This window comes from Stenotrophomonas sp. STEN063 (assembly GCF_056854515.1).
This window is the reverse complement of the sequence record NZ_JBXFWF010000036.1, coordinates 1-44686: the sequence shown is the minus strand read 5'-3', so window position 1 is coordinate 44686 and position 44686 is coordinate 1. Positions and strand designations below refer to the sequence as shown.

Genomic DNA, 44686 nt, shown 5'->3' with positions numbered 1-44686 from the left:
TAACCCGGGGGCAACCCCGTCCATCCCGGGGGCTCGTGGGGGTTTGCCGTTGCAACACCCCCCGGCCCACCCCGGTTTTGCCGGTTTTGCCCCGGTTTTGTGCCCTACCCCATTGGTGGCGGTGCGAGTGGCCTGCAAGGCTGGCAAAATAGGGGATCGTCCGTTTTGCGAAGCCCCCTGCCATGCGTCTTTCCCGCTTCCACCTGCACACCACCAAGGAAACTCCCGCCGACGCCGAGCTGGTCAGCCATCGGCTGATGCTGCGCGCGGGCATGATCCGCAAGCTGGCATCGGGCCTGTACACCTGGTCGCCGCTGGGCCTGCGGGTGCTGCGCAAGGTGGAAACCATCGTCCGCGAGGAAATGAACCGCGCCGGTGCAGTGGAGCTGCAGCTGCCGACCATCCAGCCCAAGGAACTGTGGGAAGAAACCGGTCGCTGGGAAAAGTTCGGCGGCCAGCTGCTGAAGATCAAGGACCGCAAGGAGCAGGAATACTGCTACAGCCCCACCGCCGAGGAAGCCATTACCGACTTCGCGCGCCAGGAGCTGTCCAGTTACAAGCAGCTGCCGGTCAATTTCTACCAGGTGCAGACCAAGTTCCGCGACGAAATCCGTCCGCGTTTCGGTGTCATGCGCTCGCGCGAGTTTCTGATGAAGGATGCCTACTCCTTCCATCTGGACGACGCCAGCCTGGTCGCCGAATACGAGAACATGAAGGCGGCCTACACCCGCATCTTCACCCGTCTGGGCCTGGAGTTCCGCGCGGTGCAGGCCGATTCCGGCGCGATCGGCGGTGATGCGTCGCAGGAATTCCACGTGATTGCCGATTCCGGTGAAGACGCGCTGGTGTTCTCCACCGGCTCGGACTACGCCGCCAATGTGGAAGCCGCGATTGCCGCTGATCCGGCAGCGCGCGGCGCCGCCAGCGAAGAACTGCGCAGGATTGACACCCCCACCCAGAAGACCTGCGAGGAAGTCGCCGCGCTGATGGGCATCGCCCTGTTGCGCACGGTGAAGTCGATTGCGGTAATGACCACTGAGAATGAATTCGTGCTGGCCCTGGTCCGTGGCGACCACGAAGTCAACGAAATCAAACTGGCCAAGGTGGCTGGCCTGGCGGATTACCGCATGGCCAGCGAGGCCGAGATTGCCGATTATCTGGGCAGCGAGCCGGGTTTCCTCGGCCCCTTGAATCCGCGCAAGGCGATCCGTGTTGTCGCTGACCGCGAAGTCGCGGCAATGGCCGATTTCGTGGTCGGTGCCAATGAGAAAGGCCTGCATATTGCCGGCGTCAACTGGGGCCGCGACCTGGCCGAGCCGGAAGTGGCCGATATCCGCAACGTCGTGGCCGGCGACCGGGCCCAGGACGGCGGCGAACTGAAGATTACCCGCGGCATCGAGGTTGGCCACGTATTCCAGCTCGGCCGCCAGTATGCGCAGGCACTGAAGGCCACCGTGCTGGACCAGAACGGCAAGGCTGCGGTGATGGCGATGGGGTGCTACGGCATTGGCGTATCACGCATCGTCGCCGCCGCCATCGAACAGAACCACGATGACGCCGGCATTATCTGGCCGGTCAGCATGGCGCCGTGGCAGGCGGTGGTATGCATGATCAACCCGAAACAGGACCCGACGGTAACTGCCGCCGCCGAAGCGCTGCTCGCCGAACTGCAGGCCGCTGGCGTGGATGCCGCACTGGACGACCGCGGCCTGCGTCCGGGCCAGATGTTTGCCGATATGGAACTGATCGGAATTCCGCATCGCATCGTGGTGTCGGAACGCGGGCTTGCCGCTGGTACGGTTGAATACCGCGCACGCAACGCCGCCGAGGCAGAGAATCTGGACCAGGCCACGGTGATCAGCAAGATCATCGGCTGACGTTGATCGCTTATAACGCCGGGACATTGTCCCGGCGTTTTCATTTCCGGATAACATCGAAAACGCTATTAATCTGTCATTACCGCGATCAGCCCGGTATGCTTTGTTGCGCTGCCACGGAATGGCATACACCCCCCAACCCATTATCCGGAGTAGTTATTCGATGAGTATCGATCTGTCCCAGCTGTCGGCCAAAGAACTGGCCGTTCTTATCCGTGACGCACAGAAGCGCAAAACCGTTGTAGCCAAGCGCCAGCCGATTGCCAAGGCCCGCGCCCTGGTTGCCGCTGCGGCAAAGAAGGCTGGTTATACCGTCGAAGAGCTGTTCGGCACCGGCGCCGCCGTTGCAGTGAAGGCCCCGCGTGGCGCCAAGGCCAGCAAGGGCGCTGCCAAGACCGGCCGCAAGCTGCCCAAGGTTGAGCCGAAGTACCGCAACCCGGCCAATGCCGCTGAAACCTGGACCGGCCGTGGCAAGCAGCCGCGCTGGCTGGCCGAATACACCAAGGCAGGCCGCAAGGTTGAAGATTTCCTGATCCAGAAGTAATTATTCTGGAATATGGATTACAAAACGCCGGCAGATTGCCGGCGTTTTCTTATTGCATTTCTGTATTCACAGTCGCCACAAATTGTTTATTGCAGGTACTCGCTGGCCAAACGAACGACAAAGTAGCCCGGGTAAGCACAGCGCACCCGGGAGCTTTGGATTCCGGTGATCCTGCAGACAATCCGCGGACAGCCCCGGGTGCGCTGCGCTTACCCGGGCTACACAATCACCAGCATCCTGCAACGCGGCGCTGGCAGCGCCGCCTGATTACCCCTGGCAGCAACCGCCCCAGTTACAGATTCTTGCGCGCCGGCACCAGCAGGTTACCGAACAGCAGGCCGGCCACCAGCGCCATCACCACATTGACCACGGTCAGCAGCGCCGATTCGCCGGCGCTCACATTCTGCTGCTGGATCAGGCTCAACACCCCGCGCAGGCTGGTACTGCCGGGCACCAGCATGATGATGCCGGGCAGACGGATGATCGCCCCCGGGCGCTGGACGATGCGTCCAAACAGATTGCCGGCGGCAGTCACCGTCATCGCCGCCAGAAAGATGCCGGCCGGCGCGCCCCATTGCTGTCCGCCGTAGCGGGAAATCGCATAACCAGCAACCGAGGCGGCCATTACCCAGAGGTAATCGCGCCGGCTGGCGCGGAACAGCATGGCGAACGCGAATGAGGCGACCAGCACCGAGCCCCATTCCACCCAGTTGGATTGCGGCCGCGAGGCGCGGATGATCGGCTCCAGGCCGATGGAATTGGCGATGGTCACCGCGATCATCGCGCCCACCGTGAGTTTCATGATGGTGGTCAGCGCGCCGGCGAAGCGCGCCGTACCGGACACCCAATGCCCGCTGGCCAGTTCATTGACCGAGTTGGTCAACGCCATGCCGGGCAACAGCACCACCAGCGAGGCGATGATGGTGGAGTTCATGTTCAGCGGCCCGATGAAACTGGCCACCAACACTGCCACAAAGCCCGCCAGCAACGCCGCCAGGGCTTCGCCGGCCTCGCGTGTGGCAACGCGGCGGTCGGTATAGAACAGCATCAGGCCGATCAGCAGACCGGTGATGCCGGCGGTGGCGATATCCAGCCACGGCAGCCGCCACAGGCCGGCCACGCCAGCCGAGCCCAGGGTGAACGAGGCCAGTAGCTGGATCTTGCTGCGCAGGCCACCGTCCTTGTCGAGCTGGCGCAGCGCGGTATGCCCCTGCGCGATCGACATCTGCCCGGCGGAGACCGCATCGGCGATCTGGTCGGCCATGGCCAGCTTGTGCAGATTGGTATCGCCCGGCCCCAGCCGGATCACGCGGGTGATGTCACTGGAGCCGATGGCGCGGGTCGGGTCGCTGAAACTCAGGATCAAGCCGGTCGGGTTTGACCATGGCTCGCAATCCAGGTCCAGCTGCTGCGCCAATGCGACCACTGCCGCCTCCAGGCGCTGGGCAGTTGTGCCATAACTGTGCAGACGCCCAGCCATCTCCGAAACGAAGGCCACACGTTGCGCATAGGTAGCGCGATTGGAAGCAGTGGCCGGGGCAGCGGCAAGGGTTTCGGCAGACATGGCCGCTAGTATCACCTGAAGCGGATGAAATGCTCATCTGGCTTGAAGGGCGGACAGGTTATTCTCCGTAACCAATGGTCACCATGAAAGACATTCCCCCGCCCGATTGCGTTCTGCCCCCCGATGCGGACGGCCTGCTCAGGCTTTCCGGCAATTGGACCTTGGCGACCGCACTGCGCTCCAGCGAGGTATTGCATGCCCAGACCGGGACCGTAACCGGCATCGATGCGCGCGCCATCGACCGGCTGGATTCGGCCGGTGTACTGCTGTTGCTGCGCTATGCGCACAAGCTTGGGCTGCAGGATGACGCGCTGCAGTTCCGCAGCGACCATCAGGCGCTGGTGTGCACCATCGAGGAAGTCGCCGATGAACGCCCCAAGCCGCAACGCGACTACGGCGTCGCCGCCGCCTTGGATCGCCTCGGCCGCTCGGTGCATGCCATTGCCGGCAACATCGTGGTGCTGGTCAACTTCCTCGGCGAGAACCTGGCCAAGCTGGCGCGGCTGTTCCGCCAGCCACGCCGATTCCGGCTCACCGCCGCGGTCAACCAGATGGAAGAGGTTGGCCTGAACGCGGTGCCGTTGGTGGCTTTGCTGTCGTACCTGGTGGGCGCGGTGATCGCCTTCCTCGGCTCCACCATCCTGCGCGACTTCGGCGCGGAGATTTACGTGGTGGAGCTGGTCTCGATCGCCTTCCTGCGCGAATTCGCGGTGCTTCTCACCGCCATTGTGCTGGCTGGCCGTACCGCCAGCGCCTTTACCGCGCAGATCGGCGCGATGAAGGCGCGCGAGGAAATCGACGCCATCCAGACCCTGGGGCTGGATCCGATCGACCTGCTGGTGCTGCCACGCGTGGTCGCATTGCTGATCATGCTGCCCTTGCTGACTTTCGTGGCGATGATCGCCGGCCTCGCCGGTGGCGTCACCGTTGGCGCCTTCGACCTGGATATCCCGCCGCAGATGTACCTGGCGCGCATGCACGACACCATCGAGGTGCGGCACATGCTGGTCGGCCTGTCCAAGGCACCGGTGTTCGCACTGATCATCGCGCTGATCGGCTGCCTGGAAGGCCTGAAGGTGGAAGGCACGGCACAGTCGGTGGGCGAGCGCACCACCTCCAGCGTGGTGCAGACAATCTCGCTGGTCATCATCCTCGACGCGCTGGCCGCGTTGTGGTTCATGCACATGGGCTGGTGATGGGATGAGCACGATGGAAGACGCCAACACCGACGGCAGCGACCTGGCCATCCGCGTGCGCGGGCTGGTCAATCGCTTTGGCAGCCAGACCGTGCACGATGGGCTGGATCTGGACGTACGCCGTGGCGAGATTCTCGGCGTGGTCGGCGGTTCGGGCACCGGCAAATCGGTATTGATGCGCTCCATCCTCGGCCTGCGCACGCCCGATGCCGGACAGATGGAAGTGCTGGGCGTGGATGCGCGCTCAAGCAACCCGGCCGACCGCCTGCGCATCGAGCGCAATACCGGCGTGCTGTTCCAGGATGGTGCCCTGTTCTCCTCGCTGACGGTCGGCGAGAACGTGCAGGTTCCGCTGAAGGAGCATCACCCGGAACTCAGCGAGCGCTGGCACTACGAATTGGCCTTGTTGAAAGTAAAGCTGGCCGGCCTGCCCGCCGACGCCATCAACAAGCTGCCTTCGCAGCTTTCCGGCGGCATGCGCAAGCGCGCCGGCCTGGCCCGTGCGCTGGCGCTGGATCCGCCCCTGCTGTTCCTGGACGAACCCACCGCCGGCCTCGACCCGATTGGCGCAGCAGCCTTCGATCACCTGATCAAGACCCTGCAGGAAGCCCTGGGCCTGACCGTGTTCCTGATCACCCACGACCTGGACACGCTTTACGCCATCTGTGACCGCGTCGCGGTGCTGGCCGACCACAAGGTCATCGCCAACGCACCGCTGCCTGAAATCGAACAACTCGACCATCCGTGGATACGCGAATACTTCCACGGCCCCCGCGCCCGCGCCGCGCGCGGCCTTCAGCACGAGCCCGCCTGATATGGAAACCAAAGCCAACTACGTCCTGATCGGTGCCTTCACCCTGCTCATCGGCGTTGCCCTGCTCGCCTTCGGGCTATGGGCGGCCAAGTACTCCTCCGACCGCACCTGGCAGGAATACCGGGTGGTGTTCACCGAGGCGGTGACCGGTTTGTCGGTGGGCAGCCCCGTGCAATACAACGGCATCGCGGTCGGCTCGATCACCGAGTTGACCCTGGCCCCCGATGATCCGCGCAAGGTGGTGGCCAAGCTGCGGCTCAACTCCACCACCCCGGTCAAGACCGATACCCGCGCCAAGCTGGCCATCACCAGCCTGACTGGACCGTCGATCATCCAGCTCAGTGGCGGCACACCGCAGGCCGCCGCACTGACCGCGGTCAGCAAGGAACCGGTGCCGACCATCGCAACCTCACCGTCGGCACTGCAGAACATCACCGACGTCGCCAACCGCGTGGTCGAGCGCATGGACGAACTGCTCAGCGATGAGAACGTCCGCAAGATCACCACCACCCTGGCCCACCTGGAAACCATCAGCGGCGGCCTGGCCGACCGCGACGAAGGCACCCAGGCCTTGCTGGTGGAAGCACGCGATGCGGCACGCAACCTCAACGTCACCCTCGGTTCGGCCAACGGTGCCATCAAGAACCTGGACGAGAACGTGCTGCGGGAACTGCCTGCAACGATGGACAAGCTTGATACCAGCCTGGCCAAGCTCGACTCCGCCGCCGGCAACGCCGATGCCATCCTTGGCGAGAACCGCGCGGCCATCAACAGCTTTGCCAACGACGGCCTGGCCCAGCTCGGCCCGACCCTGACCGAACTGCGCGGCCTGATCCGCGACCTGCGCCGGGTCAGTGACCGGCTGGAGAACAACCCGGCGCGCTACCTGCTCGGCCGCGACGCCCCGAAGGAGTTCGAACCCAAATGAAGCGCATTTCCCTGATCAAGCTGCTCGCCCCGGCCTGCCTGCTGGCTTTGGCCGGCTGCTCCGTATTGGCCGGCGGCGACCGCCAGTCCATCACCATCTATGCGCCTCAAGTCAGGGTGCAGGCCGATCCCGGCTGGCCGCAGGTCAGCTGGCAGCTGGCCATCGCCAAACCCAGCGCCGCCCGCCTGATCGACAGCCCGCGCATCAACGTGCGGCCAACGCCGGGTGAGCTGGAGGTCTACCGCGGTGCGACCTGGGCGCAGCCGGCCACCGATATCCTGGAAGACACCTTGCTGCGTGGCTTCGAGGACTCGGGGAAGATCGATGCGGTTGCACGCATCGCCACCGGCATCCGCTCCGACTACAAGTTGACCACCGACCTGCGCCGCTTCGAATCGGATTACCGTGGCGGCGAAGTGCCGGCTGCCACCATCGAACTCAACGCAAAGCTCATCCACAGCCTGGACCAGCGCGTGGTTGCTGCACGCACCTTCGTCGTTGCCGAACCGGCTACCAGCGCCGAGATCAGCAGCGTGGCTGCCGCCTTCGAAACCGCGTTGAACAAGACCAGCAACGAGCTGATCGGCTGGACCCTGCTCAGCGGCCAGCGCGATGCGGCACAGCTGCGATCTGGCGGAAAGTGAGATTGATGCGTTCGCCCAACACCCGCACGGTCTTGGGCAGCGCATGCTGGTAGTCGCGCTGGCACTGCCCGCGCATCAGCAGCAGGTCGCCGTGGCCGAGCAGGCACTCGAACTTCTGCGCAGGATCATCGCGACGCCGCAGTAGAAAGCGCCGTGGCGCCCCAAGGCTCAGCGAGGCGATCAACGGCGTCGGCCCCAGTTCAGGCTCGTCATCGCTGTGCCAGCCCATGCTGTCACGGCCATCGCGGTATCGGTTGAGCAGCACGCTGTTGAAGCGACCATCACAGGCCTGCTGCACTTGCTCGCGCAACTCCAGCACTGCCGGCGCCCAAGGATGTGGAAGGAAATCCGCACCCGAATAGCGATAGTGCGCATCGGCATCGCCCATCCAGCAGCTCCGCCGCGGCGAATCAACCCAACGTCCGAACATGCGGATGCGGTGGATTTCCCAGGGCACCTGCGTGAGCAAGGCATGCATCAATGCATCGGCCTGGGCCGATGGCAACCAGGCCGACAGGTGCTGGATATCGGCCAGCACCGACGAGTCGGGAAACAACATCATGAGGATGCGGGGCGATCACACCGCCCCGCCCTTCACTCAGGCACGCCGGAACGGCACGCCGGTCTTTTCCTTCAGCTCGTCATCACTGACACCCGGCGCAGCTTCCACCAATACCAAACCATCGGCGGTCACATCGAAGATTGCCAGGTCGGTGATGATGCGATCGACCACGGCAACACCGGTCAGCGGCAAGGTGCAGTCCGGCAGTATCTTGTGCTCGCCGTTCTTGGCGGTGTGCTCCATCAGCACCACCACGCGCTGCACGCCGGCGACCAGATCCATCGCGCCGCCCATGCCCTTGACCATCTTGCCCGGCACCATCCAGTTGGCCAGATCGCCCTTGTCGGTGACCTGCATAGCGCCAAGAATGGCCAGGTTGATGTGGCCACCGCGGATCATCGCGAACGAGTCGTGGCTGCCGAAATAGCTGGCACCCGCGCGTGCGGTGACGGTCTGCTTGCCGGCGTTGATCAGGTCGGCGTCCACTTCGGCCTCGGTCGGGAACGGGCCAATGCCAAGCAGGCCGTTCTCGGACTGCAGCCACACGTCCACGCCATCGGGGATGTGGTTCGCCACCAGGGTCGGCAGGCCGATACCCAGGTTCACGTAGGCACCATCGGTCAGTTCGCGCGCGGCGCGCTGTGCCATTTCGTCACGGGTCCAGGCCATCTCAGTTCCCCTCCTGACGCACGGTGCGCTGTTCAATGCGCTTCTCCGGCGTTGCGTTCAATACGATGCGATCAACGTAGATGCCCGGCAGATGCACCTGGTCCGGGTCGATGGCGCCCATCGCCACGATCTCTTCCACTTCGACCACGCAGACCTTGCCGGCCATGGCGCAGGCCGGGTTGAAGTTGCGGGCGGTCTTGCGGAACAGCAGGTTGCCGGCTTCATCGGCCTTCCACGCCTTGACCAGCGAGACGTCAGCCTTGAGCGCGGTTTCCAGCACGTAGTGCTTGCCGTCGATCTCGCGGGTCTCCTTGCCCTCGGCAACGATGGTCCCGTAGCCGGTAGCGGTGAAGAACGCCGGGATGCCAGCGCCGCCAGCACGCAGGCGCTCGGCCAGGGTGCCCTGCGGATTGAACTCCAGTTCCAGTTCGCCGGCCAGGTACTGGCGTTCGAATTCCTTGTTCTCGCCGACGTAAGAGGAAATCATTTTCTTGATCTGACGGGTTTCCAGCAGCTGGCCCAGGCCGAAGCCATCGACACCGGCGTTGTTGGAGATCGCGGTCAGGCCCTTGACCCCGCTGTCGCGCAGTGCGGCAATCAGTGCCTCGGGGATGCCGCACAGGCCAAAACCACCTACGGCAAGGGTTTGCCCATCGGCCACGATGCCGGCCAAGGCGTCGGCGGCGCTGGCAAAAACCTTGCCTCGCTGCCGGGTCGGGGAGAGATCGCTCATCGCATCACGCTCACAGTGCTGAAGATGTCCATATTCTAGCCATACCGCAGGGGCAACCCCCTTGGACCTTCGGCCAGCACGCTTTGCCCGGGAAGGGCCAGCCAGCGTGCAGACAGCCAGCGAACGCTTACCCGACTAAACTAGGCAATCTTTCACCTAGCAGGATGCATGCATGCCCCTCCCCGCGTTCAAGGCCTACGATATCCGCGGCCGCGTGCCTGAAGAGCTCAACGAAGACATGGCCCGCAAGATTGGCAAGGCCTTGGCCGCCGAACTCGGTACCGGTCCGGTGGTGCTCGGCCATGACGTTCGCCTGACCAGTCCTGGGCTGCAGGACGCGCTGGCCGCGGGCTTGCGCGGAGAAGGCCGCGAGGTCATCGACATCGGCCTGTGCGGCACCGAAGAGGTCTACTTCCAGACCGGCCACCTGCAGGCCGCCGGCGGGGTCATGGTCACCGCCAGCCACAATCCGATGGACTACAACGGCATGAAGCTGGTACGTGAACAGGCACGTCCGATCAGCTCGGATACCGGTTTGTTCGCCATCTCCGACGCGGTGGCCGCGGACGACTCACAGCCGCAGCCTGCGCGTGCCGGCCAGAACGCCCAGCATGACAAGACGGCTTACATCCAGCATTTGCTCAGCTATATCGATGCCAGCCAGCTCAAGCCCCTGAAGCTGGTGGTCAATGCCGGTAATGGCGGTGCCGGTGCCATCGTTGACCTGCTGGCACCGCATCTGCCGCTGGAGTTCGTGCGTATCTGCCACGAACCCGACGGCAGCTTCCCCAACGGCATCCCCAATCCGCTGTTGCCGGAGAACCGCGAAGCCACCGCCAACGCCGTCCGCGCGCATGGCGCCGACTTCGGCATTGCCTGGGATGGCGACTTCGACCGCTGCTTCTTCTTCGACCACAACGGCCGCTTCATCGAGGGCTACTACCTGGTTGGATTGCTCGCCCAGGCCATCCTTGCCCGCAACCCCGGCGGCAAGATCATCCACGACCCACGCCTGACCTGGAACACGGTCGAAATGGTGGAAGCTGCTGGTGGCGTGCCCGTGCTGTGCAAGAGTGGCCACGCCTTCATCAAGGAAAAGATGCGCGCTGAGAACGCCGTTTACGGCGGCGAGATGAGCGCACACCACTACTTCCGTGAGTTTGCCTACGCCGATTCTGGAATGATCCCGTGGCTGTTGATTGCCGCGCAGGTCTCCAGCAGCGGCTTGTCGCTGGCCGAACTGGTCGAGGACCGGATGACGCGCTTTCCCTGCAGCGGCGAGATCAACTTCAAGGTTGTCGATGCCAAGGCAGCCGTCGCCCGGGTAATGGCGCACTTCGCAGCACTTTCCCCAGCTCTGGATCATACCGACGGTTTTAGCGCCGACTTTGGCAGCTGGCGCTTCAATCTGCGCAGCTCGAACACCGAGCCGCTACTGCGGTTGAATGTTGAAACCCGTGGCGACGGCGCGTTACTTGCAGAGCGCACCGCCGAAATCTCTTCTTTGATCACCGCCTGAGAACCTTCATGAGCCAGATCCTGCCTGTCATCCTTTCCGGTGGTTCCGGCACGCGCCTTTGGCCGCTGTCGCGCGAAGCGTATCCGAAGCAGTTCCTGCAGCTCGCCGGCGAGCACAGCATGTTGCAGTCCACGTGGTTGCGGGTGGCCGATGTCGCCACGCAGGCGCCAATCGTCGTGGCCAACGAAGCGCATCGTTTCGTCGCCGCCGAGCAGCTGCAGCAGGTAGGGACCACACCATCGGCCATTCTGCTGGAGCCGATCGGCCGCAATACCGCGCCAGCCATCGCTGCTGCCGCTTTGGAGGCATGTCGCGATGGCGCTGATCCGCTGCTCCTGGTATTGCCTTCGGACCACCTGATCCGTGATGTAGCGCATTTCCATCGCGCGATCCTGCAAGCCGCCGACATCGCCGAGCAGGGCAAGTTGGTCACCTTCGGCATCCAGCCAACCGCACCGGAAACCGGCTACGGCTACATCAAGGCCGTCGCCGGTGAAGGCGCGCGCGCCATCGAGCGCTTCGTCGAGAAGCCCGACCTGGCAACCGCACAGGACTATGTCACCTCCGGCGAGTACTACTGGAACAGCGGCATGTTCCTGTTCCGCGCCTCACGCTATCTGCAGGAACTCGAGCGCCTGCAGCCACAGATTCTCGCTGCCTGCCGGGCCTCCTGGGAAAAAGCGCGGCGCGAGAGCGATTTCATCCGTCTCGATGCTGATGCATTCAAGGCCAGCCCATCGGATTCCATCGATTACGCAGTGATGGAGAAGACCGTCGATGCTGCCGTGGTTCCGCTGGATGCCGGCTGGAGCGATGTCGGTTCGTGGACCGCGCTGCGCGATGTCTCCGAGCAGGACGCAAACGGCAACGCGCATCGCGGCGACGTGATTGCCATCGACTGCCATGACACCTTCGCTTACGGCGAGCGTTTGATCGCGATGGTCGGCCTGGACGATGTCATCGTAGTGGAGACCGATGATGCGGTACTGGTCGGCAAGTCCGACCGCATGCAGGAAGTAAAGGACGTGGTGGCACGTCTGAAGGCTGATGGTCGCAGTGAAGCGACCTGGCATCGCAAGGTCTATCGCCCGTGGGGCGCCTACGACTCCATCGACAACGGCGAGCGTTTCCAGGTCAAGCGCATCACCGTCAAACCAGGCGGCACCTTGAGCCTGCAGATGCATCATCACCGCGCCGAGCATTGGATCGTGGTCAGCGGTACGGCCGAAGTCACCCGTGGCGATGAAGTACTGCTGCTGGCCGAAAACCAGAGCACCTATATCCCGCTGGGCGTCACCCATCGTCTGCGCAACCCAGGCAAGCTTCCGCTGGAGTTGATCGAGGTGCAGTCAGGCAGCTATCTCGGCGAGGACGATATCGTGCGCTTCGAGGATACCTACGGGCGGGCTTGAGATCGTCAACGGGCTGCAAACAAAACCCCGGGGAAACCCGGGGTTTTGTTTGCAGCTGCATTGGTTCAACGCTATCGCAGGATGGCAGGCTCAAATCAACCGTTCGCGATTTCGCTCATCACCTGATACAAACCCGTCTGCCAAGCCGGTAGCTCGATTCCGAAGTCATGCTGCAGCTTGCGGTTGTCCAGTACCGACCAGGCAGGACGCTTTGCCAGTGTTGGATACTCCGAACTGGAGATCGGCTGTACGGTGGGCGCCTTGGCCAACACGCCCATCGCGACTGCTTCGGCGAAAATTGCCTCGGCAAAACCATGCCAGCTGGTCTGCCCTGATGCCGTCAGGTGCCAGGTCCCGGACAGCTTCCCGGGATGCCGTAGTACCTGCGCAGTGACATCTGCGATCAAGGCCGCAGGTGTCGGCGTACCGACCTGATCGGCGACTACGCGCAACTCATCGCGCTCGGCTCCTACGCGCAGCATCGTCCGCAGGAAGTTGCCGCCGTGCGAGGCATAGACCCACGCGGTGCGAAAGATCAGATGACGGCCGCCGGCTGCCCGCACCGCCTCTTCGCCATCGCGCTTGCTGGTGCCATAGACACCCAGCGGCTCTGTCGCCTCGTCTTCAGCATAAGGCGCCACGCCCTGCCCATTGAACACGTAGTCGGTGGAGTAATGCACCATCGGCACGTCATTCGTCGCGCACCACTGGGCGATCACCCCTGGCGCTTGCGCGTTGGCCCGAAATGCAGCCTCCGGCTCCTGTTCGGCTTTGTCGACCGCCGTGTAAGCAGCAGCATTGATCACCAACGATGGCTGCAGCCGATCCAACAACGTGGGCAGACTGTCAGGCGCATTGAAATCGGCGATCTCGCAATCGCTACCGTCGGCCAGTTGGCCGGTGCGGGTCGTCGCTACAATCGGACCGAGCGAGGCCAGAGCACGCAACAGCTCCTGTCCCACCTGGCCATTACCACCAAAAACCAGCACGGTCATGGAATGTAAACCGGCAGGCGGTCTTCGGCGATATCTTTCAGGAACGGCGCGTTCTCATCCTTGGCGGACAAGGTCGGGCCGCTGATCGGCCAGTCCACACCGATGGCGGCGTCGTTCCAACGAACACCGGCGTCCGCCTCCTTCAGATACACCTCAGTACACAGATAGCTGAACACCGCGCGCTCGGACAGCACCGCAAAACCATGCGCGAAGCCTTCTGGAATCCAGAACTGGCGCTTGTTTTCTGCACTCAGAACAACCGCCTCCCACTTGCCGAAGGTCGGCGAACCACGACGGATATCCACCGCCACGTCATACACCTCGCCCTCCAACACGCTGACCAGCTTGCCCTGCGGACGCGGCCACTGGTAATGGAGCCCGCGCAGCACGCCCTTGGCGGAAGCCGACACATTGCTCTGCACGAACTTGTCGGGCAGACCCAGCGCCTTGAAACGCTCGGCATTCCAGGTTTCGAAGAAAAAGCCGCGTTCGTCGCCAAACACCGCCGGCTCAATGACGACACAGCCGGGCATGGCGGTCTCGATTACTTTCACGGAACAATTCCTCGCTGGACCAGTTTCTGCAGGTACTGGCCATAGCCATTCTTGGACAAGGGCGCCGCCAATGCCTCAAGCTGCTCCGCCGTAATCCAGCCTTGGCCATAGGCAATTTCCTCGGGACAACAGACCTGCAAGCCCTGCCGCGTCTGGATGGTCTCGATGAAATTGGAGGCCTCCAGCAACGACTGGTGCGTACCCGTATCCAGCCATGCATAGCCTCGACCAAGCGGCTCCAGCTGCAGCTTTCCTTCGTCCAGGTACACTTGATTCAGGTCAGTGATCTCCAACTCGCCGCGCGGCGACGGCTTAAGTGCAGCAGCGTAGTCGCTGGCATTTCCATCATAGAAATACAGGCCGGTCACTGCATAGTTGGAGCGCGGGTTCTGCGGCTTTTCGACCAAACCGACAACCCTGCCACTTTCGTCGAACTCGGCGACACCATAGCGCTCAGGGTCATTGACCCAGTAACCAAACACTGTAGCTCCGCTGGTCCGTGCGTCGGCTCGACTCAGTACATCGCGCAAACCATGCCCATGGAAAATATTGTCACCCAACACCAGGCAACTGGGCTTGCCCCCGACGAAATCGCGGCCAATCAAATACGCCTGCGCCAGGCCATCCGGGCTCGGCTGTACCGCGTACTGGATGTCCATTCCCCACTGCGAACCGTCGCCCAACAGCTGCTGGAACAAGGCTTGTTCATGCGGCGTATTGATGATCAGCACTTCACGGATGCCAGCCAGCATCAGTACGCTGAGCGGGTAATAGATCATTGGCTTGTCATAGACCGGCAGCAATTGCTTGCTGACGCCCTTGGTAATCGGATACAGGCGCGTACCAGAGCCACCGGCCAGAATGATGCCTTTACGTTGCGTCATAGTTGCTTCCTTATTGGCCCGCACATCCGCGCAGGCACTGGATGATCGATATCAGGCGTCCGTGCCAATGCGCTGCAGGCGATAGCTACCGTCCAACACATCGTTCACCCATTGCTGGTTATCCAAGTACCAGTCCACGGTGAAACCAATGCCCTGCTCGAAGCTGTGCTTCGGCTCCCAGCCCAGTTCGTCCTTGAGCTTGGACGCATCGATTGCATAACGGCGGTCATGGCCGGGGCGATCGGCAACATAGGTGATCTGTTCGGTGCGCGGCTTGCCATCCGCGCGCGGGCGGCGCGCGTCCAGCAGCGCACAGATCGCCTGCACAACCTGGATGTTCTGCTTCTCGGAGTTGCCGCCAACGTTATAGGTTTCGCCTACCCGGCCCTTGGCCAACACGGTACGGATTGCCTCGCAATGATCGGCGACAAACAGCCAATCGCGCACCTGCTTGCCGTCGCCATATACAGGCAGCGCCTCACCGGCCAACGCCTTGGCGATCACCAGCGGGATGAGCTTCTCCGGGAAGTGGTACGGGCCGTAGTTGTTCGAGCAATTGGTGGTCAGTACCGGCAGGCCATAAGTGTGATGGAAAGCGCGCACCAGATGGTCGGAGGCCGCCTTTGAAGCCGAGTACGGTGAGTTCGGGGCATAGGGCGTGGTCTCGGTGAACTTGCCTGTCTCGCCGAGCGTGCCGTAGACCTCGTCGGTGGACACATGCAGGAAGCGGAACGCATCGGCCTTGTCAGACGGCAACGCCTTCCAGTAATCACGCACCGCTTCCAGCAGACCGAGGGTTCCTACCACGTTGGTCTGGACGAAGGCACCCGGGCCGTCGATCGAACGGTCAACATGGCTCTCGGCAGCAAAGTTCAGAACCGCATCAGGGCGGTGCTCAGCCAGCAGGCCTGCAACCAACTCACGATCGCCGATATCGCCGTGTACGAACAGATGGTTGGCGTCTCCCTGCAGGCTACCCAGCGTCTTCAGGTTGCCTGCATAGGTCAACGCATCCAGATTGATGATGCGGATGCCCTTTGCAACAGCTTCCAATACAAAATTGCCGCCGATAAAGCCGGCACCGCCGGTCACAAGCCATGTGGTCACGCGTTGTTTCTCCTGATTTACTGCTGCAAAAGCAGCGAACAATTCCTACAAGGATATAACGGCAGCACCTGTTGAGCCGCACCATTGACAACTAAATCCTGTTCGTCGAAATTTGTCCGGACATTATAACGCGCGCTGCAGTCACCATACGCGTTCGCACGGACCTACCAACCCGGCTAGAATCGGGAAAATTTGCCCCCGGCCAGCGTCGGCCCCCATCAGCAACCGAAGGACCCCGCAGCACATGAAAATCCTCGTCGCGTACAAGCGCGTGGTGGACTACAACGTCCGCATTCAAGTCAAGCCCGATGGTTCCGGCGTGGTCACCGATGGCGTCAAGCTGTCGCCCAACCCGTTCGATGAAATCGCCCTGGAAGAAGCCCTGCGCCTGCGCGACAAGGGCATCGCCACGGAAGTGGTCGTGGCCACCATCGCCCCGGCCGATGCCCAGGCACACCTGCGCAACGGCCTGGCGATGGGCGCCAACCGCGCCATCCACGTGGTCACCGACCAGGCCATACAGCCGCTGACGGCTGCCCGCACCCTGCTCAAGCTGGTAGAGAAGGAGCAGCCGGACCTGGTCATCCTCGGCAAGCAGGCGATCGACGACGACGCCAACCAGACCGGTCAGATGCTGGCCACGTTGTGGGCGCGCCCGCAGGCCACCTTCGCCTCCAAGGTCGAGATCGCTGATGGCAAGGCCACGGTCACCCGTGAAGTCGACGCCGGCCTGGAAACGCTGGAAGTCGATCTGCCGGCCGTGATCACCACCGACCTGCGCCTGAACGAGCCTCGCTTCATCAAGTTGCCGGACATCATGAAGGCCAAGGCCAAGCCGCTGGAGACCCTGCAGCTGGCCGATCTCGGCGTTGAAGCCGCTGACACGTTCAAGACCACCCAGTACGCCGCGCCGTCCAAGCGCAGCAAGGGCGTGATGGTGAAGGACGCTGCCGAACTGGTAGCCGCACTCAAGCAGAAGGGGTTGCTGTAATGGCCAAGATTCTCGTCATCGCCGAACACCTGGACGGCAAGCTCAACAGCGCCGTGGCCAAGACCGTATCGGCAGCAACCGCAGTGGGCGGCGACATCCACGTGCTGGTGTTGGCCGCCGACCCGGCCGCCATCGCTGCCGAAGCCGCGCAGATCGCCGGTGTCAGCAAGGTGCTGACCATCGCCAACCCGGCCAATGAACATGCGCTGGCACAGGTGCAGGCGCCGCAGATCGCCAAGGCCGCTGCCGGCTACAGCCATGTATTCGGTCCCTCGACCACCACCGGCAAGGATGTGATGCCGGCCGTGGCCGCCCTGCTCGGCGTCAATCAGGTCTCGGACCTGATGTCGATCGAAGGCGCCCATACCTTCAAGCGCCCGATCTACGCAGGCAACGCCATCATCACCGTCGAGGTACCCGCCGACCAGGTCGTCGTCGCCACCGTGCGCGCCGCCTCCTGGCAGGAAGCAGCCAAGGGCAACAGCGCGCCGATCGAAGCGATCAGTGTCGATGCTGCCCTGCCGGGCCACACCCGCTTCATCGGCCTGGCGGCCGGCAAGAGCGACCGTCCGGACCTGCAGAGCGCCAAGCGCGTGGTCTCCGGTGGCCGTGGCGTCGGTTCGGAAGAGAACTTCAAGGTGATCTACGCGCTGGCCGACAAGCTCGGTGCCGGCGTCGGCGCCTCGCGCGCCGCGGTGGACGCAGGCTATGTGCCCAGCGACATGCAGGTCGGCCAGACCGGCAAGATCATCGCCCCTGAGCTGTATATCGCCGTGGGCATCTCAGGCGCCATCCAGCACCTGACAGGTATCAAGGATGCCGGCACGATTGTCGCCATCAACAAGGACGGCGATGCGCCGATCTTTGAGATTGCGGATATCGGCCTGGTGGGTGACTTGTTCACGCTGCTGCCCGAGCTGGAAAAAGCCCTCTAACAAAGGGATGATCCTGCGCTTGATGGGCCGAGCAGATGGTCGGCCCATCTCACATTAGAACTACAAAATTCCCATGAACAATCAGATACAGGGTCGAATCCATGGACCCGACGTTTTGCGTGGACTCGCAGCCTTGGGAGTCATTGTTTTTCACGTCCTGTATCTATCAGGCATCCCCATCCATGACACCGCTGCAGCAATAGCGGGACGTATGGACTTTTTCGTGCGGGTTTTCTTCGTGCTCAGCGCGTTCGCGATTGGCCATGCCTATTACGACCGCATGGACAATGCGCAATCGGTGCGCCAGTTTTATCTCAAGCGGTTCTTCCGTATCGCCCCCCTGTTCTACTTCATGATCCTGGTGGGCGTCATATTCCGTTTGGCAATGCAACAGCCGATGCCGGGGGCACTCGACTTTCTATTGTCCGGAAGCTTCCTTTTCACGCTTATCCCCGGAAAACAGGGCGGCTTGGTCGGCGGCGGGTGGTCGATAGGAATCGAATGGCTCTTCTACTTCCTGTTCCCGATGATGTTGGCCTTGATTCGCAGCGTCCGCAGTGCAGCTTTGGTTTGGCTATTGCTATGCACCGTCGCGGTGCTAAGCAAGGAGTACCTGCAACAGAGTTTCGGCGGTCAGCTGAACGAGTTCGGTGCGCTCAACTTACTGGCACACGGCCAGTACTTCGTGCTTGGCCTACTGATACTGCAACTGACCAGGAAGCAGTGGCCTTCACCGAGCAGCGAAGTGCAACGAAATGCCTATGGCATTGGCTTTCTCATTGTATTGGCCGCCACACTGTATGCGCTGCGCCATCCCTCGAGCCTACCAGAAGAAGTTATTCTTTCGATTGCAGCGCCATTGATGGTCGCATTGTCAATTGCCGGCTTTCCAGCATGGCTGGATAACCGAGCCACGCGCTGGCTTGGCCTTATCAGCTACAGCACGTATCTAGTGCAGTTTCCCTTGATCCAACTGCTGCATATGCATGGCGTTTACGCCAAGCTTTACGCATGGGCTGGCCGCAATGACTTGGCATTCATCGCCGCCACTGCCTTGACTCTGGCGTGCGTGGTCTTGACTGCCGCGGTCACCTACCGGTTCGTGGAAGTCCCAGGCCAACGGCTATACGATCGCTTCCGTCCGGGCCGTGCAGTTGCACAGCCCGTAACTTAATGCCTGTGCTCGAAGGGCTGCCGCAGTCAGCCTTTCTGCAAAGCGAAGGACTGCCCGCATGTGTACTCGCCACGCTTGAGCGTAATCACGTGCGCTCCTGCCACCAGACCGGCGACATCAAGGCGGGCCTCAAAACCCGCGTCAGCCAAACCAGCCTCGCCCAGCGCACGAGCCACATCTTCCCGATGCCCAACTTTTGCTGCAGGCAAGTTGAGTTCCATTACAGGAGCGCCGGGCTGACTCCGTGCCACTTGAACTGTAACGAACCCCGTCAGCACCCCTTGGGCATCCAGCTCCCCGGCGATCCAGCCGCTTAGCGGAATTGGCTGACCTTTTGCCGGAATGGCTCCCTCGACCTTTGCCCCCGCCGCCATTTCCAGATTACAGCCCTGCACTTGTCGCGCCACTCCCGCAGATGTAGCTGGACCTGCGGCCAGCGCAGCCGGCACTGTTGGCTCCGGCACTTGCTCAGTGCATCCAACCAAGGCCAACAGGGCCAACAGCCTCCCCCTTCCGGCACGGCGATGCTCAATTCGCATGCTCGCCCTCTTCTTTGTTTCCTTGCACTTGGCTACGCACAACGTAGCGAGGGCGCCGCTTGACCTCGGAATAAATTCGACCCACATATTCGCCAAGAACACCAATTCCAATCAATTGCACCGCACCGAGGAACAAGATCGCGGCAATCAACGACGAGTAGCCCGGCACCGGGTTTCCATTCACCAATTTAACGACAACAATCCACACTGCATAGACGATGCAGAACAACCCGATGGTGCTACCAATATAGGTCCAGACGCGCAATGGCGCAGTACTGAATGATGTGATCCCCTCCAGGGCGAAGTTCCAAAGCTTCCATCCATTGAACTTCGAAACCCCTGCCGATCGCTTGGGGCGAGAATAATCAACGATATCGGTCGAAAACCCAACCCAACTCAGCAACCCCTTCATGAAAAGCCTGTTCTCAGGCAGTTGTTTGATTGCTTCTACAACTGGCCGGGACATCAGCCGAAAATCGCCAACATTGGCCTCAACTGGACTATCGGAAATTGCGTTGATGATCCTGTAAAAGTAATTCGCGCTCGTGCGCTTGAGGAGTCCGTCGTTTCCACGGTCCACACGCCGAGCTAGTACAACCTGCGCGCCACCCTGGTATTTCTGCACCATGGCAGGAAGAAGCTCGAGCGGATCCTGCAGATCGACATCCATAGGGATGACCACCTCACCGGTCGCCGCATGAATGCCTGCCAGCAGCGCAGGCTCTTTACCAAAATTGCGTGAGAAGTTAATCAAAATGACCCGTGAATCGCGCTCAGCCAGCTCACCGATGATCGCTTCGGTTCCATCAGAACTGCCGTCGTTCACGAAAATAAGCTCAAGCTCATGACCATCAAGACCAGGCAACGCCTGAACCGCCTGATGGAAGATGGGCGCGGCCTCCTCCTCGTTGAAAACTGGAACTACGAGACTGATTTTCAAGTGACCTCCCGAAAAACGATAAACTTGGCGATCAGGAAACCGATGACCAAGCTGATCAATGAGAAACCGACCAATGTGACAAGGGGGTGCAAGGAAAGGCGATCCGCAGCACTTCCCACCACAAAACTGAGCAGCCCCATGGTCAGCACCATTGCCGTATAGCGTTTCAAGCTTGGCCGAGCGTTGAACGTCCAGCGCGCATTAATGAAGAAAGAAACGGTAACCGCAACCACAAAGCCAGAGAGATTTGCGAAAGACTGAGGACTACCAGCCCAGACCAGTGCCGCAAACACACACCAGTGCACAGCAGTATTCAGTCCGCCCGTCACGGCATAGCGCAATATGGGCTGCAGCCATCCCGTCTTCATTGTATTCGCACAGTGCATCGGTAGTAGCTACTGACAAAACCCGGGTTGGCCACATACCACTGCTCACGACTGTTCAGGTATTTGTAGGGATATGTCTTGGGATTGTGGCCAACGTTGATACCGCTCGCGCAACGCTCTGTGCGCCCGATTACCCGAATGTACGAATCACGTTCTTGAAGACTGCGTGCAAATTCGACGTATGCAAAGTTCGCTTGGAATGGGAACCACAGGCTCGCCACTGCGAGCGCTGCCAAGGCATACCTCACCTGCGGCCTCGGAGCGAGCCGAACCACCGCCGCCATAATCAACAGAAACCAGAGTGCCCAAGGAACGATGAACGCACGCGGTTCCGTGTAAGGTGCCGCCACCACTGTGCCGACCGTCAGTATCGAAACGGACCAAGCGAGCACTACCTGCTGCTTCCAACCATGCAGTCTCCACAAATACACACTCGCCACCGCCGCTGCCGATAGAAGCAGACCGCTGGTACGCAGCAGCGCTGTCACGACACTCTGGGCGCGCGAAACGTAGTGATCCAAATCCGCCACCACCGGATACATCTGCGCGTATGCCGCCCGACGAATTCCTGTGGACGGAGCGAGCATTAGGACAACCCACGCGATCAACAACACCAGCATCGGAATCAGTGCACGCAAACGCCAGCTGCTTCGACCATTGATCAGCAGCACCAAGCCGACTGATGCCAACACCGCAGGAGGTACATTCTCAAATGACACCCCCACCAGTGCGGCAAGCGCAATTGCGGTGAGGCAATGTACGTTCGATTCATTTAGACGTTTTTGCGCTTCCGGCGTCCGATAGAACGAGAGCAGCAGCAGTACGAGCAGCATCGGTTGGAAGTATGCAGCGTGTGCTGTTGTCCAGAAAAAAACCTCATAGCTCGGCCAGAACAGCCAGATGAAAGCCAACGAATAGCTGACGACCCCTATAAAAGAACTACGATCACCTTGTTTGCGCGCCCAAATAGCGACAAGCACCACATAACACAGCAGCGCCAAGGTCGACGCAAGGACAAAATAGATTCTAGGAACCCCTAGCCAGAAGATCGCAAGCTGCTCACCCAACCGGGCGTTCCACTGGGATATCTGGTTGAGTGAATGAGCAAACATCCACGCGAAACGCTCAGCTGGCGCAATACCCGTCATATCACGGGTCAATGCAAAATCTTCGCCATTCAGTGGCGACACCATCGCCGTGGCAACATAGACAAGCACCCCTATCACAGCGACAACGGATGGCGTCACTGGGAACGGGAGCGCCAGGGAGGTTTTGGCTTGATTCACTGCGGCTACCTTCATGTCGGTGCAGGTTCCCATCGCGATAATCAACACGATGACCCGTCACGTCACCTGTACCGGGTCCGCAGCGGAGATCAATTCAATCGGAAGTTCCGTCATTGACTCCGCTGCGGTTACTCTGCATTGTCGTCACCCATCATCTACCGACGGGTGACACTTCACTTGTCTCAGAACTTGAGGCGACGGCCATTATCGCAGTAGCTGCCAGAGCCATCAGCAAGCAATGCACGATAGACGCCCTCCGGCAACGACGAGACATCAGCTTCCAGATTGAAGCCGGAATGTTGCAAACCAGTGTTTCCAGTATGGGTGGCTACGTCAGCACGCTCAACGTTGTAAGAGATCGGCAACGTCCAGACCCGCTCGTTGAGCATCAACAAAAGAGTCGGCTCGGCGGACACGCCGTTGCTGCTGCTGGCACCAAGCCAGCCACCCAGGACCATTTTGGCCTTGTTCGATACCTGATACTCAGCCTCATTGCCAAACTGGTTACCATCCAAGGCTTCCAGATTGCAGTTGTTGAACGCAGTGCGTGGTACCTGACGCTGCGCTTCGGTGAGCTCAACCGGAGTAGCTACAACCACTGCGACGGCCGGTGCTGGCTCCTGCGGCGCCGTGGCCGGCACAGCCTGCTGCGCGGCATCCGGGGCCTTGCCGCACGCGGCAAGCACTACAGCGACGGCCAGCGTGCCAAGCATGACTCGGGCGTGGGAGGTGGTGTTCTTCATGGAATCCTTCTCGAAAGGTCAATACGGTTAGGGGATAGATGTATAAAAGGGGCTTTCAACTGAGTCAGCCGTCGCATCAGCGGGACTCACGCCTTCAGACCCATTTCTTTCGTTGATACGTTTGTCCGCGTCACGGCATTCAGCCGCATCGCCAAGATTGCAACCACACAACACCAACGCCGCATCCGCCACTTGCAGGCACGGATGAATGCCATAGTCGGCCCGCGCAACAGCGCTTGTCGATAAAATCTCCAAAACGGTGCTGCCGGCCCTCAATAGCATAAGGAAGTCGCGCCGTTCGCGATAGATATTTCCACATGCTGGAATGCTACCAAGACCTTGGCATCAGCGGACACGGCACCACCAACGCGGGGCCCTGTCATTAGACATCAGCCAAGGGAGGCATTCTTTCACTACATCACCGCCCTGCCAGATGGCTGCAAGACTTGCCAAGTCCGCCGGATCCCCTCCTCCAGCGTAACCCGGGGAACCCAATTCAGTTCCCGCCTTGCGCGATCAACATCAAGAACGATTGCCCGCACATCGAATGAACGACCGGCCTTGTATTCAACAACAAGGGGCGAACCGGTGCAGCTACGGATCATTGCACAAAGTTCGTTCAGGCTAACCCCGATTCCGGACGCTGCATTGAACGCGCCATTTTGACCAGAGTCTGCGGCAAGCAATGTGAGATCGATCAGGTCATCGATAAAGACATAATCGCGGATAGCGCCCCCATCCCCCCATATCTGCACGTCCTGGTCGGCTAGTGCCCGTCCCAGAAAGACCGCCACCGCCCCCTGAGTACCGCTGGTGGATTGACCCGGCCCATATGGATTGGAAGGGCGCATTACCACCGGGTCCAACCACCCCTGCCGATGGAACATCTGCAAATAACGCTCAATCGCAACTTTGACAATGCCGTATGACGAAATTGGCTCAAGAGGGTGCTCCTCAGGGACCGGCAAGGCTGTGGGGTTGCCATATACCGTACCGCCAGAAGAGAAATAGCAGATCCTGCGGACCCCATTTGCCTTCATGCGTTTCAACATGGAAAGGGTCCCGAGCAGATTCCCTTCCACGTCCCCAACCGGGTCCGCATCAGCAGTACTCGGAACACTGCAGCTGGCCAGATGAAACACCTGGTCTACGCCCTGCAAGGCCTCATCCAACACGACTTCATCATCAAAGCGGGCCTGCAGGTACTGGACCTGCAATAGGCGAAGATCATCGCGAGGCATGGAACGGTCGAGCACAGTCACCTCATCGCCGCGACCTTGCAACGCCTGTACCAACCGGGAGCCGATGAAGCCGTTACCGCCTATCACCAGTACTTTCATGGCATCAGTTGACCTCAGTCGGCACAGATCGCAGACCGAAGTGCGTCCGCACCTTGTCCTCATAGGCCGCTGCCGCAGCTCGCGTCGCTGAGCTCAACGGGAAAAGCCGTTGCGCATGCGCATGCAGACTACGAATCTCGTCCAAGTGCCCCTGTGCCTTGGCTCCCAGCGTCACGCTGCTCCCATGACGACGGTGCTGATTGTGCGCCGTGGCATTGAAGCTCAACCCACCCTCGCGCAACAGCAGCAGGTAGACCAGCCAGTCTCCCGCAATACGATACTTGGTGATTTCCTCCAGGTGGGCCTGCATCACCTTCAACAGCGGCTCCCGACGGAACAGCACAGCGCTGACATTCGGCAACGTGTTCTTGACCGCCAAGCCCGCTTCAACCTCCTCCATACCCATAGCGGAGTAGCCACTTCTCCAACGATCAAACGAGAGATCGTTGGTGTACTCAAGATAATCACCCGCCATCACTTCGCCGAATTCATCAATCTGCTCGGACTGCGAGTAGGCAAGCACAGAGCGCGGATTGGCTTCCAACAGCGCGACCAACGAGCGGAGGAATGCTGGCTTGGAAAGGTCGTCCGCCTCGGCAATCCAGACATACTCGCCGCGCGCAAGAGTGACGCCCTTCATCCACTGCCGGAATACCGAACCACTATTCTCCTTGGACGCATCCAAGCGCGGTTCCGGATCCAACTTCGGCCACAACCGCTCAAGCTCCTCCAAGCTCCCGTCGCTGGAGGCATCGTCTAGGACGATAACTTCATACAGTGGAAAATCCTGCCCGTAGATCGAAGCCAAACGCTCCTCAAGGTAATGCGCATAGTTATAGTTCGGCACTACCACGGAGACGCGCGGGATGCGGAACTTGGCCAGCGCCAGCAGATCGATCAGGTAGCTCCGGAACGAAAAGTCCGCACTCACCAATCGACGCCCGGCACTCCCGGCGGTACGGCGCAACGTATCATCGTCGATGAGCTGCGCCAAAGCGGCACCGAACTCTCGCACGTCAGCAGTGGGCACGACCAATCCTGCACAATGTTCCGCCACCAGGTCGGCACCACCACCACTGCCAGCGAAAGCAACAACCGGCAGTTCAACTGACAATGCCTCCAACACCACCGACGGGAACGGATCCTCCCTCGAGGCCAACGCGTAGACATCCGAGCCGGCGTAATAGTCATCGGTATCAAAATCAAGACCGACAAAATGGAACCGCCCCGACACGCCGCTCCGCCGTAGAATTCTCTCTACGGCTTCACACGCTAGCTCTTCTCGATGGCCCACCCACACAACATGCACATCCGGGCGCTTGGCGAACGCGCCTACGAAGGCCTCCGCCAGCAGGTCCACCCCCTTGCGAGCATCCGCGTAGCCCACCGACAGCACTATGCTGTCAGTTGATTTGAGGCCGAGCCGCTGCCGCAAAGCCGATCTCGCGGCACCGCGGTCGCGGCGCCCTCTATACCGATTGGGAGCAAACAGCCCTTGCGGCAGCTTGCTCACTTTGGACCGCCCCGCCTCGTCGAGGAATTCCTGCAGGCCGCTACCAACTGCGTCCGAAGCCACCACAATATGGCTGGCGACACGCGAGATATCGGCAAGCGCCGCTTGAAGCCCATAGCTCTCAATAACCCCCGGCATCTCATGAATCAAAGAGACAACGGTAATTCCCGCGTCGCTCAACGCCTGTGCTATGCGCCCACTAACGGCGGTATTAACGAGGGCAGAACCAATGCCAAGGCGCCGCAGTTCCCCTACAACCGAGGCAGGATCGCGATCTCCTACCAGGTGCACAGTCGCGCACTCGGCAAACTGCGGCTGCAGACGGCCATCCTCCAACAGTACGACATGCACATCCAAGCCCAGACCGTCGGCCATTTTCCGGGCCATGTTCAGAGCCAGGTACTGTGCGCCATGGGGATGTGCGTCATGCGACACCAAAGCGATCCGTGGCCGTCCCGAGCCCGCGGTAACATTGCGAGTAGCCTGCAAGTATGCATACCCGTAATAGCGGTCAGGCTCCAGATGCGCGCCTTCTGCCCACTCATTCCAGGCATTGATGAACACGACGCTTTCGCCCGCCACAGGCTTTGCCAGGGCAAACTCTCCAGCCGTCTCAAGCCAGCGCTGATACTCTGCCGGCGATGAATGGGCGAATGTATAACCACGTCCAGGTTTGCGAGCTTCGTTATCCCAGCGCGGCGCGACACCCTTGAACAGCGGATAGTCCTCGTTTGGCCAAGACTTTGATCGCTCAACCATTTCCCGGTAGTCAACAACATAGCCTTCGTAGCGCGGATTGGCGATATCAAGGGTATGGTTGACGCTCGACAAACCACGAGCGACCTTGTGCGGCGGGAACTCAAGCGCCGCATCAAAACCGTAGGTGCGCGGATCGTCCACATCGAACTGCACCATTGCAATAAACAACTCTCCCAAACCTTGCTCACGCGCATAGGTTCGCCACACTTCGAGCGACTTGCGCGCATCAGGTAGTAGCGAGGGCCGATAGATGATCAACAGCGGACGGCCATCTATCCGGATATAGCGCGGATCAGACAAATAACGCAGCGCATCACGAATAAAGCCAATGTCGTTATCAGCAGTATAGTTCTGACCGATCAGAACGTCATTTTCGTGACCATCCCATCGCCGAGTCCAGTTTTCGTTCGCCCAACAGATACAGAACGGCAAGTCTATTTCTGGATGGGCGAGCAACTCGTCCACCGGCCTTTCCATAAGGCGATGACCGGAGAACCAATAGTGGTGGAAACAAAAACCATGCACACCATACAGCTTTGCCAGTTCAGCCTGCCGTTGCATGACTTCGATTAGACGGAGGTCATAGAAGCCCAACTCTCCGGGCAGATGCGGCTGCCGATGCCCTTGGAACTGCGGCACAGCCTTGCTGACGTTTGTCCACTCCGTGAATCCTCGCCCCCACCACGCATCGTTCTCAGCGAACGGATGAAACTGCGGAAGATAGAACGCAATGGTCTTAAAACGAAGGGTTGCCGGCGGCTGCAGCGTCGCCGACAACTCGACATACTCCGGCCCACGCACTCCCGCCGCAGTGTCGAACCCTTCCGCATAGATCCGGGCGACAGCTGAAACTTTGACTCCCTCAGCCACAATGGGTGCAGCTGCGGCGGGAGGCTCCTGCGCACCATCGCTGACCAAGGCAAACTCCTGACCAGCGCCGAACGTTCTCCAGCGACGGTAGGCATTTGTGTTACTGAAAACAAATCCGCAGTTCCGGAACAGAAAGTCCTTCAGTGCAAGCCGAGCATGCCAACCCGGTACCGCCATATAGATGCGGCGCGCAACTGCCCCCAGTCTTCCCACCTTCTGATCCTGATGCATCGTTTTACAGGTGCCTCCTAGCACTTCCAGATAGTTTTCTCAGCCAAGCAGTGTAACGCCAACTCCGCGAACCTTTAAGCAGTTCCACATCTCGCTCGCGGTGTTCGCTGATCAGACGCTGCTCTGCAATTGCCAACTGAAGCTGTTGGTTCTCATGCTGGGCCTGCTCGCTCCGCGCCAATGCGTCGGTCAGATCAACTTGGCGACGGTCACTGATCAGCTGCCGTTCGGCAGCTGCCAACTCAAGCTGCTGACTATGGCGCTGCGCTTGCTCGCTTCGGGCCAGCGCGTCGGTCAAATCAGTTTGGCGACGATCACTGATGATCCGCTGTTCGGCGGCTGACAACTGCAATTTTTGAACCATTTCCTGCATCTCACCCCGCAGACCCGCAGCAGCGGTCAACTCGGATCGCAGCGAAACAATCTCATCCCGCAGGTTGCCTGCAGATTTTATGTGGTCCAGTACCATCTCCTGCGATTCCGCCAACATCCGCTCCAGCGAGCGAATTCGTTCCTCAGTCGCAATGGCCTCAGAAAGCTGGTTGCGCACTTCAAACAACTGCGCCTTGAACTCACCGAGGTCGGAAGATTGGTTGCTCGCCACTTCGGCCAATAAATCGCGACTCTGCTCGAACGCACTCTGCAAACCCTCCAGCCGGCGCTCCTGGGAAAGTCGATCACTATTCCCCTCCCTCCGCACGTCATCCACCAACGAGCCCAGTACTGACAGAGAGGAAAGCACTTCATTTCGACTATCACGCAACCGACCCACCTCGACAGCATGCGCCTCTTTGACAAGATGCATCTCATCGCTCGCGTGCGACGCCAATGCAACCTTGTCTACTTCCAACTGCTGAGCATATGCATTCAAGCTCTCGAGCTGAGCGCGCAGTTGAGCAACTATCTGATCATATTGACGGTCCGCCCCATTTTCCCTCAAGCGCCCCATCTCTGCCTCCAATCGAAGCAGCTTCAGATCGGTTGCCTGCACTCGCTCGGGCAGATGAACCCCGTAGAAAGCAGCTGCATCAAGACCATGGACCTTCAATTCGAAAAAGGTAGATTTTTGCTCCGGAAGCACATCATCGCTGGCCACAACCAGATCGTACAAAGGCCGACTAAGACCATTGGCCCATTCACTCGAATCCAGCCCAGTACCGGCGATCGAGTCGAACCCGACCACCCCCTCTGCGATAAGCAAGGATCCATACACGACTCGCTGCGAGTACACGTATTTCTGCTCGAAATAACGACTAACCAGCTCGATCAACTCGTGCCGGAAGAGTTCCTTGACGTGATAAGGATTAACATAGCCAGGGTCGATGGAGTAATGCTGCTTGTTTGGACTGGACATGACGAGCAGCCCACCTGGACGCAGCACTCGCCGGATCTCCGACAGCATTTCCTCATGTTGGTCGTGGTGCTCGATAGTCTCAAAACTAACCACTACATCCACGGAGTCATCTTCTAGAGGAAGGCTTGCAGCAGACGCCTCAATGAACCGCGCCTGCTCGGAGCCATAGCTGCTGGCGGCGTGCGCCACAGCCTCGGCGGAAATGTCTATTCCGACTACAGAAGCAGCACCTTTGGATAGAATATGGCTCCCATAGCCTTCGCCACAGGCCACATCCAACACCTGCTTGCCTGCACAGAACGTCGCAGCGAAATGGTAGCGATGCAGATGTTCGAATGCGATCTGCCCGGTAACCTCAGGCATGAACCGTTCGCCGGTAAATGCCAGGTCCTCTTTGCCTTCCTCAATTTGATTTTCCACTGGCCACCTCATTACGTAATTGCCACTAAAACCAAACCATCAACTCGAAGCAATTTTCTCGCGCTCGACTGTCAAACACACCCGTTGCATCGGAGCTCCGAAAATGCCGAGGCATAGTCCACGCGAATGCACGTGAAAGGCGAGCGCATCGTGGACCCAGTGATGCTGCACATGTTTTTCCTGATTGCCATCAGCGACCGCCGCGCTCATTGTGTAGTCACCTTCGCGCAGGACCGGCATTCGAAAATCAAAAGTCGCCGTCAATAGTTCCCCAGCGTTCACTACAGGCGGTGCTTTAACCGAGGCCACGAAAGTATTGTCCGCGAACAATGTCTGCCCCAGCCGATCGTAGACCTCAAACCCGATAATCGGCGAAGTCAACTCCTGCCTTGCCCGACAGCGGATCTGCAACCGAACAGGCTCACCACCAATCACCCACGACAGTGGGTTCCCATCCAGATCAACGAATGCAGCCGATTCAACCTGAGCCCCGCCCAATCCAAAGGATCTATCCGCGTCGAACTCAAACACCCGGATCTCGTGACGAAGCGTGCTCGCATTGATCAGATCCTGGCGAAAGTCCCTTGGCGCCATACCCGCATGGTCAGGAGACAGCATCTCCATAACGATTGTTGGCGGCGTGGATTCGGCGACTGGCTCCAACGGCTTTGGCTCGGGAACGGGAGCTGCACTGCCCATCTCAACGGAATAAAGATCTTCCAGATATTTGGCGGTTACTTCCTTGGGTGATCCATCAGCAACTACCTCCCCATTCGCCAGCCAGACCACTCGATCACACAGATTGATCACTGCAGCCGTGTCATGCGACACGAACACAACTGTCCCGTCCTGCATAAAGTTGCGCAAAAAGCGCATGCACTTCTGCACAAAGAACGCATCGCCAACGCTTAGCGCCTCATCAATCACCAGGATGTCTGCGTCAACGTGTGCGATCACCGCGAACGCCAACCGGACGAACATACCGCTTGAGTAGGTCTTGACCGGCTGATTGATGAAATCACCGATATCGGCAAACTCTACAATGGAGTCATATTTGCCTTGCAGCTGCTCTTCCGACAAGCCGAGCAACGCCCCGTTAAAAAAGACGTTCTCTCGCCCGGTAAAATCCGGATTGAAACCAGCCCCGAGCTCCAGCAGCGGCGCCACACGACCGTCGACCAAGATTTGACCTGAAGATGGAGACAGCGTCCCGCTCAGCAGCTGCAAAAGGGTCGACTTGCCTGAACCATTGCGACCAATGATTCCGACTGTTTCACCCTTGCGAACTTCGAAAGAAACATCCTTGAGAGCACTAAACCGGCGCCCGTATGACCTCCCCTCGCCACCTACTGCGCGGGCAGCGCGCGAGAACAGGACCTCCTTCAATCGGTCCTGGGGGGAGCCATAGACCTGATAGTGCTTGGAAACGCCGTCGACCTTGAATACCACCGGATCAGATGACATCGGCGAAACCTTCTCTCGTCTTCTGGAAGAATGCAAAACCCGCCATCGCAATCACCAACCCTATCAATAGACTCACCCCAAAATAGGTAAATGATGGAATCTTCCCGAACATCAGGACGTTACGCGACGCCTCGAGGACGCTGGTAAGCGGATTAGCTTCGATGAAGGGCCTATAGCGTTCGGGAATTGAATCAAGTGAGTAGAAAACCGGCGACAGAAACATCAGCAACGTTGCCAGAGTACCCGTGATCTGTACAACATCGCGAAAATAGACCCCGATGGCCGCCAGAAACCAAGATATTCCCAAACAGCCAAGGAGCAAAGGCAACATAACCACCGGAAAGAGAATTGCTGTCCATGGCAGTGTTACGCCCATACATAGCTGAGCGATAGTCAATACCAACCAACTGACGGAAGCATGAAACATTGCCGAGCCCAGCGTAACCCAGGCATAAACCTCCAGCGGAAACACGACCTTCTTCACGTAGTTCGCGTTCCCGGTAACCAGAGTAGGCGATCGATTGATACATTCAGCCACTACGCCATGGACGATCAATCCAGAGAACAGAACCAGAGCAAAACCAGCACTGGTATCAAAGCCTTTCCACTTGGCTTTGAACACAATCGAAAAAACGAAGGTGTACAGGACCAACATCAGCAACGGCGTGATGAATGACCAAGCCAGACCAGCAAATGAACCTCGGTAGCGCCCAACAATCTCGCGCTGGATGAGGCGATAGATGAGTTGCCGGTGCTCGATGGGCGAGCGCAGGAATCCCGCCATCGGACGACGCTGCGCTGACGCATAAGGCCTCAGTCCTGTCGCATTCGTCTGCGCGAGATCAGTCATTTCAACGCCCAGCCCAGATCCGCCCGCAAATCCTCAATGTCCTCAACACCCACACTCAAACGAACCAACGCATCACTGATGCCCAGCTGGTCGCGACGCGCCACCGGAATCGAGGCGTGGGTCATCACTGCAGGATGATTCACCAGGCTTTCCACGCCGCCGAGCGACTCGGCCAGCGTGAACAGCTCGGTGCGCTCGCAGAAACGCTTGGCTGCCTCGAAGCCGCCCTTGAGCACGATCGAGACGATGCCGCCGTAGCCGGCCATCTGCTTGCCCGCCAGTTCATGCTGCGGGTGCGAAGCCAGACCCGGGTAGATCACCTTTTCCACTGCTGGATGGGTTTCCAGCCACTTGGCCAGCTCCATCGCGTTGGCGCAATGCGCCTTCATGCGCAGCGGCAGGGTCTTCAGACCACGCAGGGCGAGGAAGCTGTCGAACGGGCCCTGCACGCCACCGATGGAGTTCTGCAGGAAGGCCATCTGCTCGGCGAGTTCGGCGTTGTCACCGACCACCACCATGCCGCCGACCATGTCGGAGTGGCCATTGAGGTACTTGGTGGCCGAATGCAGCACCAGGTCCGCACCCAGCTCCAGCGGGCGCTGCAGCATCGGCGAGGCGAAGGTGTTGTCCACCACCACGATCAGGCCATGACGCTTGGCGATGGCGGCGACCGCGGCGATGTCCACGATCTTCAGCATCGGGTTGGTCGGGGTCTCGATCCATACCATCCTGGTCTTGGGCGTGATCGCGGCTTCGAACGCGGCCGGGTCGGTCAGGTCGACGAAGCTGAAATCCAGCCCGGCGGTGCGGCGACGCACACGCTCAAACAGGCGGAAGCTGCCGCCGTAGATGTCATCCATCGCCACCACGTGGCTGCCGGCATCCAGCAGCTCGATGACAGTGGAGCTGGCGGCCATGCCCGAAGCGAAGGCAAAACCACGCGTGCCGCCTTCCAGCGAGGCCACGCAGCGCTCGTAAGCGAAGCGGGTCGGGTTGTGCGTGCGCGAGTACTCGAAGCCCTGATGCTCGCCCGGACTGGACTGGGCATAGGTCGAGGTCGCATAGATCGGCGGCATGACCGCGCCGGTGCTGGGGTCAGGCGATTGCCCGCCGTGGATGGCCAAGGTGGCAAGCGACAGGCTGCGCTCGCCGTCCTGGCTGCGTGAATGCTGATCCGTCATAAGGGCTTCCAGCTAAAGGGGCGAAATTCTATCAGTCGTGTCTGAATCTACCGTTGCCCCCTCTTTCGAGGGGGACCTGCGAGCCTTACTGAACCCTGCGACGCAGGTAGTTCAGCAGATCGATACGGGTGATCAAACCGAGAAATGCGTCACCATCGGTGATGATGGCTACCTGGCCGCGGTCAAACACCGGCAGCAGGGCTTCGATCGGCGATTTGACGTCCAAGCGGTCCAGTTTGCTGACCATGGCCACCGACACCGGGTCACGGAAACGGGCTTCATCGCCATATACGTGCAGCAGCACGTCGCTTTCGTCGATGATGCCGACCAGCTGGCTGCCATCCATCACCGGCAACTGCGACACGTCGTACAGCTTCATGCGCTGGTAGGCGGTGGTCAGCAGGTCCTTCGGGCCCACCACGACAGTGTCGCGCTGGCTGTACGGGCGCAGGATCAGGTCGCGCAGGTCGCCGAACTGCGGGCGCTCGAGGAAGCCGTTGTCCAGCATCCAGTAGTCGTTGTACATCTTGGACAGGTACTTGTTGCCGGTATCCGGCACCAGCACCAGCACCTTCTTCGGCGTGGTCTGCTCGCGGCAATACTTCAGCGCGGCGGCCAGCAGGGTGCCGGTGGACGAGCCACCGAGGATGCCCTCCTTGCCCAGCAGTTCACGCGCGGTGTGGAAGCTCTCGGCATCGCTGATGGCGTAAGCCTTCTTGACCCGGCTGAAATCGGCGATATCGGGCAGGAAATCCTCACCGATGCCCTCGACCAGCCAGCTGCCGGACTTTTCGTTCAGCGTGCCGTCGTTGATGTACTCGGCCAGGATCGAGCCAACCGGATCCGCCAGCACCAGCTCGGTCTTGGGCGAAAGCTTGGCGAAGGCGCGCGACAGGCCGGTCATGGTGCCGGAGCTGCCACAGCCGAACACGATGGCGTCCAGATCACCGCCCATCTGCTCGATGATCTCCGGGCCGGTGCCGAACTCGTGCGCGGCCGGGTTGTCCGGATTGCCGAACTGGTTGATGAAGTAGGCGCCCGGGGTACGGTCCGCGACGGTCTTGGCCAGATCCTGGTAGTACTCCGGGTGGCCCTTGGCCACGTCCGAACGGGTCAGCACCACTTCGGCGCCCATGGCCTTCAGGTTGAAGATCTTCTCCCGGCTCATCTTGTCCGGAACCACGAGGATCAGCTTGTAGCCCTTCTGTTGCGCCACCAGCGCCAGGCCCAGGCCGGTATTGCCGGCGGTGCCTTCCACCAGCGTAGCGCCGGGCTTGAGATCGCCACGCTTCTCGGCGGCCTCGATCATCGACAGGCCGATACGGTCCTTGATCGACCCACCCGGGTTGGCACTCTCCATCTTGAGGTACAGCTCGCAGACGCCGGCATCCAGGCGCTGGGCCTTGATGATGGGCGTATTGCCAATGAGTTCGAGGATGGAGGAATGGATGGGCATCGGTTGACTTCAGATCGCGCCGCACTGCGGCCGGACCGATGATTATCCGTTGGTTGTGCGCGAAAGTCAGGTAACCCCACCTTCAGGCAGCAGGCCAACACTGCCAAGTGACGCGGACAATGACGGCCGACGAGGAGGCCGCCACGGTCCGCGACATAAACGGTCCAGCGTGGGGAAGGTTCAGTTGATGCTGTTTTCGTAAATCCGCAGGAGCTTCTGCTTGGCCAGCAGTTTTTCCCGTTTCATCTGTCCCAGGGTTGCCCCATCAATCGGGAGCACACCCAGCTCCGCGTCCATGCATTTCTTGTTCAGCTTCTTGTGCTGTTGGTAGAGCTGCTTGAACTCCGGGTTGGCCTTGGCCAATGCGTCGATTTCACTCTGCGGCTGCCCTTCGAACATGACTACCTCCTTCATGCAGAAACAAGAACGCCCCGGCCTGGCGGCACGGGGCGTTGCTGGATTGGAAAGCCAAGCCGCTCACCGTGGCACCACCAACCATCCTCCGGCCAACCTGCCAGGAGCTATCGGTTACTGGTTCGCGCCACGCTTGCACCGGCTCGGCCCTCCGTTGTCCGGACGACGAAAGTGCCGCCCGGACAATTGACCCTACGCCTGCAAAAAGGTTCCGGCAAGGGCTATGCGGAAACGCTTACTGAATATTCAAACCGATCCGCATTCAGTCTCACGCGAATGACAAAAACCTAACAAGTTCAGCCATTTAGGTTTGTCACGGCGCGATAATGACTTCCGCTGAACGTGCCCGGGTAGAGGCTGCTTTCTTGCCCGTCACCTGGATGCGGTTGGCCGCCACGCCGCCTGCCACCAGCGCGTCCTTGAGCGCCTGCGCACGCCGCTGACCAACGCCATTGGCGCTGTCATAGGCTTCGATGGTGACCCGGCCCTTCTTGCCGATGTTCAGGTACTCGGCCAGCGCCTTGGCCTGGTTGCCGGCAGCGGCGGACAGCGCCGCCTGGCCAGCCGCGCACGCATCGCCGCAGAAGGTGTAGATCTCGCCACGGCCGTCGAACTTGGAGGCCGGCAGCTTCTGCCCGGACACCAGTTCGGCTTCCTCGCGGGCCAGCTTGGCCGCATTCTGCTGGGCCGTGCTCAAACGCGCCTGCTGGCGACCGGCGACGCTGGTCAACGCAGTCTCCGCGTCCTGCCGGGCCAAGGTCTCGGCTTCGGCCGCCAGGCGCAGGCGCTCGGCCTCCTCGGCCTGGATCTGGGTCTGTACCCGCAGCTGTTCGGCTTCCTGACGGGCACGGGCAGCATCGCGGCGGCTGGCCTCGATCAGCAACTCGCTGCGGGTGCGCTCCAGTTCGTCGGCCTCACGGCGCGCCAACGCCGCGCGGCTGGCCGCCTCGGCAATCGCGACACGGCGCTCGGCCAGGTAACGGGCGTCATCCAGCTCCTTGCGCTTGGCCTTGGCCAGCGCCGCGATGGCTTGCTGTGCCTGCAGCTTCTCGAACGAGGCCACGTCGGCCGTGGCCATGTCGGACTGCAGCACCAGCAGACGCTGGTTCAAGGTCGCCACCGCCGGGTCTTCCGCCGCCAGCGCCAGCAAGGGCATGGCCAACAGGCCGACAACCACCAGATTCCTGATCCGCATCAACGTCCCTCCCCTGTCGCCAACTGGCGTTGCAGCTGTGCAACCTCGGCCTTGCGCTGGGCCAGCTGGGCCTGTGCAACGGCTTCCTCGCTTTGCGCACGTGCCAGATCGGCGTCGGCTGCTGCGCGCAGCGCCAGGATCGGCGCCTGCTTGCGCTGCCGTCGGTCGCCAGCTGCCTGCTGGGCCTGGCCGAGCTGCTGGCGGGCCATCGCCATCGTGTCCGGCGCGTACTGATCGGCGTCGGCACGGTCGGCCTTCTCGACGGCCTGTTGTGCAGCAAGCAATTCCATTGCGCCCGGATCCTGCGCGAAAGCACTGCCGCATAGCACGAATGTGCAGGCGGTAGCACACAGGAATCCTCTTAATTGTGCGAAGCTAGATTTCATTGGGGAGCCGTGGCTTGGGTGACTGAGCACGGCCATTGTGGTCAAGCCTGAGGCGTGCTTGCAACGGCACGCCGCCGTTTGTTGGGGAAAATTTCGCATGGATATCGGCTATTTCTTGAAGCTGATGACCGAAAAAAACGCTTCGGACATGTTTTTGACCACCGGAGCGCCGGTTTACATCAAGATTGAAGGCAAGTTGTACCCGCTGGGCAATACCGGCCTGCCGCCGGGGATGGTCAAGAAAATCGCCTACTCGCTGATGGACGAAGGCCAGGTGCCGCAGTTCGAGCGCGACCTGGAACTGAACATGGCCATCGCCCTGGCCGACGCCGGGCGCTTCCGCGTCAACGTGTTCAAGCAGCGCGGTGAAGTCGGCATGGTCATCCGTGCGATCAAGAGCCGCATCCCCAGCATCGAGGAGCTCAACCTCCCGCAGGTGCTGAAGGACGTGATCATGACCCCGCGCGGGCTGGTGCTGGTGGTCGGTTCGACCGGCTCGGGCAAGTCGACCTCGCTGGCCTCGATGATCGACCACCGCAACAGCACCTCGACCGGGCACATCCTCACCATCGAGGACCCGATCGAGTTCCTGCACAAGCACAAGCAGTCCATCGTCAACCAGCGCGAAGTCGGCCTGGATACCCACGCCTTCCACAACGCGCTGAAGAACGCGATGCGCGAGGCACCGGACGTGATCCTGATCGGCGAGATCCTTGACGCCGAGACCATGGAGGCAGCCATCGCCTTCGCCGAGACCGGGCACCTGTGCCTGGCCACGCTGCACTCCAACAACGCCGACCAGACGATCGAGCGCATCCTCAACTTCTTCCCGGAAAGCGCACACAAGAACGTCTTGATGAACTTGTCGCTGAACCTGCGCGCGGTGGTGTCGCAGCGCCTGGTCAAGGGCAAGGACGGCCGTCGCCGCCCCGCAACCGAAGTACTCATCAACACGCCGATGATCCGCGACCTGCTGCGCCGTGGCGAGGTGCACACCATCAAGCAGGCAATGGAAGACTCGCTGGAAGAAGGCATGCAGAGCTTCGACCAGTGCCTGTTCCGGATGGTGAAGGACGGCATCATCGAGCAGGAGGAAGCGCTGCGCGCCGCCGACTCGCGCGATGGCCTGGCGCTGAAGTTCCGCCTCTCCGAAGGTGGCAGCGGCGAGCATGATCCGTATGCGGATTTCGCGGTATCGGCACCGGCGGCAATCACGCACGGGTTCTGAGCTGGCGGCTCATGCAACAGAAAGCCCCGCATTGCGGGGCTTTCTGTTTGTGCTGCAGCCATGAGCCAAGCCTGACTGCCGTGGCTTTTGTGGGAGCGGCGTAAGCCGCGAAGCCACTGATGGATCCGGACACCAACTTCGCCGGGCATTGGGTGATCTGCTGCTTCGGATGCAATGCCGGCTTCGCGGCTTGCGCCGCTCCCACAACCACCAGCCCTCTTAGACCGCGTCGATCTGGTTTTCCGGGCGCGCTGCGTCGAATGCCGGCAGCGCCAGGCAGGCCTCTTCAATCCGCTGCAGGGTTGGATACGGCGTCAGGTCCAGATGGAAGCGACGGGCGTTGTACAACTGCGGCACCAGGCAGCAATCGGCCAGACCCGGCTCTGCGCCGTGGCAATAGCGGCCGATGTCGAACGAACCTGCCAGCATGGTCTCCAGCGCGGCAAAACCGGTGCGCATCCAGTGCAGCGTCCACTCGTCGCGCTCGGGCTGCGGCACGTTCCATTCGCGATCGAAGAACTGCATCACCCGCAGATTGTTCAAGGGGTGGATGTCGCAGGCAACCTGCTGCGCCAATGCACGCACACGCGCACGGCCACCGGCGTCGGCCGGCAACAGGGCAGGCTCGGGAAAAACCTCGTCCAGGTACTCAAGAATGGCCAGCGACTGGGTCAGTACGCGCTCGCCGTGACGCAGCGTCGGCACCAGCTCCTGCGGGTTCAATGCGGCGTAATCCGGCGCATGCTGCTGGCCGCCATCACGCACCAGATGTACCGGTGTGAGTGCGTACTCCAGGCCCTTCAGGTTCAAGCCGATACGCACGCGATAAGCGGCACTCGAGCGCCAATAACTGTAGAGCGTCAGCCCTGCTTCCATGTCAGATTCCCCCATCACCTGCCACCACAATAACGGCTGGCGGTGAGGATTCCTTCACCACCAGCACAGCCAACGCGCCAACTGTCTTTCAGGGACGCGGAGCCTGCTCGATGCGCTGTTCAATCGCACCAAAAATGCTGGCACCGTCACGGTCCAGCATCTCAATGTGCACCACATCACCAAAACTCATGAACGGTGTCGACGGCTTGCCATCGCGCAGGGTTTCGACGGTGCGCTGTTCGGCGAAGCAGGACGCGCCCAGTGCGGTGTCTTCATTGGCAATGGTGCCCGAGCCGACGACGGCACCTGCAGTCAGTGGGCGGGTCTTGGCCGCGTGCGCTACCAGCTGGGCGAAGTTGAACTGCATGTCCACGCCGGCTTCCGGCGCGCCGAACCACTTGCCATTGATGTGGGTGACCAGCGGCAGGTGCAGCTTGCTGTCCTGCCAGGCAGCGCCCAGTTCGTCCGGGGTCACGAACACCGGGCTCAGCGCCGAGCGCGGCTTGGACTGCAGGAAGCCAAAGCCCTTGGCCAGTTCGCCCGGGATCAGGTTGCGCAGGCTGACGTCATTGACCAGACCAACCAGTTGGATGTGGCCAGCCGCCTGCTCCGGCGTCACCGCCATCGGCACGTCGTCGGTGATGACCACGATCTCGGCTTCCAGATCGATGCCGTAGTCCTCGCTGATCACCTTCACTGCATCGCGCGGGCCGTAGAAGCCGGCGCTGGTAGCCTGGTACATCAGCGGATCGGTATAGAAGCTTTCCGGCACTTCGGCACCGCGCGCCTTGCGCACCCGCGCCACGTGCGGCAGGTAGGCGCTGCCATCGACGAATTCGTAGGCGCGCGGCAGCGGCGCGGCCAGCGCCTGCATGTCCACGGCAAACTCGCCTTCCACGGCGCCGGCATTGAGCTGCTCGGACAGCGCGTTCAGCCGCGGCGCCAGATTCGACCAGTCTTCCAGCGCCTGCTGCAGGGTGGCGGCAATGCCAGCGGCCCGCACCGCACGGGTCAGGTCGCGCGAAACCACGATCAGGGTGCCGTCGCGGCCGCCTTCCTTCAGGGAACCAAGCTTCATGGGAGTGTCCAGTCTGCGGAGAAATAAGTTTCAATTGTAATGAATAAGCCAGCTACCACCAGCCTCATCAAGCGAATGCTGAACGGGCGTTTTTGTGCCCGCCGAAACAATCCCTTAGACTAGCGCGGTCTGCCAGCGGCCGTCCGTTTCCCTCAGGGATCGCCGGCGGTGCAGGATCAGCGGCCATCTGGCCCATCCGCCCGCCCGCCCCCACTCCGACGCCTATCGTCACGCATTCCAGCCAGCGCACCGCGTTGGTTGCATCCCAGATCTTGCAGCGCGGTTTACGGGAACGCTCCGAGATCAGCTGGTCTTCAATGATCAGCAACGCAAGCCCCTGCGGGCGCGCGTTCTTCATGTTTCGGAGTACTCCATGTCGTTTGAAAACCTGGGCCTTGCGCCCTTCCTGCTGCGCGCGCTCGCCGAGCAGGGCTACGAAAACCCGACCCCGATCCAGCAGCAGGCCATTCCGCTTGCGCTGGACGGCCGCGACCTGCTGGCCGGCGCCCAGACCGGTACCGGCAAGACCGCCGCGTTCGGCCTGCCGCTGCTGCAGCACCTGGCCACCTCGCCGCAGAGCGTGGGCAATGGCCCGCGTCGCCCGCGCGCCCTGGTGCTGGCACCGACCCGCGAACTGGCAACCCAGGTGCATGACAGCCTGCGTGGCTACAGCAAGTACCTGCGCATCCCCAGCGCCTGCATCTACGGCGGCGTCGGCATGGGCAACCAGCTGGACATGCTGCGCCGTGGCGTCGACCTGCTGGTCGCCTGCCCGGGCCGCCTGATCGACCACCTGGAGCGTCGCAGCGTCGACCTGTCCGGCGTCGAGATCCTGGTGCTGGACGAAGCCGACCGCATGCTCGACATGGGCTTCCTGCCCTCGATCAAGCGCATCCTGGCCAAGCTGCCACGCCAGAACCGCCAGACCCTGCTGTTCTCGGCCACCTTCGAAGACAGCATCAAGCAGCTGGCGTTGGAGTTCATGCACAACCCGGAGCAGATCCAGGTCACGCCGAAGAACACCGTCGCCGAGACCATCACCCACCGCGTGCACCCGGTAGACGGCGCGCGCAAGCGTGAGCTGCTGTTGCACCTGCTGGCCAAGGACTCCCGCGTGCAGACGCTGGTGTTCGGCCGCACCAAGCATGGTTGCGACAAGCTGGCCGACTTCCTGGAGAAGTCCGGCATCAAGACCGCGGCGATCCACGGCAACAAGAGCCAGGGCCAGCGCCTGCGCGCACTGGCTGACTTCAAGGCCGGACGCGTGACCGTGCTGGTGGCCACCGATATCGCTGCCCGCGGCATCGACATCAACGAGCTGCCGAAGGTCATCAACTACGACCTGCCGATGGTGCCGGAAGACTACGTGCACCGTATCGGCCGTACTGGCCGTAACGGTTCGACCGGTGAGGCTGTCTCGCTGGTTGCCCAGGACGAAGCCAAGCTGCTGCGCCAGATCGTGCGTCTGCTCGACCGCGACATGGACATCCGTGACGTGCCGGGCTTTGAGCCGCACACCCCGATTCGTTGGGGCAACAGCGCACCGGGCAAGGCGGAGCATCCGGGCGGCCACAAGGCACCGCGTCGCGGCAACGGCGGCCATGCCGCACGCCGCCCGACCGGCGATGCACCGCGCGGCGGCCGTGGCGGCCAGCCGCAGAAGCCGGGCGGCCAGCGCAACGCCGGCAATGGCCAGCAGCGTCGTGATGCACACCCGGGTGGTGGTCAGCGTCGTGGCGGTGGTGGTGGCCGTGGCCAGAGCCGTACCAGCGCCTGATTCCAACGTCTTGTTGGGATGAGATGAGTTGCAAAGAAAGGCCGACGCATTGCGTCGGCCTTTCTGGTTTTTGGTTGTTGAGTACCAAACTTTTTACGTTGACCTCGTACAACGGCCGTAGCGGGATCAAAAGCTCCCCTCATCCGCTCCTGCGGAGCACCTTCTCCCGCAGGCGGGAGAAGGGAAGGCCCGTCATTGCCACGTCGAGGATCAGACACCGTGCACGCCTCAACCAGCGGTGGCCAAGCGCGTTGGCATTGAGCCTTCGCTTTGAGCCTTCGCATTGTGTTTTTGCTTTGGGCTTTGGCTCTGAGCTTTGGCTCTGAGCTTTGGCTTCGAGCTTGGGCTTCGAGCTTTGCTCTATCCCTTCTCCCGTTTACGGGAGAAGGTGCCCCGCAGGGGCGGATGAGGGCGGCTTTGGGCTTTTGCGACAACCGCTGCATGGCCGAGAAAAGCAAAACAGCACGGTGCTGCGCACCGCCCCCCTCACCCCAACCCCTCTCCCGCATGCGGGAGAGGGGCCCAGGTCTCAGGGGCTTTGTTACTCCCCGCGCTGGCGCGGCGTGCTCAGGTGGTTCGCCTGCAGCAAGGCATTGAGCAGCAAACGCTCGGTACCATGCCAATACTTGCGATGCGCCGGATCGTCGGCAAACAACACCACGTTGCCACTCCCGGTCGGCACCACCTGCAGATAGCTCGAACCCGACACCCGCGCACGATTCGCATCGGACAGATAGCCATTCACCACCGGCTCGGGGTCGATGTTCACCACGTTGAGGAAGGCGTTCTTCACCGGCTCGAACACCAACCCGCCTTCCTTGTTGACCCAGATGCGCCGCTGCTGCACACCAAAACCCAGCGGATGAGTCGGGTCGATATCAGCGCTCAGGATGTTGCCGCTGACCCGGCCCAGCGCGAACACATCACGCACCGTGCCGAAATCCAACCGCTCCGCCTCATCCTTCTTGTCGCCTTCGCGAAGCTTGGCTTCGGCAAGACCTTTGTCGATCGCCCAGCGCGCGCCGCTGCCATACACCACCAGCGAACCACCGGCGGCAATCCAACGCTTGAGCGCAGCCACACCGGCATCACTGACGTTTGCGTAGGTACCGCCGGACAGCACGATCGAGGTGTAGCGCGCCAGATCAACGCTGGCCAGCTGCACAGGATCAAGCTTGGTCGACGGCAAGCCCAGCGAAGCATCCAGCGAGAACCAGGTCGAACCAATCTCGGTGGCGGACACACCCTCGCCCATCACCAGGGCAATGCTTGGCGTGCGCAGCACGCGCACATTGTCGCTGCCCAGGTCGATACCGCTGGCAGCGCGACCACTGGCCAAGGCGTAAACCGTGACACCGGCTTCCTGCGCACGTGCCAGCACCTTGGCCTGCAACGATTCGGCGTCCACGGCCTGGCCCGCAACTGGAATCACCACCGCACCATGACCGAACGCCACATCGCCGTTCGCCGTAGCCGCAGTGAACGGCTGGTGCGCGGTGCGCACACGCACGTTGTCGCGCAGCAGCCCGCCCAGCAGGCGGAAGCTGCCAAAGTCACGTGCATCGGCCACATAGGCAAAACCCGCAGGGCCTCCGCTGATACCGCCCTGTGCCGTCGGTACCGCATCCACCGCCGCACCGCTCGGCAAGGCACCACGACTACCTGCATAGCGCAGTCCATACGCCGGAGCCACTGCATACGAGGTGCCGCTGTAGAACACATCGCCCTTCACCGCCGGCGTGAACTCGAAGATCGAATGGGCGAGGCGGAACTGCGGCTGCCGCGCCGGCACCACGTAGGCCGAACCGGTCTGGAAGCGCTTGCCATCCACGTCCACATCGCGCGCCAGCGCATGCACCTCGATGCGGTGCTGCAAAAGCACCGCCAGCAGCTTGCGGGTCAGCGTGGCATCAGCGGCATCACCAAACACCCAGTCGTGCACCGGATAGGCTGCCGCCTGCTTCAAGGCGCTGCGGAAAAACTCCTTCTGCAGCGCGAACAGGCGATCACGGTCTTCCACCACGCCACGCACGCTGGCCAGGCCGGTAGCTACCTGGTTGCGGACGGTGAAGTCGAAATGCAGCGGGCCATTCACCGATTCCTGTACCAGGCCGCGCGAACTTGCCTGCTCCACTGTCACACCGACCGCACCGTGGAAATCCGGATAGGTCGAACCATAGATCGGCGAGAAGTTGTCGAAGTTCTCGCCGGTGTAGTACAGCGAGCCAAGATCATCCAGGGCCTTGGCATGGAAACGTGCCAGCCACTTGTTCGCCTCGTACGAAGACTTCGGCAGCAGCGGGCTTTCCATGCTCTTTGGTGACGGCTCGAAGTAATACGTGCTGTCCTTCCCCATCTCATGGAAGTCGATCTGGATATTCGGATACCAGCGATGGAACTGCGCGACCTTCGGCCAGCTGTCGGTCTGCGCCAACGCCAGCCAATCGCGGTTGAGATCGGTGAAGTAGTGATTGACCCGACCACTCGGGAACGGCTCGACGTGCTCCTTGTCGGCCGGATCCGCCGACGCTGGACGCGAACCCCAGGCGTTATGCCAGTTGGCGGCACGGTCGCGTCCATCCGGGTTCTGTGCAGGATCGATCACCACAACAGCCTGATCCAGCCAGCGCGCGGTTTCCGCATCCTGGTTGGCGGCCATGTAGTAAGCGGTGAGCATCGCAGCCTCACCGCTGGAGGTTTCATTGCCGTGCACGCTGTAACCCAGCCAGGCCACTGCCGGTGCATCGGCGCCGGGCAAGGGCTGTGCGGGATCGATCAGCGCCTGCCGTTGTGCGGCGATCTCGGCACTGCGCGCGTGGTTGCGTGCCGAAGTGATGGTCACCAGCAGCAGCGGGCGCTGCTCGTAACTTTGACCGATGACTTCGACCTTGACCTTGTCCGAGACCCGCGCCAGTTCGTTGAAGTAGGCCACCAGCTGATCATGCCGGGTGTAACGACTGCCGATTTCGTAGCCGAGGAACTGCTGCGGTGAAGGCACCTTCGCATCGAACTGCTGCGCGGTGGGGAAGTAGTAGCTGTTCTGGGCATGGGCCGGCGACAGGCTGATGAGTGTTGCCAACAGCAGCGCTGGCAGCAGACGTGAAAAGCGGAACGACATCGGTGTAGCACTCCCCTATTGCATGAACGTTGTTGCCAAACTTCAAATTGAAAAGCGAAGCATGTAGTGGGGGGGGGGGGGGGGGGCGGGGGGGGAGGAGAGAGCCCGCGGGGGGGGGGGGGCGCCGGGGGCGCCCCCCCCCGCGGCGGGGGCGGGGGGGGGGGGGGGGGGCGGGGTGGG

The 44686-nt window shown here is 61.1% G+C and carries 39 protein-coding genes and 1 pseudogene; 13 read left to right on the top strand and 27 right to left on the bottom strand.

Annotation, left to right across the window (positions count from 1 at the left end; all coding sequences use genetic code 11):
- Positions 1 to 182: 182 nt before the first annotated feature.
- Both AC1VWL_RS11345 and AC1VWL_RS11340 read left to right on the top strand, forming a co-directional pair.
- The gene (locus tag AC1VWL_RS11345; protein WP_481534590.1) at positions 183 to 1877 is read left to right on the top strand and encodes a proline--tRNA ligase; all 1695 of its coding nucleotides are present in this window, start codon (positions 183 to 185) and stop codon (positions 1875 to 1877) included.
- 163 nt (positions 1878 to 2040) lie between these two features.
- Positions 2041 to 2418, top strand: a pseudogene (locus AC1VWL_RS11340) (H-NS histone family protein); the annotation flags it as partial.
- A gap of 295 nt (positions 2419 to 2713) precedes the next feature.
- Here the strand turns inward: AC1VWL_RS11340 and AC1VWL_RS11335 are convergent.
- The gene (locus AC1VWL_RS11335) at positions 2714 to 3985 is read right to left on the bottom strand and encodes a threonine/serine exporter family protein (RefSeq protein ID WP_282266883.1); all 1272 of its coding nucleotides are present in this window, start codon (positions 3983 to 3985) and stop codon (positions 2714 to 2716) included.
- Between the two features lie 83 nt (positions 3986 to 4068).
- On the opposite strand from AC1VWL_RS11335, the gene AC1VWL_RS11330 reads away from it, so the two are divergent.
- From AC1VWL_RS11330 to AC1VWL_RS11315, 4 genes are read left to right on the top strand one after another with little or no spacing between them, the layout of a single operon-like run.
- The gene (locus AC1VWL_RS11330; protein WP_282266881.1) at positions 4069 to 5181 is read left to right on the top strand and encodes an ABC transporter permease; all 1113 of its coding nucleotides are present in this window, start codon (positions 4069 to 4071) and stop codon (positions 5179 to 5181) included.
- A gap of 4 nt (positions 5182 to 5185) precedes the next feature.
- Complete coding sequence (locus AC1VWL_RS11325; RefSeq protein ID WP_481534591.1) at positions 5186 to 5995, top strand: ABC transporter ATP-binding protein; 810 nt, start codon at positions 5186 to 5188, stop codon at positions 5993 to 5995.
- A 1-nt stretch (position 5996) separates the two neighbouring features.
- Positions 5997 to 6923 carry an MlaD family protein gene (locus AC1VWL_RS11320; protein ID WP_481534592.1) on the top strand — a complete coding sequence of 309 codons (927 nt, stop codon included), beginning with the start codon at positions 5997 to 5999 and terminating at the stop codon, positions 6921 to 6923.
- Positions 6920 to 7567 (top strand): ABC-type transport auxiliary lipoprotein family protein, encoded by a 648-nt coding sequence (locus tag AC1VWL_RS11315; RefSeq protein WP_482986751.1) that lies wholly within the window; start codon positions 6920 to 6922, stop codon positions 7565 to 7567. Before AC1VWL_RS11320 ends, AC1VWL_RS11315 begins: the two co-directional genes overlap by 4 nt.
- On the opposite strand, the gene AC1VWL_RS11310 is transcribed toward AC1VWL_RS11315, so the two are convergent.
- From AC1VWL_RS11310 to AC1VWL_RS11300, 3 genes are read right to left on the bottom strand one after another with little or no spacing between them, the layout of a single operon-like run.
- On the bottom strand, positions 7521 to 8126 hold the full coding sequence (locus tag AC1VWL_RS11310) for an alpha-ketoglutarate-dependent dioxygenase AlkB family protein (RefSeq protein WP_482986750.1): 606 nt from the start codon (positions 8124 to 8126) through the stop codon (positions 7521 to 7523). The genes AC1VWL_RS11315 and AC1VWL_RS11310 overlap by 47 nt on opposite strands.
- A gap of 39 nt (positions 8127 to 8165) precedes the next feature.
- A complete protein-coding gene (locus tag AC1VWL_RS11305; RefSeq protein ID WP_482986749.1) occupies positions 8166 to 8798 on the bottom strand; it encodes a CoA transferase subunit B in 633 nt (210 codons plus the stop codon).
- Position 8799: 1 nt separating this feature from the next.
- Positions 8800 to 9531: a CoA transferase subunit A gene (locus tag AC1VWL_RS11300; protein ID WP_482986748.1), complete on the bottom strand. Its 732-nt coding sequence runs from the start codon at positions 9529 to 9531 to the stop codon at positions 8800 to 8802.
- Positions 9532 to 9703: 172 nt separating this feature from the next.
- On the opposite strand from AC1VWL_RS11300, the gene AC1VWL_RS11295 reads away from it, so the two are divergent.
- Together AC1VWL_RS11295 and AC1VWL_RS11290 are read left to right on the top strand one after the other, a co-directional pair.
- Positions 9704 to 11050 carry a phosphohexomutase domain-containing protein gene (locus AC1VWL_RS11295; protein WP_482986747.1) on the top strand — a complete coding sequence of 449 codons (1347 nt, stop codon included), beginning with the start codon at positions 9704 to 9706 and terminating at the stop codon, positions 11048 to 11050.
- 8 nt (positions 11051 to 11058) lie between these two features.
- On the top strand, positions 11059 to 12462 hold the full coding sequence (locus tag AC1VWL_RS11290) for a mannose-1-phosphate guanylyltransferase/mannose-6-phosphate isomerase (protein WP_482986746.1): 1404 nt from the start codon (positions 11059 to 11061) through the stop codon (positions 12460 to 12462).
- A gap of 95 nt (positions 12463 to 12557) precedes the next feature.
- Here AC1VWL_RS11290 and rfbD read toward each other — a convergent pair whose 3' ends face one another.
- From rfbD to rfbB, 4 genes are read right to left on the bottom strand one after another with little or no spacing between them, the layout of a single operon-like run.
- Complete coding sequence (rfbD, locus tag AC1VWL_RS11285; protein ID WP_482986745.1) at positions 12558 to 13457, bottom strand: dTDP-4-dehydrorhamnose reductase; 900 nt, start codon at positions 13455 to 13457, stop codon at positions 12558 to 12560.
- The gene (rfbC, locus tag AC1VWL_RS11280) at positions 13454 to 14011 is read right to left on the bottom strand and encodes a dTDP-4-dehydrorhamnose 3,5-epimerase (protein ID WP_482986744.1); all 558 of its coding nucleotides are present in this window, start codon (positions 14009 to 14011) and stop codon (positions 13454 to 13456) included. Before rfbC ends, rfbD begins: the two co-directional genes overlap by 4 nt.
- On the bottom strand, positions 14008 to 14895 hold the full coding sequence (gene rfbA / locus AC1VWL_RS11275; protein WP_482986743.1) for a glucose-1-phosphate thymidylyltransferase RfbA: 888 nt from the start codon (positions 14893 to 14895) through the stop codon (positions 14008 to 14010). Before rfbA ends, rfbC begins: the two co-directional genes overlap by 4 nt.
- Before the next feature lie 51 nt (positions 14896 to 14946).
- Complete coding sequence (gene rfbB, locus AC1VWL_RS11270; protein ID WP_482986742.1) at positions 14947 to 16002, bottom strand: dTDP-glucose 4,6-dehydratase; 1056 nt, start codon at positions 16000 to 16002, stop codon at positions 14947 to 14949.
- A 244-nt stretch (positions 16003 to 16246) separates the two neighbouring features.
- Here rfbB and AC1VWL_RS11265 point away from each other — a divergent pair, with 244 nt between their 5' ends.
- The 3 genes from AC1VWL_RS11265 to AC1VWL_RS11255 all read left to right on the top strand — a co-directional run bounded on the left by AC1VWL_RS11265 (position 16247) and on the right by AC1VWL_RS11255 (position 19102).
- A complete protein-coding gene (locus AC1VWL_RS11265; protein ID WP_296250165.1) occupies positions 16247 to 16993 on the top strand; it encodes an electron transfer flavoprotein subunit beta/FixA family protein in 747 nt (248 codons plus the stop codon).
- A complete protein-coding gene (locus AC1VWL_RS11260) occupies positions 16993 to 17928 on the top strand; it encodes an electron transfer flavoprotein subunit alpha/FixB family protein (protein ID WP_482986741.1) in 936 nt (311 codons plus the stop codon). Before AC1VWL_RS11265 ends, AC1VWL_RS11260 begins: the two co-directional genes overlap by 1 nt.
- A gap of 73 nt (positions 17929 to 18001) precedes the next feature.
- Positions 18002 to 19102, top strand: a complete 1101-nt coding sequence (locus AC1VWL_RS11255) for an acyltransferase family protein (RefSeq protein ID WP_482986740.1) — start codon at positions 18002 to 18004, stop codon at positions 19100 to 19102.
- A gap of 26 nt (positions 19103 to 19128) precedes the next feature.
- Here the strand turns inward: AC1VWL_RS11255 and AC1VWL_RS11250 are convergent, their stop codons facing one another.
- The 15 genes from AC1VWL_RS11250 to AC1VWL_RS11180 form a co-directional block, all read right to left on the bottom strand.
- Positions 19129 to 19509: a hypothetical protein gene (locus AC1VWL_RS11250; protein ID WP_482986739.1), complete on the bottom strand. Its 381-nt coding sequence runs from the start codon at positions 19507 to 19509 to the stop codon at positions 19129 to 19131.
- Positions 19510 to 19630: 121 nt separating this feature from the next.
- Entirely contained in the window at positions 19631 to 20581 is a 951-nt protein-coding gene (locus AC1VWL_RS11245) for a glycosyltransferase family 2 protein (protein WP_482986738.1), read from the bottom strand.
- Entirely contained in the window at positions 20578 to 20949 is a 372-nt protein-coding gene (locus AC1VWL_RS11240) for a GtrA family protein (protein WP_482986737.1), read from the bottom strand. Before AC1VWL_RS11240 ends, AC1VWL_RS11245 begins: the two co-directional genes overlap by 4 nt.
- On the bottom strand, positions 20946 to 22268 hold the full coding sequence (locus AC1VWL_RS11235) for a DUF6056 family protein (RefSeq protein ID WP_482986736.1): 1323 nt from the start codon (positions 22266 to 22268) through the stop codon (positions 20946 to 20948). Before AC1VWL_RS11235 ends, AC1VWL_RS11240 begins: the two co-directional genes overlap by 4 nt.
- A 167-nt stretch (positions 22269 to 22435) precedes the next feature.
- The gene (locus tag AC1VWL_RS11230) at positions 22436 to 22996 is read right to left on the bottom strand and encodes a hypothetical protein (protein ID WP_482986735.1); all 561 of its coding nucleotides are present in this window, start codon (positions 22994 to 22996) and stop codon (positions 22436 to 22438) included.
- Positions 22997 to 23409: 413 nt separating this feature from the next.
- Complete coding sequence (locus AC1VWL_RS11225; RefSeq protein ID WP_482986734.1) at positions 23410 to 24336, bottom strand: NAD-dependent epimerase/dehydratase family protein; 927 nt, start codon at positions 24334 to 24336, stop codon at positions 23410 to 23412.
- A gap of 4 nt (positions 24337 to 24340) precedes the next feature.
- On the bottom strand, positions 24341 to 27709 hold the full coding sequence (locus AC1VWL_RS11220) for a glycoside hydrolase family 99-like domain-containing protein (RefSeq protein ID WP_482986733.1): 3369 nt from the start codon (positions 27707 to 27709) through the stop codon (positions 24341 to 24343).
- Between the two features lie 4 nt (positions 27710 to 27713).
- Positions 27714 to 29483 (bottom strand): class I SAM-dependent methyltransferase, encoded by a 1770-nt coding sequence (locus AC1VWL_RS11215; protein ID WP_482986732.1) that lies wholly within the window; start codon positions 29481 to 29483, stop codon positions 27714 to 27716.
- Positions 29484 to 29522: 39 nt separating this feature from the next.
- Positions 29523 to 30947, bottom strand: coding sequence for an ABC transporter ATP-binding protein (locus AC1VWL_RS11210; RefSeq protein WP_482986731.1), 1425 nt, complete (start codon positions 30945 to 30947; stop codon positions 29523 to 29525).
- Positions 30937 to 31797, bottom strand: a complete 861-nt coding sequence (locus tag AC1VWL_RS11205; protein WP_482986730.1) for an ABC transporter permease — start codon at positions 31795 to 31797, stop codon at positions 30937 to 30939. Before AC1VWL_RS11205 ends, AC1VWL_RS11210 begins: the two co-directional genes overlap by 11 nt.
- Positions 31794 to 32978 (bottom strand): cystathionine gamma-synthase, encoded by a 1185-nt coding sequence (locus AC1VWL_RS11200; protein WP_482986729.1) that lies wholly within the window; start codon positions 32976 to 32978, stop codon positions 31794 to 31796. Before AC1VWL_RS11200 ends, AC1VWL_RS11205 begins: the two co-directional genes overlap by 4 nt.
- 85 nt (positions 32979 to 33063) lie before the next feature.
- The gene (locus AC1VWL_RS11195) at positions 33064 to 34434 is read right to left on the bottom strand and encodes a pyridoxal-phosphate dependent enzyme (RefSeq protein WP_282266825.1); all 1371 of its coding nucleotides are present in this window, start codon (positions 34432 to 34434) and stop codon (positions 33064 to 33066) included.
- A gap of 180 nt (positions 34435 to 34614) precedes the next feature.
- A complete protein-coding gene (locus AC1VWL_RS11190; protein ID WP_282266820.1) occupies positions 34615 to 34833 on the bottom strand; it encodes an HP1242/YdcH family protein in 219 nt (72 codons plus the stop codon).
- 328 nt (positions 34834 to 35161) lie between these two features.
- Positions 35162 to 36043: an OmpA family protein gene (locus AC1VWL_RS11185; protein ID WP_482986728.1), complete on the bottom strand. Its 882-nt coding sequence runs from the start codon at positions 36041 to 36043 to the stop codon at positions 35162 to 35164.
- Positions 36043 to 36429 (bottom strand): DUF4398 domain-containing protein, encoded by a 387-nt coding sequence (locus AC1VWL_RS11180; RefSeq protein ID WP_482986727.1) that lies wholly within the window; start codon positions 36427 to 36429, stop codon positions 36043 to 36045. Before AC1VWL_RS11180 ends, AC1VWL_RS11185 begins: the two co-directional genes overlap by 1 nt.
- Positions 36430 to 36526: 97 nt before the next feature.
- Between AC1VWL_RS11180 and AC1VWL_RS11175 the strand changes: the two genes are divergently transcribed.
- On the top strand, positions 36527 to 37657 hold the full coding sequence (locus AC1VWL_RS11175; RefSeq protein WP_282266812.1) for a PilT/PilU family type 4a pilus ATPase: 1131 nt from the start codon (positions 36527 to 36529) through the stop codon (positions 37655 to 37657).
- Positions 37658 to 37876: 219 nt separating this feature from the next.
- Here AC1VWL_RS11175 and maiA read toward each other — a convergent pair whose 3' ends face one another.
- From maiA to AC1VWL_RS11160, 3 genes are all read right to left on the bottom strand, one after another.
- Positions 37877 to 38533 carry a maleylacetoacetate isomerase gene (gene maiA / locus AC1VWL_RS11170; protein ID WP_482986726.1) on the bottom strand — a complete coding sequence of 219 codons (657 nt, stop codon included), beginning with the start codon at positions 38531 to 38533 and terminating at the stop codon, positions 37877 to 37879.
- 88 nt (positions 38534 to 38621) lie between these two features.
- Entirely contained in the window at positions 38622 to 39611 is a 990-nt protein-coding gene (locus tag AC1VWL_RS11165; protein ID WP_482986725.1) for a fumarylacetoacetate hydrolase family protein, read from the bottom strand.
- Positions 39612 to 39678: 67 nt separating this feature from the next.
- The gene (locus AC1VWL_RS11160) at positions 39679 to 39969 is read right to left on the bottom strand and encodes a hypothetical protein (RefSeq protein WP_482986724.1); all 291 of its coding nucleotides are present in this window, start codon (positions 39967 to 39969) and stop codon (positions 39679 to 39681) included.
- 15 nt (positions 39970 to 39984) lie between these two features.
- Between AC1VWL_RS11160 and AC1VWL_RS11155 the strand changes: the two genes are divergently transcribed.
- Entirely contained in the window at positions 39985 to 41388 is a 1404-nt protein-coding gene (locus tag AC1VWL_RS11155; protein ID WP_481615708.1) for a DEAD/DEAH box helicase, read from the top strand.
- A 541-nt stretch (positions 41389 to 41929) separates the two neighbouring features.
- Here the strand turns inward: AC1VWL_RS11155 and AC1VWL_RS11150 are convergent.
- Positions 41930 to 44506 carry a M14 family zinc carboxypeptidase gene (locus AC1VWL_RS11150; protein ID WP_482986723.1) on the bottom strand — a complete coding sequence of 859 codons (2577 nt, stop codon included), beginning with the start codon at positions 44504 to 44506 and terminating at the stop codon, positions 41930 to 41932.
- Positions 44507 to 44686 lie beyond the last annotated feature (180 nt).

Bases quoted from the DNA above. Each gene is read 5' to 3' on its own strand.
- AC1VWL_RS11345 (WP_481534590.1), top strand. From the start codon at position 183: ATGCGTCTTTCCCGCTTCCACCTGCACACCACCAAGGAAACTCCCGCC.
- AC1VWL_RS11335 (WP_282266883.1), bottom strand. From the start codon at position 3,985: ATGTCTGCCGAAACCCTTGCCGCTGCCCCGGCCACTGCTTCCAATCGC.
- AC1VWL_RS11330 (WP_282266881.1), top strand. From the start codon at position 4,069: ATGAAAGACATTCCCCCGCCCGATTGCGTTCTGCCCCCCGATGCGGAC.
- AC1VWL_RS11325 (WP_481534591.1), top strand. From the start codon at position 5,186: ATGAGCACGATGGAAGACGCCAACACCGACGGCAGCGACCTGGCCATC.
- AC1VWL_RS11320 (WP_481534592.1), top strand. From the start codon at position 5,997: ATGGAAACCAAAGCCAACTACGTCCTGATCGGTGCCTTCACCCTGCTC.
- AC1VWL_RS11315 (WP_482986751.1), top strand. From the start codon at position 6,920: ATGAAGCGCATTTCCCTGATCAAGCTGCTCGCCCCGGCCTGCCTGCTG.
- AC1VWL_RS11310 (WP_482986750.1), bottom strand. From the start codon at position 8,126: ATGTTGTTTCCCGACTCGTCGGTGCTGGCCGATATCCAGCACCTGTCG.
- AC1VWL_RS11305 (WP_482986749.1), bottom strand. From the start codon at position 8,798: ATGGCCTGGACCCGTGACGAAATGGCACAGCGCGCCGCGCGCGAACTG.
- AC1VWL_RS11300 (WP_482986748.1), bottom strand. From the start codon at position 9,531: ATGAGCGATCTCTCCCCGACCCGGCAGCGAGGCAAGGTTTTTGCCAGC.
- AC1VWL_RS11295 (WP_482986747.1), top strand. From the start codon at position 9,704: ATGCCCCTCCCCGCGTTCAAGGCCTACGATATCCGCGGCCGCGTGCCT.
- AC1VWL_RS11290 (WP_482986746.1), top strand. From the start codon at position 11,059: ATGAGCCAGATCCTGCCTGTCATCCTTTCCGGTGGTTCCGGCACGCGC.
- rfbD (WP_482986745.1), bottom strand. From the start codon at position 13,457: ATGACCGTGCTGGTTTTTGGTGGTAATGGCCAGGTGGGACAGGAGCTG.
- rfbA (WP_482986743.1), bottom strand. From the start codon at position 14,895: ATGACGCAACGTAAAGGCATCATTCTGGCCGGTGGCTCTGGTACGCGC.
- AC1VWL_RS11265 (WP_296250165.1), top strand. From the start codon at position 16,247: ATGAAAATCCTCGTCGCGTACAAGCGCGTGGTGGACTACAACGTCCGC.
- AC1VWL_RS11260 (WP_482986741.1), top strand. From the start codon at position 16,993: ATGGCCAAGATTCTCGTCATCGCCGAACACCTGGACGGCAAGCTCAAC.
- AC1VWL_RS11255 (WP_482986740.1), top strand. From the start codon at position 18,002: ATGAACAATCAGATACAGGGTCGAATCCATGGACCCGACGTTTTGCGT.
- AC1VWL_RS11240 (WP_482986737.1), bottom strand. From the start codon at position 20,949: ATGAAGACGGGATGGCTGCAGCCCATATTGCGCTATGCCGTGACGGGC.
- AC1VWL_RS11235 (WP_482986736.1), bottom strand. From the start codon at position 22,268: ATGAAGGTAGCCGCAGTGAATCAAGCCAAAACCTCCCTGGCGCTCCCG.
- AC1VWL_RS11230 (WP_482986735.1), bottom strand. From the start codon at position 22,996: ATGAAGAACACCACCTCCCACGCCCGAGTCATGCTTGGCACGCTGGCC.
- AC1VWL_RS11225 (WP_482986734.1), bottom strand. From the start codon at position 24,336: ATGAAAGTACTGGTGATAGGCGGTAACGGCTTCATCGGCTCCCGGTTG.
- AC1VWL_RS11220 (WP_482986733.1), bottom strand. From the start codon at position 27,709: ATGCATCAGGATCAGAAGGTGGGAAGACTGGGGGCAGTTGCGCGCCGC.
- AC1VWL_RS11210 (WP_482986731.1), bottom strand. From the start codon at position 30,947: ATGTCATCTGATCCGGTGGTATTCAAGGTCGACGGCGTTTCCAAGCAC.
- AC1VWL_RS11205 (WP_482986730.1), bottom strand. From the start codon at position 31,797: ATGACTGATCTCGCGCAGACGAATGCGACAGGACTGAGGCCTTATGCG.
- AC1VWL_RS11200 (WP_482986729.1), bottom strand. From the start codon at position 32,978: ATGACGGATCAGCATTCACGCAGCCAGGACGGCGAGCGCAGCCTGTCG.
- AC1VWL_RS11195 (WP_282266825.1), bottom strand. From the start codon at position 34,434: ATGCCCATCCATTCCTCCATCCTCGAACTCATTGGCAATACGCCCATC.
- AC1VWL_RS11190 (WP_282266820.1), bottom strand. From the start codon at position 34,833: ATGTTCGAAGGGCAGCCGCAGAGTGAAATCGACGCATTGGCCAAGGCC.
- AC1VWL_RS11185 (WP_482986728.1), bottom strand. From the start codon at position 36,043: ATGCGGATCAGGAATCTGGTGGTTGTCGGCCTGTTGGCCATGCCCTTG.
- AC1VWL_RS11180 (WP_482986727.1), bottom strand. From the start codon at position 36,429: ATGAAATCTAGCTTCGCACAATTAAGAGGATTCCTGTGTGCTACCGCC.
- AC1VWL_RS11175 (WP_282266812.1), top strand. From the start codon at position 36,527: ATGGATATCGGCTATTTCTTGAAGCTGATGACCGAAAAAAACGCTTCG.
- maiA (WP_482986726.1), bottom strand. From the start codon at position 38,533: ATGGAAGCAGGGCTGACGCTCTACAGTTATTGGCGCTCGAGTGCCGCT.
- AC1VWL_RS11165 (WP_482986725.1), bottom strand. From the start codon at position 39,611: ATGAAGCTTGGTTCCCTGAAGGAAGGCGGCCGCGACGGCACCCTGATC.
- AC1VWL_RS11160 (WP_482986724.1), bottom strand. From the start codon at position 39,969: ATGAAGAACGCGCGCCCGCAGGGGCTTGCGTTGCTGATCATTGAAGAC.
- AC1VWL_RS11155 (WP_481615708.1), top strand. From the start codon at position 39,985: ATGTCGTTTGAAAACCTGGGCCTTGCGCCCTTCCTGCTGCGCGCGCTC.
- AC1VWL_RS11150 (WP_482986723.1), bottom strand. From the start codon at position 44,506: ATGTCGTTCCGCTTTTCACGTCTGCTGCCAGCGCTGCTGTTGGCAACA.